The 56,072-nt window shown below is 52.3% G+C and carries 62 protein-coding genes, 1 tRNA gene and 1 pseudogene (1 of these 64 running past the window's edge); 25 read left to right on the forward strand and 39 right to left on the reverse strand.

From position 1 onward, the window contains the following. Nucleotides 1–65 precede the first annotated feature (65 nt). The 3 genes from IPG22_02750 to IPG22_02760 all read left to right on the forward strand — a co-directional run bounded on the left by IPG22_02750 (nt 66) and on the right by IPG22_02760 (nt 1,169). Nucleotides 66–422, forward strand: a complete 357-nt coding sequence (locus IPG22_02750) for a TonB-dependent receptor plug domain-containing protein (protein ID MBK6587226.1) — start codon at nt 66–68, stop codon at nt 420–422. Nucleotides 423–535: 113 nt separating this feature from the next. Further along, on the forward strand, nt 536–850 hold the full coding sequence (locus IPG22_02755; protein MBK6587227.1) for a hypothetical protein: 315 nt from the start codon (nt 536–538) through the stop codon (nt 848–850). Next, nucleotides 741–1,169, forward strand: a complete 429-nt coding sequence (locus IPG22_02760; GenBank protein ID MBK6587228.1) for a TonB-dependent receptor — start codon at nt 741–743, stop codon at nt 1,167–1,169. The genes IPG22_02755 and IPG22_02760 overlap by 110 nt, the downstream gene beginning before the upstream one ends. Nucleotides 1,170–1,336: 167 nt before the next feature. Here IPG22_02760 and IPG22_02765 read toward each other — a convergent pair whose 3' ends face one another. Then, nucleotides 1,337–1,549, reverse strand: a complete 213-nt coding sequence (locus IPG22_02765) for a hypothetical protein (protein ID MBK6587229.1) — start codon at nt 1,547–1,549, stop codon at nt 1,337–1,339. A 97-nt stretch (nt 1,550–1,646) separates the two neighbouring features. On the opposite strand from IPG22_02765, the gene IPG22_02770 reads away from it, so the two are divergent. Next, the gene (locus tag IPG22_02770; protein MBK6587230.1) at nt 1,647–1,856 is read left to right on the forward strand and encodes a hypothetical protein; all 210 of its coding nucleotides are present in this window, start codon (nt 1,647–1,649) and stop codon (nt 1,854–1,856) included. Here the strand turns inward: IPG22_02770 and IPG22_02775 are convergent. After that, nucleotides 1,845–2,459 (reverse strand): copper-binding protein, encoded by a 615-nt coding sequence (locus tag IPG22_02775; protein ID MBK6587231.1) that lies wholly within the window; start codon nt 2,457–2,459, stop codon nt 1,845–1,847. The genes IPG22_02770 and IPG22_02775 overlap by 12 nt on opposite strands. 81 nt (nt 2,460–2,540) lie before the next feature. On the opposite strand from IPG22_02775, the gene IPG22_02780 reads away from it, so the two are divergent. The 11 genes from IPG22_02780 (at nt 2,541) to IPG22_02830 (ending at nt 10,069) form a co-directional block, all read left to right on the forward strand. Beyond that, complete coding sequence (locus IPG22_02780) at nt 2,541–2,885, forward strand: DUF3703 domain-containing protein (protein ID MBK6587232.1); 345 nt, start codon at nt 2,541–2,543, stop codon at nt 2,883–2,885. A 358-nt stretch (nt 2,886–3,243) separates the two neighbouring features. Then, entirely contained in the window at nt 3,244–3,444 is a 201-nt protein-coding gene (locus tag IPG22_02785; GenBank protein MBK6587233.1) for a hypothetical protein, read from the forward strand. A 98-nt stretch (nt 3,445–3,542) separates the two neighbouring features. After that, entirely contained in the window at nt 3,543–3,809 is a 267-nt protein-coding gene (locus IPG22_02790; GenBank protein ID MBK6587234.1) for a hypothetical protein, read from the forward strand. After that, the gene (locus IPG22_02795) at nt 3,793–4,065 is read left to right on the forward strand and encodes a hypothetical protein (protein ID MBK6587235.1); all 273 of its coding nucleotides are present in this window, start codon (nt 3,793–3,795) and stop codon (nt 4,063–4,065) included. The genes IPG22_02790 and IPG22_02795 overlap by 17 nt, the downstream gene beginning before the upstream one ends. A gap of 103 nt (nt 4,066–4,168) precedes the next feature. Continuing rightward, entirely contained in the window at nt 4,169–6,265 is a 2,097-nt protein-coding gene (locus tag IPG22_02800; protein ID MBK6587236.1) for a multicopper oxidase domain-containing protein, read from the forward strand. 13 nt (nt 6,266–6,278) lie between these two features. Then, on the forward strand, nt 6,279–6,797 hold the full coding sequence (locus IPG22_02805) for a DUF3347 domain-containing protein (protein ID MBK6587237.1): 519 nt from the start codon (nt 6,279–6,281) through the stop codon (nt 6,795–6,797). A 14-nt stretch (nt 6,798–6,811) separates the two neighbouring features. After that, nucleotides 6,812–7,471, forward strand: coding sequence for a DUF305 domain-containing protein (locus IPG22_02810; protein MBK6587238.1), 660 nt, complete (start codon nt 6,812–6,814; stop codon nt 7,469–7,471). Then, complete coding sequence (locus IPG22_02815; GenBank protein ID MBK6587239.1) at nt 7,468–7,905, forward strand: disulfide bond formation protein B; 438 nt, start codon at nt 7,468–7,470, stop codon at nt 7,903–7,905. Before IPG22_02810 ends, IPG22_02815 begins: the two co-directional genes overlap by 4 nt. 4 nt (nt 7,906–7,909) lie before the next feature. Beyond that, on the forward strand, nt 7,910–8,587 hold the full coding sequence (locus IPG22_02820; GenBank protein ID MBK6587240.1) for a thioredoxin domain-containing protein: 678 nt from the start codon (nt 7,910–7,912) through the stop codon (nt 8,585–8,587). A gap of 27 nt (nt 8,588–8,614) precedes the next feature. After that, entirely contained in the window at nt 8,615–9,514 is a 900-nt protein-coding gene (locus IPG22_02825; GenBank protein MBK6587241.1) for a TlpA family protein disulfide reductase, read from the forward strand. Between the two features lie 105 nt (nt 9,515–9,619). Then, nucleotides 9,620–10,069: a hypothetical protein gene (locus IPG22_02830; protein ID MBK6587242.1), complete on the forward strand. Its 450-nt coding sequence runs from the start codon at nt 9,620–9,622 to the stop codon at nt 10,067–10,069. Between the two features lie 15 nt (nt 10,070–10,084). On the opposite strand, the gene IPG22_02835 is transcribed toward IPG22_02830, so the two are convergent. From IPG22_02835 to IPG22_02845, 3 genes are all read right to left on the reverse strand, one after another. Further along, nucleotides 10,085–10,160 (reverse strand) — tRNA-Ile (locus IPG22_02835). 46 nt (nt 10,161–10,206) lie between these two features. Beyond that, on the reverse strand, nt 10,207–11,457 hold the full coding sequence (locus IPG22_02840; GenBank protein MBK6587243.1) for a hypothetical protein: 1,251 nt from the start codon (nt 11,455–11,457) through the stop codon (nt 10,207–10,209). A 40-nt stretch (nt 11,458–11,497) separates the two neighbouring features. Further along, nucleotides 11,498–11,968, reverse strand: a complete 471-nt coding sequence (locus IPG22_02845; GenBank protein MBK6587244.1) for a hypothetical protein — start codon at nt 11,966–11,968, stop codon at nt 11,498–11,500. Nucleotides 11,969–12,052: 84 nt separating this feature from the next. Here IPG22_02845 and IPG22_02850 point away from each other — a divergent pair, with 84 nt between their 5' ends. Further along, a complete protein-coding gene (locus tag IPG22_02850) occupies nt 12,053–13,615 on the forward strand; it encodes a peptide MFS transporter (protein MBK6587245.1) in 1,563 nt (520 codons plus the stop codon). Between the two features lie 61 nt (nt 13,616–13,676). Here the strand turns inward: IPG22_02850 and IPG22_02855 are convergent, their stop codons facing one another. After that, nucleotides 13,677–13,895, reverse strand: coding sequence for a hypothetical protein (locus IPG22_02855; protein MBK6587246.1), 219 nt, complete (start codon nt 13,893–13,895; stop codon nt 13,677–13,679). A gap of 70 nt (nt 13,896–13,965) precedes the next feature. Between IPG22_02855 and IPG22_02860 the strand changes: the two genes are divergently transcribed. Both IPG22_02860 and IPG22_02865 read left to right on the forward strand, forming a co-directional pair. Beyond that, a complete protein-coding gene (locus IPG22_02860) occupies nt 13,966–15,480 on the forward strand; it encodes an insulinase family protein (protein MBK6587247.1) in 1,515 nt (504 codons plus the stop codon). Then, the gene (locus IPG22_02865) at nt 15,480–16,805 is read left to right on the forward strand and encodes an insulinase family protein (GenBank protein ID MBK6587248.1); all 1,326 of its coding nucleotides are present in this window, start codon (nt 15,480–15,482) and stop codon (nt 16,803–16,805) included. The genes IPG22_02860 and IPG22_02865 overlap by 1 nt, the downstream gene beginning before the upstream one ends. A gap of 79 nt (nt 16,806–16,884) precedes the next feature. Here the strand turns inward: IPG22_02865 and IPG22_02870 are convergent, their stop codons facing one another. Further along, on the reverse strand, nt 16,885–18,819 hold the full coding sequence (locus IPG22_02870) for a FecR domain-containing protein (GenBank protein MBK6587249.1): 1,935 nt from the start codon (nt 18,817–18,819) through the stop codon (nt 16,885–16,887). A gap of 290 nt (nt 18,820–19,109) precedes the next feature. On the opposite strand from IPG22_02870, the gene IPG22_02875 reads away from it, so the two are divergent. Continuing rightward, entirely contained in the window at nt 19,110–19,622 is a 513-nt protein-coding gene (locus IPG22_02875; protein ID MBK6587250.1) for a nuclear transport factor 2 family protein, read from the forward strand. Between the two features lie 77 nt (nt 19,623–19,699). On the opposite strand, the gene IPG22_02880 is transcribed toward IPG22_02875, so the two are convergent. The 3 genes from IPG22_02880 to IPG22_02890 all read right to left on the reverse strand — a co-directional run bounded on the left by IPG22_02880 (nt 19,700) and on the right by IPG22_02890 (nt 23,108). Further along, nucleotides 19,700–21,577: a hypothetical protein gene (locus IPG22_02880; protein MBK6587251.1), complete on the reverse strand. Its 1,878-nt coding sequence runs from the start codon at nt 21,575–21,577 to the stop codon at nt 19,700–19,702. 457 nt (nt 21,578–22,034) lie between these two features. Beyond that, nucleotides 22,035–22,607 carry a NifU family protein gene (locus tag IPG22_02885; protein MBK6587252.1) on the reverse strand — a complete coding sequence of 191 codons (573 nt, stop codon included), beginning with the start codon at nt 22,605–22,607 and terminating at the stop codon, nt 22,035–22,037. Nucleotides 22,608–22,907: 300 nt separating this feature from the next. Beyond that, entirely contained in the window at nt 22,908–23,108 is a 201-nt protein-coding gene (locus tag IPG22_02890; protein ID MBK6587253.1) for a hypothetical protein, read from the reverse strand. Nucleotides 23,109–23,359: 251 nt separating this feature from the next. Here IPG22_02890 and IPG22_02895 point away from each other — a divergent pair, with 251 nt between their 5' ends. Continuing rightward, entirely contained in the window at nt 23,360–23,500 is a 141-nt protein-coding gene (locus tag IPG22_02895) for a hypothetical protein (GenBank protein MBK6587254.1), read from the forward strand. On the opposite strand, the gene prmC is transcribed toward IPG22_02895, so the two are convergent. Together prmC and IPG22_02905 are read right to left on the reverse strand one after the other, a co-directional pair. Then, a complete protein-coding gene (gene prmC, locus IPG22_02900; GenBank protein ID MBK6587255.1) occupies nt 23,497–24,231 on the reverse strand; it encodes a peptide chain release factor N(5)-glutamine methyltransferase in 735 nt (244 codons plus the stop codon). The two genes, IPG22_02895 and prmC, sit on opposite strands and share 4 nt — an antisense overlap. Then, nucleotides 24,228–25,997: a glycosyltransferase family 39 protein gene (locus IPG22_02905; protein MBK6587256.1), complete on the reverse strand. Its 1,770-nt coding sequence runs from the start codon at nt 25,995–25,997 to the stop codon at nt 24,228–24,230. Before IPG22_02905 ends, prmC begins: the two co-directional genes overlap by 4 nt. A gap of 84 nt (nt 25,998–26,081) precedes the next feature. On the opposite strand from IPG22_02905, the gene IPG22_02910 reads away from it, so the two are divergent. Genes IPG22_02910 through IPG22_02925 form a run of 4 tightly spaced genes read left to right on the forward strand, consistent with a single transcriptional unit; the run spans nt 26,082 to nt 29,005 of the window. After that, entirely contained in the window at nt 26,082–26,900 is an 819-nt protein-coding gene (locus IPG22_02910) for a glycosyltransferase family 2 protein (protein MBK6587257.1), read from the forward strand. Beyond that, a complete protein-coding gene (locus IPG22_02915) occupies nt 26,893–27,615 on the forward strand; it encodes a class I SAM-dependent methyltransferase (protein MBK6587258.1) in 723 nt (240 codons plus the stop codon). The genes IPG22_02910 and IPG22_02915 overlap by 8 nt, the downstream gene beginning before the upstream one ends. A 58-nt stretch (nt 27,616–27,673) precedes the next feature. Further along, complete coding sequence (locus IPG22_02920) at nt 27,674–28,207, forward strand: DUF4149 domain-containing protein (protein MBK6587259.1); 534 nt, start codon at nt 27,674–27,676, stop codon at nt 28,205–28,207. Between the two features lie 6 nt (nt 28,208–28,213). Continuing rightward, nucleotides 28,214–29,005, forward strand: a complete 792-nt coding sequence (locus IPG22_02925) for a hypothetical protein (protein MBK6587260.1) — start codon at nt 28,214–28,216, stop codon at nt 29,003–29,005. Nucleotides 29,006–29,087: 82 nt separating this feature from the next. Here the strand turns inward: IPG22_02925 and IPG22_02930 are convergent, their stop codons facing one another. Further along, the gene (locus IPG22_02930) at nt 29,088–29,675 is read right to left on the reverse strand and encodes a DUF2585 family protein (GenBank protein ID MBK6587261.1); all 588 of its coding nucleotides are present in this window, start codon (nt 29,673–29,675) and stop codon (nt 29,088–29,090) included. 217 nt (nt 29,676–29,892) lie between these two features. On the opposite strand from IPG22_02930, the pseudogene IPG22_02935 reads away from it, so the two are divergent. After that, nucleotides 29,893–31,385 (forward strand): annotated as a pseudogene (locus tag IPG22_02935) (FAD-dependent oxidoreductase). 82 nt (nt 31,386–31,467) lie between these two features. Here the strand turns inward: IPG22_02935 and IPG22_02940 are convergent. The 26 genes from IPG22_02940 to IPG22_03065 form a co-directional block, all read right to left on the reverse strand. Continuing rightward, a complete protein-coding gene (locus IPG22_02940) occupies nt 31,468–32,364 on the reverse strand; it encodes a hypothetical protein (GenBank protein ID MBK6587262.1) in 897 nt (298 codons plus the stop codon). A 40-nt stretch (nt 32,365–32,404) separates the two neighbouring features. Further along, nucleotides 32,405–32,854 (reverse strand): SUF system NifU family Fe-S cluster assembly protein, encoded by a 450-nt coding sequence (locus IPG22_02945; GenBank protein MBK6587263.1) that lies wholly within the window; start codon nt 32,852–32,854, stop codon nt 32,405–32,407. Then, nucleotides 32,855–34,555: a formate--tetrahydrofolate ligase gene (locus IPG22_02950; protein MBK6587264.1), complete on the reverse strand. Its 1,701-nt coding sequence runs from the start codon at nt 34,553–34,555 to the stop codon at nt 32,855–32,857. A 66-nt stretch (nt 34,556–34,621) separates the two neighbouring features. Further along, nucleotides 34,622–35,314, reverse strand: a complete 693-nt coding sequence (locus IPG22_02955; GenBank protein MBK6587265.1) for an aspartate/glutamate racemase family protein — start codon at nt 35,312–35,314, stop codon at nt 34,622–34,624. A gap of 9 nt (nt 35,315–35,323) precedes the next feature. Beyond that, nucleotides 35,324–35,707, reverse strand: coding sequence for a hypothetical protein (locus tag IPG22_02960; GenBank protein ID MBK6587266.1), 384 nt, complete (start codon nt 35,705–35,707; stop codon nt 35,324–35,326). Between the two features lie 77 nt (nt 35,708–35,784). Beyond that, nucleotides 35,785–37,008, reverse strand: a complete 1,224-nt coding sequence (locus IPG22_02965) for a cysteine desulfurase (protein ID MBK6587267.1) — start codon at nt 37,006–37,008, stop codon at nt 35,785–35,787. Between the two features lie 67 nt (nt 37,009–37,075). Further along, entirely contained in the window at nt 37,076–38,221 is a 1,146-nt protein-coding gene (gene sufD / locus IPG22_02970) for a Fe-S cluster assembly protein SufD (protein MBK6587268.1), read from the reverse strand. A gap of 5 nt (nt 38,222–38,226) precedes the next feature. Next, entirely contained in the window at nt 38,227–38,820 is a 594-nt protein-coding gene (locus IPG22_02975; protein ID MBK6587269.1) for a hypothetical protein, read from the reverse strand. Further along, entirely contained in the window at nt 38,759–40,387 is a 1,629-nt protein-coding gene (locus tag IPG22_02980) for a glycosyltransferase family 39 protein (GenBank protein ID MBK6587270.1), read from the reverse strand. The genes IPG22_02975 and IPG22_02980 overlap by 62 nt, the downstream gene beginning before the upstream one ends. 168 nt (nt 40,388–40,555) lie before the next feature. After that, nucleotides 40,556–41,308: a Fe-S cluster assembly ATPase SufC gene (gene sufC, locus IPG22_02985; GenBank protein ID MBK6587271.1), complete on the reverse strand. Its 753-nt coding sequence runs from the start codon at nt 41,306–41,308 to the stop codon at nt 40,556–40,558. 133 nt (nt 41,309–41,441) lie between these two features. Beyond that, nucleotides 41,442–41,966, reverse strand: coding sequence for a phosphoribosyl-AMP cyclohydrolase (locus IPG22_02990; protein ID MBK6587272.1), 525 nt, complete (start codon nt 41,964–41,966; stop codon nt 41,442–41,444). 78 nt (nt 41,967–42,044) lie between these two features. Beyond that, entirely contained in the window at nt 42,045–42,728 is a 684-nt protein-coding gene (locus IPG22_02995) for a DUF2490 domain-containing protein (GenBank protein ID MBK6587273.1), read from the reverse strand. A 224-nt stretch (nt 42,729–42,952) separates the two neighbouring features. Continuing rightward, nucleotides 42,953–43,510 carry a GNAT family N-acetyltransferase gene (locus IPG22_03000; GenBank protein ID MBK6587274.1) on the reverse strand — a complete coding sequence of 186 codons (558 nt, stop codon included), beginning with the start codon at nt 43,508–43,510 and terminating at the stop codon, nt 42,953–42,955. Next, a complete protein-coding gene (locus IPG22_03005; protein ID MBK6587275.1) occupies nt 43,494–44,294 on the reverse strand; it encodes a PhzF family phenazine biosynthesis protein in 801 nt (266 codons plus the stop codon). Before IPG22_03005 ends, IPG22_03000 begins: the two co-directional genes overlap by 17 nt. Nucleotide 44,295: 1 nt before the next feature. Next, nucleotides 44,296–44,610 (reverse strand): cupin, encoded by a 315-nt coding sequence (locus IPG22_03010; GenBank protein MBK6587276.1) that lies wholly within the window; start codon nt 44,608–44,610, stop codon nt 44,296–44,298. Between the two features lie 6 nt (nt 44,611–44,616). After that, complete coding sequence (locus tag IPG22_03015; GenBank protein MBK6587277.1) at nt 44,617–45,123, reverse strand: RidA family protein; 507 nt, start codon at nt 45,121–45,123, stop codon at nt 44,617–44,619. Nucleotides 45,124–45,127: 4 nt separating this feature from the next. Then, nucleotides 45,128–46,099, reverse strand: coding sequence for a sodium-dependent bicarbonate transport family permease (locus IPG22_03020; GenBank protein ID MBK6587278.1), 972 nt, complete (start codon nt 46,097–46,099; stop codon nt 45,128–45,130). A gap of 3 nt (nt 46,100–46,102) precedes the next feature. Next, nucleotides 46,103–46,489, reverse strand: a complete 387-nt coding sequence (locus IPG22_03025) for a RidA family protein (GenBank protein MBK6587279.1) — start codon at nt 46,487–46,489, stop codon at nt 46,103–46,105. Next, a complete protein-coding gene (locus IPG22_03030; protein ID MBK6587280.1) occupies nt 46,486–46,839 on the reverse strand; it encodes a hypothetical protein in 354 nt (117 codons plus the stop codon). The genes IPG22_03025 and IPG22_03030 overlap by 4 nt, the downstream gene beginning before the upstream one ends. A 5-nt stretch (nt 46,840–46,844) precedes the next feature. After that, nucleotides 46,845–48,284 carry a Fe-S cluster assembly protein SufB gene (gene sufB / locus IPG22_03035; protein MBK6587281.1) on the reverse strand — a complete coding sequence of 480 codons (1,440 nt, stop codon included), beginning with the start codon at nt 48,282–48,284 and terminating at the stop codon, nt 46,845–46,847. A gap of 2 nt (nt 48,285–48,286) precedes the next feature. Beyond that, a complete protein-coding gene (locus tag IPG22_03040; GenBank protein ID MBK6587282.1) occupies nt 48,287–48,529 on the reverse strand; it encodes a hypothetical protein in 243 nt (80 codons plus the stop codon). 2 nt (nt 48,530–48,531) lie between these two features. Next, nucleotides 48,532–49,011 carry an Rrf2 family transcriptional regulator gene (locus IPG22_03045; protein ID MBK6587283.1) on the reverse strand — a complete coding sequence of 160 codons (480 nt, stop codon included), beginning with the start codon at nt 49,009–49,011 and terminating at the stop codon, nt 48,532–48,534. Nucleotides 49,012–49,245: 234 nt separating this feature from the next. Next, on the reverse strand, nt 49,246–49,704 hold the full coding sequence (locus tag IPG22_03050) for an FKBP-type peptidyl-prolyl cis-trans isomerase (protein ID MBK6587284.1): 459 nt from the start codon (nt 49,702–49,704) through the stop codon (nt 49,246–49,248). A 185-nt stretch (nt 49,705–49,889) separates the two neighbouring features. Further along, nucleotides 49,890–53,024, reverse strand: coding sequence for an ERAP1-like C-terminal domain-containing protein (locus tag IPG22_03055; GenBank protein ID MBK6587285.1), 3,135 nt, complete (start codon nt 53,022–53,024; stop codon nt 49,890–49,892). 485 nt (nt 53,025–53,509) lie between these two features. After that, nucleotides 53,510–54,835: an energy transducer TonB gene (locus IPG22_03060; protein MBK6587286.1), complete on the reverse strand. Its 1,326-nt coding sequence runs from the start codon at nt 54,833–54,835 to the stop codon at nt 53,510–53,512. Nucleotides 54,836–54,981: 146 nt separating this feature from the next. Then, nucleotides 54,982–56,072 carry the 3' portion of an amidohydrolase gene (locus tag IPG22_03065; protein ID MBK6587287.1) on the reverse strand. The gene runs 325 nt beyond the window's last position, so the window shows 1,091 of its 1,416 coding nt (coding positions 326–1,416); the start codon falls outside the window, past its right edge; its stop codon occupies nt 54,982–54,984.

The raw sequence follows: 56,072 nt of genomic DNA on the forward strand, positions 1-56,072 counted from the left end.
AGTCGGCGAGGTGACGATCACATCGACGCGAACCGGCCGTGAGATCGAGGCCGAGCCACCCACCCGTGTCGAGGCTATCGACGAAGAAGAGATCGACGAAAGATCAGCATGCGTCCGGCAAATGTCTCGATGGTCCTGCACGGAGCACCGGAATTCAGGTGCAGCAGACATCGGCGACTTCGAATACGCAAACGGTCAGAATTCAGGGCCTCGATGGGCGTTACACACAGATCTTGAAGGACGGATTTCCGGCGTACGGCGGGTTTTCGGGAAGTCTTAGTTTGCTTGAGATACCACCGCTCGATCTGAAACAGGTCGAGGTTATAAAAGGCCCAAGTGCGACACTTTTCGGCGGTGACGCAATAGCGGGTGTCGTAAACTTTGTCACAAAAGATCCGGGCCGGGTCCGGTCGACCAACTGATCCTAAATCAAACATCCGCGATCGGCACTGATGTTTCTGGATTCAATTCGCAGAAATTCAAGCGATTTGGCTACACACTGCTCGCGTCGACGAATTATCAGAAGGAATACGACGTGGACGATGATGAATTCACCGAGCTGCCGAAAACAAAGGCTTTCGGATTCACGCCAAAGCTGGTTTTCTACCTGAATGACAAAACGACACTGACGGTCGGCAATTCATTCTCGTATCAGGACCGGAAAGGCGGCGACGTTCTCGCTCTTCGCGGCAAGCCGAACGCTTTACACACATATTTTGAGGAGAATAAGTCGCTTCGAAATGTCACAACCTTCAACCTCGACCACCAATTTGCTGACGGAAGCCGCTTTTTGCGAAGCAGAGTTTGCCGTCTTCAGCCGGAAGCTTTCCACGCCGAATTACGGATTTGACGGCGGCCAGTTCAATTCGTTTACCGATGTTTCTTACTCGCGGTTGGTGGGAAAACACGCCTTAGTTTTTGGCGGCAGTGCGATCTATGACCGCTTTCGAGAGGATTCGGCTGGAGTTCTGTCACCCAGAAACGAAACGCGAAGCTACGGCGGCGTTTTTGTTCAGGACACCGTTGATCTAACGAGCAGATTCTCGCTCGAAGCCGGTTTTCGGCTCGACAGGGCCAAGGATTACGGCACATTCGCGTTGCCGCAGTTTCGGGTTTTATCGGTTTACCGACAATTTCACAACCCGGCTCGGTTTCGGACTCGGCTATAAAGCGCCGACGATGTTTACTGAAGAAGCAGAAATACTCCTCTTCCAAAAATGTCGCTGGTGTGGGCAGCGATCTAAAAGCCCGAACGCAGCAAAGGCGGAACGCTAGATCTGAACTATCGCGGTTCGGTAGGGAGAAAAGTTCACCACTCGATCAATCAGATGTTCTTTTACACTGACATAACCGACCCCATCATTCTGAAGCCGGACACTCTCTCAACATCTACCGGTTTCAACTCAATTCCTCCGCCATCAGCAAAGGCATCGAGTCGAACCTTCGCCTCGGCTACGGCGTCGCGAAGCTTTTCGTCGGCTACACGCTCACCGACGCCAAGGCCGGCTATCTCGCAGGGACGCGTCGTTTGACGCTGTTGCCGAAACATCGCGTGAATTCGTCTCTCGTGTTCGAAAAGCACGAGAGTTACAAGTTCGGAGCAGAATTTTACTTACGCGAGCCGACAAACGCTCGAGGATCGATCTTTGACTCGATCAACAGCGGAGGTCGGTCTATTTGGCGAGAAAACCTTCGGCAAGGTCAGCCTTTTCATCAATGGCGAAAACCTGACCGACGTTCGTCAGGGACGCTACGGCCTGGTGGTCATTCCGCCGCACACGAATCCAACTTTCGCCGAGATCTATACGCATCTTGAAGGGCGTGTATTTAACGGTGGAATAAAACTACGGTTTTGATCTAGTGATGATGTCCTTTTCGCTTTTCCGGCGGGATTCCCGCCTGGATCGTGTTTTTGACAAATGAAACGACCGCGGAGATCTGTTCCGGGGTAAGTTTTTCGTGAAAGGCGGGCATTTTGCCCGTTTTTCCGTTTTGACCTGCTCCGTGTATTCAGCCTCTGTGTGGTCGAGCGCGTGGCCGCTGGTGAGCGGGATCCCCTTTTTCGAACCTTCGCCGCTGCCGCCATGACATTCGGCACAGTTCATCTTGTAGATCTCGCCGCCGTTGACAACCGCGACCGTGCCGATCTTTTTGAAACTCGTATAAATGATCGCTGAACCACGCCGTTCGATCTCGAATTCGACTTTGTCGCCGACCTTGATGCTGCCGAGCAGTTCGTGATCGGCAACCATTTCATTCATCTCCATCGCAGCCATATAGCCCGGGATCTCTTCGTGATCTACGGTAACGCGGTCGGTGTAGATGTCGAGCGATTTGACCACACCGACGGACTTGTAGGTTTGTTTATCGGCTGCCGGCGGGACCGCTTTATTCGCCGGGTTGGGTGTGGAACAGGCTGTAAAAAGGAGAGTTACGGCGGTTATGAATAAAAGCTTCATATAGTTAGTAGTGCCGCTCCTAATTCTAGTTCGCGACAGATCGATTGACAATGTTGGCAAATCCAAGATGCTTGGGTTGTTATGGCATCACTGCGGAATCATATCGAATCGGAGCTAAAACTCGCGAGCGACTTTCGTAAGCAGGGCGATCTCGCGTCGGCATTTCGACACCTCGAGCGAGCCCATGTGCTCGGCCAGTCTTTGACCGTCGATCACACGCGTATCCACTGGCGGATGTTAATGCTTGGGCTGCGAATGCGGTCGCCGAGGGAGATCTGGGGACAATTGATCCGGATCGTGGGTGCCGCGACCAAAACTCCGCTCGGCATCTATCCCAAAGGCAACACGGGCGGTGCGAATGTCTGGTTTTTCGAACCGATGCCGGTCGAGAAGGACCTGGCTGAGATTTTAGATTCCGCCAAATAATGCGCCTTTGTGATTTCCGTCACACGCATTCTTTCCAGGCATTCGTATCATCGCTCCGGGTAGACCGGATATGATTTGCAAAACCCGACGTTAGTGCTATATTGAGGTTGATGACCCAGAGATCGACGACAAAAAAGACTTTGGCCGCGTTCGTGCTGGCTTTTCTTTGTTTAAACGTCGGCGGTCTTGTCTGCCTCACCTACTGTTCGCAGATCGCGATGGCATCATCGATGCCGTCTTCTGACGACTCCTACCTTTCCGAACATTGCCGCAGGGCTAAGAAAGAAGCCGAAGAAAAAAATCAAAACGCCGAAAGGTCAGTGCAACTGTCGCTTCGTGCTGCATGATGCCGGTCAGCATGTTTGCTGTTCCGCTTGAAAAGCAGACGCGGGCAACATTGGTTTTGGCTGCTGATTCAGTTCCGGCGGCAAATGTAGAGATCTACAGATTTGCTTCGCCTTCGATCGTTTCATTGCACATAGATCCTACGCCTGTCTATCGCCCTCCACCGCTCGACCGACGCGGTGAACGCATACTTCATTCTGTCATCCGTATCTAAAGCCAGGTTCGTGCGAAGAGCCTTTCTTTGCATGCGCCGTAACCCATGTTCGTGTGCCTAGACACGTTACTAATTACAGCTTTATACGGAGACATATCATGAGATCGAAATTATTAGTCATCTTTACAGCCGTCGTCCTTTTCGGACTCGGCATCGCAGTTTACGCATTCAATTCCACCACGACCAACGCTGAAACAACGGTAGCAGCATCATGCTGCAGCTGCTGCGGCGATTCCTGCCCGATGAAAAAAGCCGGGGACAAAACGACCGGCGAAGCGGCTCACGAATGCTGCTGCAAAGGCGATTCGTGCCCGATGATGTCAAAGGACGCCAAGCACGGCGAAAAAAATGGCGATGGCCGCTAACGGCGAGCATTCCTGCCCGATGATGGCCGAAAAGAAAGACGGCATGGCCGGCCACGACATGAAGGACATGAAGATGGCGAACGGCGAATCTTGCCCGATGATGAAGGACGGCGAAGACGCCAAAATGGCCGAAATGCACAAGGGTATGGCCGGCATGGATCATACCGCACACGCCAAGAGCGGCGATGCCTGCTCATGTGCTTGCTGCAGTCACAACAAAGAAAAGAAAGTCACAAAAGACACAGGAGCGATCTGATCGCGTGAATTAAAGGATTAGGCGCCGTCACCAAGCGACGGCGCTTAATGCCGTTATTTTTTTGCGCCGGCCTAAGTCTACTCAAATCAAATCACACTCGCTTATGAAGTTTTTTTTCGCCTGCGTATGCGTGGCTGTTTCTGCGCTTACAGGGTACTCACAAAATGTCGTCCGTTATGACCTGACGATCGACCATAAAATGGTCAATTACTCGGGCAAAACCGGTCATGCAATTGTGGTCAACGGGCAAATTCCGGGGCCGACACTCGAGTTTACTGAGGGTGATATAGCAGAGATCCACGTCAAGAATAATCTGCACGAGCAATCATCAGTACACTGGCACGGCATACTTTTGCCAAACGAACAGGACGGTGTTCCGTTTCTGACGACAACGCCGATCAAGCCGATGGGCACGCACGTTTTTCGTTTCCCGATCAAGCAGAGCGGCACATATTGGTATCATTCGCATAGCAATCTGCAGGAGCAAATGGGACTGTATGGAGCTCTGATCATCAAGAAGCGCGACGAACCGCCGATGCCGAGCTACACGGTACTTTTCAGCGATTGGACCGACGAACATCCGCACGAAGTGATGCGAAATCTCAAGAACGCGAACGACTGGTACGCGATAAAAAAGGACGCTGTCCAGAGCTACGGCGAAGCGCTAAAAGCTGGTGCGTTCAAGGCAAAATTTCGCCAGGAATGGCAGCGGATGAACGCTATGGACGTCTCGGACGTTTATTACGACGCTTTCCTAGCTAACGGGAAAAAGGAAGATACGGCTCCGCACTTCAAGGCTGGCGACAAGGTACGATTGCGGATCATTAACGGCTCCGCCTCGACCTATTTCTGGATCCAATTTGCCGGAAGCCAGCTTTCAGTCGTTGCGAGCGACGGAATGGATGTCGTCCCGGTTGACGTCGACCGGATGTTGATCGGTATAGCCGAGACCTACGACGTGATCATCACCATTCCCGAGGACAAGTCGTTCGAGCTGCGGGCGACCGCCGAGGATCGCACAAAAGCAACTTCGCTCTGGCTCGGTTCCGGCGAGCGGGTCGCTGCTCCGGTGCTGCCGAAACTCAAACTCTTCGAGGGCATGAAGATGATGAACGACATGGGCAAGCACAAAATGCAGATGAGCTATCAGCAAATGGATATGAACGATGTAATGTATCCGGAAACTGTGCCCGACCCCACGAAGCCCGGTGAATTGCCGCCTGTGACGCTCAACTATGCGATGCTCAAATCGCCGACAAAGACGGAGTTTGCACCTGATAAGCCGCTTCGCGAGATCAAGTTTCGCCTGACCGGCAACATGAATCGCTACATGTGGAGCATGGACGACAAGCCTCTTTCTAAGTCCGACAAGATCCTCATCAAGAAAGGCGAAACCGTTCGTATCACGATATACAACGACACAATGATGCGGCATCCGATGCACCTGCACGGGCATTTCTTCCGGGTACTCAACGGCCAGGGCGAATATTCGCCTCTTAAGAACGTCCTCGACATAATGCCGATGGAAACAGACGTGATCGAGTTCGACGCGAATGAGGAGAAAGACTGGTTCTTTCACTGCCACGTGCTCTATCACATGATGGCGGGCATGGGTCGGGTATTCAGTTACGCCGATTCCCCGCCCAATACACAGGTTCCGCCAACGAAACAGATGTGGAATTATTTCCGGAGTGAGGACAATCGAATGATACATTCGATGTTCAACCTCGCAGCTCAGTCGAATGGTGTTTTTGGCCACGGAATGGTCGCAAACAACTATAATTTCGCGGCAACGCAGTTTCACTTTAATCCTAAACACGGATTCGAGAGCGAGACAAAATTCGGCCGCTACATCGACAAACAGCAGTTCCTTAATATCTATGCCGGCTTCGAAATTAACCGCGAAAAGGAACATGACGAAGGCCGCTGGAAGACGGAGGGTTTCGGAACGCTCGGGTTCGAATACACGCTGCCCATGTTCATCAAAGCTGACGGCCGCGTGAATACAAAAGGCAAATTTCGCCTGCAATTAAGCCGTGAGGACATCGCTCTCTCAAAACGCCTGCGGTTCGACGCGATGTGGAATACGGACAAGGAATATGATCTGAAGATGCGTTATATCCTCGCGAAACGCTGGCAGATCAGCGGGAACTATTACAACCATTTTGGTTTTGGAGGTGGCATAACTTATAGCTACTGATCGGAGAATACTTATGAAAAAGCTGCTATTTATTTCATTTATTTGTGCATTTGCGGCCGCTGCTGAAGCCGCACAAGATCTCGACCCTGTCGACCCTGCGGTGCAAAAACATGTCGGAGCCTCGCTCGCCAGCTATTACGCGCTTAAGGACGCATTGGTTGATTCAAACGTTGAGATCGCAAGTGCGAAAGCTGATGAGCTTCTCAAAACCCTCGATGCGGTCGACACAACGAAGATGACCACGCCTCAGAAAACCCAATGGGGAAAGCTCGAGAAACTTATCCGCACGGATTCGGTCCACATTAACCGCAACAAAGAGATCGAGCATCAGCGGGAACATTTTATAAAGCTCTCCAATAATATGTACGCCCTGGTCTTCGGCTTTAAGGCGAACGAGACCGATGCGTATCTACAATATTGTCCAATGAAAAAGGCTTCCTGGCTTTCCAAAAGCAAGGACATCAAAAATCCGTATTATGGCAGCAAAATGCTCACTTGCGGTTCGGTTAAAGCGACCCTAAAGAAGGGCTGAAATGGAGTTTTTCTATGATAGCATTCAAATCGATACTGATCGTGGCCGCAGCGGCGGTATTTGCAGCTTGTGGATCTCAGTCCAATTCAAATGACGCTACATCGTACGCGAACATGAACCACAACGCCCCGACTGTACCGTCCGCTGAGCGCGGCACGATGGATCATGGCTCGATGGATCACTCGACGATGAAAAGCTCGCCGAATGCGTCCGACGCGCAGTACGACCTGCAGTTCATTGACACCATGATCGCCCATCATCAGGGAGCGGTCGATATGGCCAAGCTCATCCAGGCAAAGGCCCTGAGCGGTGAGTTGAAGAAACTCGGGATAAATATCATTTCATCACAAGAGAAGGAAATTGCGGCTATGCGTGCGTGGCGTGACCAATGGTTCGGCGGCAAACCTCCGGCGATAAATATGGAGATGGCAGGTATGGCAGCCTCGATGACGGGGATGGACATGAAAAAGCTCGATTCCCTAAGCGGAAAAGCATTCGACCTCGAATTCGTCAAACAAATGATCCCTCATCATGAAGGTGCCGTTGTGATGGCGAAAGAGGCTCTAAAGAGATCTAAAAAGGATGAGATAAAGACGCTCGCTGCCGTGATAATTCGTGATCAGCAGGCCGAGATACAGCAGATGACAGGCTGGCAGCAAGAATGGAACAAATGACAGAAAGCTCAACCATAACGGGAAAAAATATCTCGCCACTGCTTTATGCGGCGTGGCTATTTGCTCTCATTGGAACTATCGGCAGCTTGTTTTTGAGTGAGGTAATGCTGTTTCCACCCTGCGTTCTATGCTGGTATCAGCGGATCGCTCTTTATCCGCTGGTCGTGATCATCGGCATCGGCATCGCTATGCGCGATCGCAATGTCACCCGTTACGCCTTGCCCATTTGCCTGATAGGCCTGGCTATAGCGGTCTATCACAATTTGCTTTATATCGGCTTGATCCCCGAGAGCATCACGCCGTGTACGGAAGGCGTTCCATGCAATGCCAAACAGCTCGAGCTGCTCGGGTTCATTACAATTCCGCTGATGGCCCTGGGGGGCTTCGTCAGCATCGCTATATGCCTCATTCTTTCGAGGCCTAAATATAAATAACATTATGAGAAAAGATGTATTAATAATGGGTGTGATCACTCTTTTTGTGATCGTTGCGGCATATTTTGGTGCGGGATATTACCGCAGCTCAGTTCAGAAAGAGGTCAAGCCAAGTACTCCCCCTACAGCCAATAGTGCTTCGCTTGTCCGCGAGGACAGCCCAACGCTCGGCCCTGCGGATGCCAAGGTTACGCTTGTCGAGTTTTACGATCCGGAATGCGAATCGTGCGCATCCTTCTCCCTGGTGGTTAAGAAGCTCCTGAAGGACTACGACGGCAAGCTCCGGCTCGTAGCGAGATATATGCCCCTGCATCCAAATTCAATGCCGGCGGCTTCCTTTATCGAGGCTGCCCGTGAACAGGGTAAGTATTGGGAGGCTCAGGAACTTCTTTTTGCTAAGCAATCTGAATGGGGAGAGAAACACGGTGCTCCGATCGACGCCCCAAAGCCTAACATTAATGCCCTGTTTGATAAATACGCAAAAGAACTGGGCCTAGACATGAACAAAGCAGGTCAGGCGATCATGGAGAATCGCTATGTTCCTAAGATCGAACGCGACAAAAAAGACGGTCAGGCTCTAGGCGTTCGCCGAACCCCGACCTTCTTCGTAAATGGCCGCGAACTCGCCCGCTTCAGCGAATCGGACCTGCGAGCATTGATCGAAGAGGAAATGAAAAAATAGAGTTCGAATGTTAGTTTAGATAAACCGATGCGAAATCTTATTATTACCGCTCTCTTCATTGTCCTTTCTGGCGCTTCGGCATTTGCTCAAAAGGACGGCCCCGTAAAACTCAAAGGCCAGGTGGTTTGTTCGTCATGTTGGTTCGAGGCAAGCGACCGCAAGAAAAACCCATACGGAACTACCGCGGACATCGAATGTGCTATCGACTGTTCCAAAAAGGACCTGCCGCAAGCTTTGGCCGTTGAAGACGAAAAAGGGTTTACCCTCTACCTACTAGAGAAAGGAGCGTTCAAAACCACTGGCAAAGATTTTCTTGATATCGTTCCCAAGACAGTTGAGATCGAGGGTGATCTCCGCACGGAAAAGGATAAGCGATTCGTCAAGGTAAATTCGCTTAAGGTGATCAAAGAGACCTTTGTTAAGCCGACGCCTGTCTCGGATGATGCTGTTCTCGCCCTGAAAGACCTTACTGGTGCCGAGCAAAGCCTTGCGGGGTATCGAGGTCGCGTAGTCGTTCTAAATTTTTGGGCGACTTGGTGCGAGCCCTGCAAAAAAGAAATGCCCGACCTGTCGGCGATACAGAACGACTACGCGGCCCTTGGCGTTCAGGTGATCGGAGCCTCAGGCGACGCTGCTTCAGACTCCGCAAAGGTATTAAAATTTATTCGGGAATACAAGCTGAATTTTCCGGTCTGGGTCGGAACAGCGACGACCGATATGGAGCGATTTGGTGTCGGAACTGTACTGCCCGCGACGGTAATAATTGACCGCGACGGTAAGATCGTCTGGCGCGAGATCGGGATCATCAAGCCCGCGGAGTTAAGAAAAGAACTGGATAAACTTCTGCTTCCGAAAGTCACGGAAGCGGTAAAAGTCGCGAAGGCGGATAAAGCTAAAACAAAAAATACGTCGCTCGTTCCTGCCTGACCTGTCTGACCAGGCGAAGGCCAGGCTGTCCGGGGGACGGCCGATAACCCTAAGAAATTCACTGCCGGCATTCGGCTGATCCACGGTCAGGTGGACAGGGCCGCAGTGCGCGCGACTCTCATTTATCGCTGGCATCCCCGCATTCATTTCGGCGTCGAATATAATCCAAAGGTCGGCGAGGTTCGCCCTTTGCTCACTCTCATTCCGGTCACGGAAACACAAAATCGCCCGGCGATCATCTTCGGCGTCAGTTCCGACCGCATCGGCACGCCATCGGGAACATCGCTTTATCTAACTGCCAGCAAAGATCTCGAGCACTGGACCGGCCTGCCGATCGCTCCGTACGGAGGCATCGTTTGGGGCTCCTACGAACATAAATTTCGGGCCATCGGCGGCCTGAATATCCGTTTTCACCCGCGTTTAAGCTCGCTGATCCAGTTCGACGGCGTAAAGGTACATCCTGGAATGACTTACACTTTCAGCGAAGCTCACGCCGTGACATTTCTCATGATCCGCGGCAAAAGCCCTGGCATGACCTACACGTTTTCGTTTTGATTTTGGGATCAGAAGTGGTGCCCCCGGTAGGATTCGAACCTACAGCCAACAGATTATGAGTCTGCTGCTCTAACCGTTGAGCTACAGGGGCAACCATTAAAAGTTTAATTTAATCTCGAATTTCCCGCAAATTCGAATTAATTAAGGAGCGGGCGAAAGATGGCCGCTCTGCGGACTTTTGCGATCGCTTCTGCCGCATCCAAGCCTGGATTTTCTGAGGCGTACGCGGCCGAGATCTCGTCATTTGTCTTTTCGTTGAGGATGCTTTCGAGTACGAACATCTCCGCATCGCCGAAATTTGGGATTCCGAGGGCGTTCGAGGTTTCGACGCCGATGACACGGGTTTCGGCAAGGTCAAAGACCCAATCCAACACCTTTTCGACTGGGTCCGCGTCTGGAAATCGCTGCCTGATCAAGGAAAAAATGCGGCTGCGGTCGTCAACATTCATTAGCAACGCCATGAAAAAGCGGTGCTCGGGATTCGTGACGAAGCTCCGTCGATTTACTATCTCGTCGATCGCAGCAAGACGGTCGAAGATCGGCTTAAATATCTCGCCGTTCTTGCCATGACGGCGGTTGACCACGTCGAGAAACTGCTGAAATCTCGAAACCGCTCCGTCTATTTTAAATAACTGCTCGAGCTGATTCGCTCCAACCAAATGACGCAGGCGGCTGAGGATGACAAACGATGTCTGCAGATCGCTTGACTCGAGAAGTTCAGTCGCCATGCGGTCCGCTTCGGGGTGTTTTGCACGAAAAGCCGCTGAAAGGATCTGGAGTTTTTTCGTGATTGTCGGCTGTTCAAAGAACGGGTCGATCGCGAGATTTGGTTTTTCGTACGCAAATTGCGGCAGGTGAAGCGGCGAGCGATCTGTACGGACGACTATCGTCGCAGACGGCATTTCGAGGTGAAAGAGTGCGTGAATGTACCGCTTTCCCGCAATGATCTCCTGCACAGCCCCAACCTCGAGCAACTCACAGACCTTTAGGCTCATTTCGCCGATCTCGGCGAAGGTGTTTATCACCTCTTGCGTCTCAAATTCGTACCAACTATGGATGCTCGAACCCATCAGCACCTGAAAAGCCCCGCAAAAGCCGTGCTGATGTATCGCCGTTGTTCCCTCGAACCAGAAATACAGATCGATGTGAAAACGCGGCGCCGAGAATATTGTTATCGGCGGATCGGCAAAATTGCCGTGCAGATCACGCTGGGGCGGCAATTCACGCTGCTTTAGCGACCATTCGACAACATCCCAGGCAGTCAATTTTGACGGGAGACCAGCCCGTCTGAGAGCTTCGGCAGCGATGGCGGGCAATTCTTCTTCGTTGTAATTCTTTTCGAGCCAGAGAGTTTCGATCTCGTCGCCGAGTTTTTGAAATAATTCCATACCTTAAAGCTATGAGAATGCCTGCATTAGAACCACCATTCTAGTTTTCTTCAAATTTCGGCTTTTTACTGCTCACTTTTTTGTACGTTCCCGACGCCATAACATTGTGGCCAAATCCGCAGTCAGCATCCGATCCGTCCTGGGTGATCTTTAGCGTTCCGGCCTTCACAAAAAGCAGCGTGATCTTGCATTTTCCATCTTCGCTGTTAAATATCGCCGTGTCTCCGCTGATCGAGGCTTCTTCGTCGAGTGTGCCGAGATTTGCCATCGGCTCACCGTTTCGCATCGAATATGGATAGACTAGATCAAGGGCAAAGCGTATCTTGCCGCCGCCCAGTGCGAGAATTTTGACGTCGTTTGAAAATTCCTTAAACTTACCCGAAAAGTTCATTCTGAATGTCCCGTTGACCTCAGCCGCCGAAACGCTCGCACGAGATTGAGCAGACATAGCGGACGAGAACAGCATCAAACACGAGAAGGCAAAAATCACAATAGATAGATGTTTACGCATATTCTCCTTTTCGATAAACCACTTTATCTGCTATATTTTGCCTGACTCTTCCGTAAATTTAAACCGATAAACCGAGGTATCTAGATGAGCACTAACGCAAGTGATCTAACCCCGAAGGCCGGACGCGAATTCTTCGGCCACCCTAAAGGACTCCCGACTCTTTTCATGACCGAGATGTGGGAACGCTTCTCGTTCTACGGCATCCGGCCGTTGTTGATCCTGTTTATGACCGCCACCCTGATGAATGGCGGATTTGGCTTCGAACGCCCGAAAGCGGCTGCGATCGTCGGCATTTATGCGGCGTGCGTCTATCTGTCCTCGCTTCCCGGCGGGTGGATAGCCGACCGGCTGCTTGGGCTGCGAAAAGCGATCCTGTACGGTGCCGTACTGATCACGGCGGGTCACCTATCGATCGGATTGTCAGGATTTTTCGGTGGCAAAGTTATGTTCTTTGTCGGTCTGATCCTGATCGTTCTCGGTACCGGTTTGCTCAAGCCAAATATCTCGGCTATCGTCGGCGACCTGTATCCCGAGGGCGGGGAACGGCGTGACGCGGGTTTCTCGATCTTCTACATGGGTATCAACATGGGTGCTACCTTTGGCCAGTTGATCACGGGAATACTTGGCGAAAAATATGGTTTCCACTGGGGCTTCGGCGCTGCCGGCGTGGGTATGCTGTTCGGCCTGATCTGGTTTGCCGTCCGTGCCCGCACGACGCTCGGAAATATCGGTATCGAGCGAAGCCGCGATCCAGACCCAACTATCCAGGCTGGATACGAATCGCGTGTAAAGGTGGCGGTAGCGGTCGGCCTTGCAATAATTACGTTGATGGTCATTCTGACGGCGACCGGCGTGATCGTTTTAGATCCGCAGGTGGTTGGCGGCTATATGCTCTACGCCTTGGTTGGCCTCGCGATCGCTTTCTTTGTGTTTATGTTCGTGGCCGGCAAACTAAATGCTGATGAGAAAAAACGTGTGGTCGTGATCGGTGTTTTGTTTCTGTTTGCGGCGATCTTTTGGGCGGCATTCGAGCAGGCCCCGACCTCGCTCAATCTCTTTGCAAAGGATTTTACGGAACGTCATATTGGCTCATTTGAAGTGCCGGCGTTGTGGTTCCAGTCGATGAATTCGGCATTTATCATCATTTTTGCACCAATTTTTGCAATCATTTGGACCTGGCTTGGAAAGAAAAACATCAGCATCTCCGCTCCGGCTAAGTTCGCCCTCGGCCTTACCATGGCAGCCGTCGGATTTTTCATAATGATATTTCCGGCGAATATGCTGGTGGCTAGCGGCGGGTTGCTTAAGGTTTCGGCCTGGTGGCTGGCGATCAGCTATCTATTTCAAACCTGGGGCGAATTGCTTCTGAGCCCGGTCGGACTCTCGTCCATGACAAAACTCGCCCCTCGCCGTTTTGTCGGCCAAATGATGGGTATATGGTTCCTTGCGGCTTCAGTAGGAAACCTGATCGCAGGACTGGTCGGCGGCAGCGTCGACCCTGAAAAGCTCGAGCAGACGCCTCAGCTCTTTACTTGGACGACCATCGCACTTGTTGTCTCGGCAGTGATCTTAGGCTTGCTTGCGATCCCGATCGCGCGAATGATGAAGAATACCGAAGATGTCGAGATGCCGGAAACGGCAGTTTGAGACACGGTAACGATTAAAAAAAGAGGGCTGACGAGTTAATTCTCTTCAGCCCTCTTTAAGTTCACCGTTCTCTCTGTCTGAAAGCCGCCATCGCCTCGGCCGCTCCGGCGTGCATTATCTCTGGTTTGTGGTATTTCCAGTATTTTTCAAACTCTTCTTCCGACATCTGCGTATTCTCCTGACGAGTTTTTTCCTTGAGAAAATTCTCAGCCCAGGCCCTTGTATCCATATCTGTGTTCAACGCCGTGCGGGCGCCGTGCATCAAATTATCGCGTTCCATTTGTATGTCCCCTTATGCTACTTTTGAGAATGTTACTTTTGAGAACAAGCCATTTTACTGGAGCTTTTTTGTGAAAAAAATTCTTGCCTCGTTCCTCACAATATTATCATTACTGCCATCTTTAGGCATCGCTCAAAAAGTCGAGCGGATCGGTCCGAAGCTGCAGGCGCCGCCGTTAAATCAGCAGGCACCGTACGAGATCCCGATCGTAACCAAAACTCTCGCCAACGGTCTGCAGATAATCGTTCTTCCCGACGCTTCGGTACCATTGGTCACGGTCGAATTAGCGGTGCGCAACGGATCATTTACCGAACCGCCCGAGCTCAACGGCCTATCGCACCTTTATGAACACATGTTCTTCAAGACGAACAAAGCGACCGCTGTTTTCCGTTGCGAGTATCTACAGTTTCGTAATATGAACGCCTATCGCCAATTCGGCTGCGACAACGAAATGAAGCTCAAGCCCGAATTGAAAGACGTGAGTTACGTGGGCCAGATCGACCAACTCGGTATCGTAAACAACGGCACTACCCGCGAAGAGGTTGTCCAATACTACTTCACCACCACGAGCCCGAACATTCTACCCGCGTTGCGATTTATCAAGGACGCGGCCCGATATCCTGTGTTTGATCCTGAGGAATTTGCGGGAGAGAAGGCAAACGTTCTCGCGGAGCTCGACCGCAACCTTTCCCAGCCCGGCTATTATTTGAACCAGGAATCTCTCGACCGGCTCTTCTACAAATATCCGACCCGCAAGAGCCCGGGCGGAACACGAGCAACCGTGGCCGCTGCAACGACCGATCAAATGCGGCTGATCCAATCCCGATATTATGTACCGAATAATTCGGCGCTTGTCGTGACGGGCGACGTCGATCCGCAGAATATCTTTAAGCTTGGCGAAGAGCTTTTTGGCGACTGGAAAAAGAGCGAAGATCCATTCATCAAGTTCCCGCTCGTCGAGCATCCGCCGCTCGCAAAAAGCGAAGGTGCGATCGTCAATCAGCCGGTTCAAAGCGTTCTCGTACAAATCAGTTGGCAAGGTCCTTCGATCGGTAAAGACGATGCGGCGACTTACGCCGCTGATGTGTTTTCGTTCATTATCCGTCAGCCGGATTCTCGGTTTCAGCGGGCGTTGGTGGATTCGCAATTAACAACTGGCTCGAATATCGGCTACTACACGCAGCGAAACGTTGGCCCGATCCAGGCGATCGTTTCGACCACGCCTGAGAAGGCGAAGGCCGCAATGAAGGCTCTTTATACCGAGATCGCACAGTTCGATAAGCCGGGATATTTTACAGACGAAGAGCTCGAAAACGCGAAAACCCTGATCGAAGCTGATGATCTCTACAGCCGCGAGAAACTCAGTGAGTACACGCACACTCTGAGCTTTTGGTGGTCGACGACGGGCATCGATTATTTCCGCGGTTATCACAAAAATCTACGTGCGACGACGCGTGCCGATATTATCAAATACGTGAAAACCTACATCCAAAACAAACCGCACGTCTCGATCGCCCTGATCTCGCCCGAACAGCAGGCGATCGCAAAACTTACGCCAGAAGACCTGATCGGAGGTAAACAATAATGTATAGATCTACGATCAAGTTCGTCCTTTTCATCTCGATCGCACTCACGTCCGTGCAGCTCGGATATTCCCAGACCGTCCGCACAGCACCAGGACAGATAACTGAGTTCGATGTGAACGGAATGAAGGTTCTCATTAAACGCCGTCTAGGAACGCCGACGGTCGCGGCAGGACTATATTTTCGCGGCGGGGTCAAAAACCTGACGGCCGATAATGCCGGTATCGAGGGCTTCGCCCTAAATATCGCTGCGGAAGGTACTAGATCATATCCGCGCCAAAAGCTTCGTAAAGAGACTTCGAGCGTGGGAACGGTCATCTCAGCCGGTGCAAATTACGATTTCAGCACGCTGGCGATGGCGTGTACTAAGCAGAGCTTCGAGAATTCCTGGAAGATATTTGTCGACGTGGCTATCAACCCCGCCTTCGCTCCGGAAGATGTCGAACGCGTTCGCGGGACTTTCTTGACCGGCCTGCGAGCACAGACCGATTCGCCCGAAGGTGCTCTGGATTTCGTGAACGATAGCATTCTCTATGCCGGACATCCATACACGAACAGCCCCCAGGGAACGGTAGCAAACATCACAAGATTCAAGGCCTCCGACCTCGCCGCCTACCATCGCGGCCTCGTCCAAGCATCGCGGATGCTTCTTGTGATCGTTGGCGATCTTGAACCAACAGATCTTCAAAAGCAGATCGAGGCTTCTTTTGGGAAATTACCTCGCGGCGATTATAAAGACAATCCGCTGCCTCCGCTTAATTTTTCCAAGCCAACCGTCGACATCACCGCCAAGGCGGTTGAGACCAATTATGTAAAAGGAACATTTGCTGCACCTTCTATTCGCGACGCTGATTATTATGCGATGCGAACCGCAATGACGGTTTTGCAGCAGCGTGTGTTTGAAGAAGTTCGCGGCAAGAGAAATCTTTCATATGCTCCGGATGCAGAACTCGATGATATGGCTGCAAACACCGCTTCGATCTCAGCCTCGACGACGCGTCCTAACGAAGCCGTTGCGGTCATGCTCGACGAGATCAATAAGATAAAACAAGGTTCGGTCGATGCTGAGACTATCGGCCAGATGGGAGCATATTTCCTGACGACCTATTACCTGAAAGAAGAAACGAACGCCGCACAGGCAGCCGAACTCGCCCAATATGAATTGCTTGGCGGTGGTTGGAGAAATTCACTGGAGTTTCTTGACCGTATGCGGAAGGTAAAACCGGCTGAAATACAGGCAGCGGCGAATAAATATATGAAGAATATTCGCTTTGTCATAGTTGGAAACCCGGCCGACGTCGATAAAGCCTTTTTTCTTCAAAATTAACGATTCATAGATCAATAAGGCCGCGAGGGAACGAGTGTCTTCGATCCTACGCGGCCTTGTTTTGCCAAAACGAAATAGTTTAATTCGAATCCGGCTTCTCCTTGCGCGAGGGTAAAGCAGGTTTATCGCTTGATTTCGGCTCGCTCTTGGCAGGCGGGGTCTCCTTTTTTGGTGCCGGTTGAGCCGGAGTCTCACGCGGAGCCCTTTCAGTTTGTTTCGGCGGGTCGTACCGCGGCGTCTCGCGAGGTGGAGGTGTATATCGCGGTGTCTCTTTGGTTGGTGGCGTTGTATAAACCGGCGTTTCACGAACGGACGGCGTTCGTCGCGGCTTCTCGGGCTCGGTTTCGGGCGGCATTCTTCCCGGATCGACCTTAGTGACGATAGGTGGACGCTCGACCGCACCTGTCTTACGCGGCTCGGCCAGTCGAACTACTGGTTCGCGGACCGACGGCTCTGTTTCAGGCGTTCTTTGCGGCGGGCGGCCGCCGAAGATGCGTTTGGTTCGCAGTTCTTCGTCCATTGGAGCGTCGGACTTTCGAGGTGCAGCACCGACACGGGTTTTCATAATGACCGGATCGACCGGCGGCCTCTCCGTCACAATATCGATACTTCGCCGGCGGTCCTTGTAAGTTGGCAAAGTCGTCGCTGTCCCAGATCCGGGATCTTTCGTGAGTATTGTTCTTGCGATCGCAGGTGTTGCGGTTTTTGCGTGTGCATTGCGGCTGCCAAAATCCTTCGTATCAACTGAAACTACGCCGGTTATGGGAACATCCGGATCTTTACCATTGGTGACACGGCCGGGCGGAATTCTCCCGGGACCGTTTCCTAGCGGAGCCCGCGGCGTGCGAGTGCTAACTTTAGTATTCCGCGGCGTCTGGTGATTCCAATTATAGTTGTATCGACGTCGATGATATCCGAGCGGATACCAGCAGACGTTGTTGTTAAAAATATTGATGACGACGTACGCCGGAGACCACCAGCTTCGGCTCGAACGATAGTATCCATAAGGCGACCAAACCCAGCGTCCGCCGTAAGAGAACCAGCGCCCGTGATGGTACGTCGCCCAGCCCCACGGCTCATCGTTGACCCAGACCCAGCCGTACGGCTGCATCCACCGCCAGTGTCCGTAACGGTACGGCGACCAATCGGAATACTGTGCGAGAGCAAGGCGGCTCGGGCTCCATACATAACCGTAATCGGTCGTGTTTATCCACTCTCCGTTGTCGCTGAGGTCCTCGGCTCCGTAAATGTCGTCGTCGTAATATTTGTTGTAATAGCCGTCACTTAGGCGTTTTGCGACGACCGCTTCGCGATCAGAGGCCCACTGGCTAAAATCGTCGTCGAACTGCGATGCATCCGTATTTTCCCAATCTCCCGAATTTCTTCCCGCGACGAAGATCCGGGTGCCACGCCCGTCCTTTAAGGTGAATCCTGCGTTATCGGAATAGATGCGAGCCTCTCCGCCTTCGCTAACGCTAGCACGAACTTCGTCGTCACCTTCTTTTCCGGCATCGATCCGATAGCGTCCGGCTTTTTGCACCGCAAGAGTTGTTCTTGGGGCATCGATCTCAAAAAATGAAACGGCCTTATCAAATGCCGTTATCCGCAAACTCATCGTTCCGAGCGAAAGGCTGAGAGCAATTCCCTCGTCCTTCAACGTAATGACCTTCAGATAAGAATCAGCGTCGAGCCGCAAATGCTTATTTTTATCAAACTGGATCTCGATCTTCGCACCGCCATCCGTGCTGATCTCGTCTCCCTCGACCAGCGGTAAGTTGAGCGTTAGGGTTTCCCAGTCATCCGAACCGCTCCGACGAACTTTAGCCTCCCCTTCGATAAAGCTGATGCGAGCAACGCGATCAGTGATCTCGGGCTCGTCATCATCATCAATGACCTGCATATTCAGGGCTGTTGGAAGATTAACTGCTTTCGCTGGCGATCCGGCCCAAAGCGAACCGGACAGACTCATTACTCCGATGAGAATAGCCAAAAGACGTTTTGCTGAAATGTTCATAACGATGCACCCCTAAAGCGATTATTTCTTTGGTCGGAAGAGTGATCGAAACCAAAGTGTTTCATTAGCACTTAAGAATAAAGCAATAATTGTTCCAAGGATCGAAAGCCGACTCATGTGGTGAAATAACTAAGTTAGCACGACCTCGATCGTCCAAACGGCCACCAAATCGTGCAGATGAGGCGCAGGGCGAATACCAAATCGTGCAGACCTCTCCCGTTAGGTTGCGCCTGAATCCGTCGGGCTATAAACTCACTTTTGAGGATCTAACATCTCGGGAAATGACATTTATGAAACATTTTATCTTTATCTCGACCGTCATCTTAACTCTCACGTTTACCGCCCTCGGCCAGAAGGCTGCCGTTGGCAAGCCCGACCCGGCGAAGGATGTCCGCGATGCCTTCGACCGGCTTGTCGAAGGCATAAAGCAAGCCGACGTCGACAAGGTCATGTCAACCTACGAAAAAAGCGACCGGCTGCTCATCTTCAACAATAACGGCTCCGCGACCATTGGCTGGGAAAACGTGAAAAGCAACGTCACCGCCTCGTATGCAAAGGTTTCGAACGTCACGCTCGACGTTACGGGACTTCGAGTTGAATTGCTTGGAAAAACGGCAGCCTACGTTAGCTGCAAGTGGAAACAAACGCAGGAGAACAATGGGACGGTCGAGAATTCATCCGGCCGTATGACACTTGTTTTCAAGCTGATCGGAAAGGACTGGAAGATCGTCCACCGTCACACCTCGCCAGACCGCCCGGACGCAACACGCCCCGTTTTCCCGTCCGAAAGGCTGCCCGGATAAACTAGATTCCGTCAGAGCAATAGAAAAGAAAGCCGCCAAATTGGCGGCTTTCTCATATACAAAATAGTTGGTGGATTCTAGACGCTCGCTCCGGGGTAACCGGATCCAAGACGTTCGACAGATCCCTCAGCCAGCGAATTAACGATCTCGTAATGGAAGTAATCAAATTTCGCGGCAACCGGTGGCTGAACGCGCTTGTCATACATTTCGCGTGAACGGTCGATCGCCTCGCGAAGCCGGTCGTAGAGATCATTCGCCTCACGGCCCTCGATAACCTTCTTTTCGTTGTAAAGCTTGATCTCCGACACTAAAAGACGGGCGAAACGGCGGGCATCGTTGTGGATACGACGTTCCTCCTCAGGCACCTCGATCGGCAGATCGACATTGCGTTCGCTCAGACGAGGTTTAGGCGCCTGAACAACCGGAGCCTCCATTACCGGAGCTTCAACCTGGTGGGCAAAACCGCCGCCACTGGTCACGGCAGCCGGTTCGAATTGCTCAACGGGCTGTTCGAATGGCGAACTGATAGGCGGAGCCTCATTAAAAACGTTTCCGGTATCAAATACCATATCGCTGCCTTTCGGCTCTTCGACATAGATCGGCTCGGCTACGGGAGCAAAACTTTCGTCCGCGGGATGGACCGGCTCGACAGCCGGAGCAAAGGTTTCAACGGGCGGAGCAACGGGCTCGGCCTGCGGTTCAAATGTCTCGACGGGCGTTTCGAATGATGTTGCAAATTCAGCCTGACGAACTGCTTCATCCCCTATAAATGGCTTCTCAGCGAACGGATTGTCATCGAATGCTGTCTCAACAGCAGCAGGTTCCTCGACCTTTTCAAATGCCCCGTATGAGGCGGGTTCCGCGTCGAATGGATTTGACGAAACTTCAGGCGGAAATCCGCCTTCAAAGGTGACACTGTCGCTGAACGAAAAAGCCTGCTCATCTTTGGCGGGTTCGTCAGCGAATGCCGGTGCACCGAAAGGTGATCCATAAGCCGGAGCGGGCTCAATGTATTCGCTCGCTGGACTTTGAGCTACCGGCTCGGGGTGCAGGGCTGTTGGTTCCTCGGGTTTCGAATCGACGTTTTCGAAGTCCGCGGCAGCTACCGTACGGTTCTCAGCCTTGGCGGTCTGCATCGAAGCAAGCAGTTCCACCGTCAATCCGGCAACACGGACGAGAGTTTCGAGGGCTTCTCGATTGATGTCCGAATCTTTCTCCGCTTCCGTGCCGTGGTCGGCATAAAGCACGGCAACCGCTCGGCTGCGGGCGACCAACGGGATAGCATACATTCTTTCCGGCTCGCCGAACTGAAGCGGGTTAATGAACGCCGCATCTCCGGGGTGGCTTCGCCCTGAGTTATCGACGGTAGTTCTCGCCGTAACGGCGGCACCGAGGATCGAATCAGATGAAACCGGGAAATGGATATCGCGGATCGCGTTCTCAGCGGCAACATCCGCCCCGAAAATCTTCCAGCCCGAGAAATGATCGGATTTGATGATGAAAAATGCACCGCGCGGGGCAAAGTTTGCTGCGTGATGTACCAGCGATTTCAGGATCGCACTCTGCGAATCCTTCGAGCTGATGTCATCGACCGCATCGCGGATCGCGTCGTATTTGACTTCGACAGGCGCGGCTGCCGGAACGGCGCTAAGCGGCGATTGGCCGAGATTTTCAGCTTCGACCATCGCATTGGCGGCAACGCGAGCTCCCTCATCCCGGGCAAGGCGCAAATGTTCTGCCACCGTACCGGTAAAGGCAGCATCGAACGTCCGTTCCGAATCAAAACGAGCGGCAAAGCCCTTAAATGCCTCATCGATCTGAGACTTTTGTTTTTCAAACTCGGCCTCGAATTTGCTGTGAAATTCAGCAGTTTCCTGCTTCATTTCGGCAAGTACGGACTTGAGATAACTCTCAAATTCACTTTTGAGACTCTGTTCGAGTTCTTCGCTATTCACTACGTTTCTCCTCCATCAAATCAAAAAAAATGCTGGTTAAAATAGGTATGTTTTTCGGTGGTCCGGGCAGAGCTTAGGCCCAAGTGCGGCTTACGGCGTTTTTTCATAAACCACCGTCCTCCCGATTATGTACAATCCGGTACAACAATGTCAAGAAATTCTTCAAAATCAACAAAATGCATCTACTTGAGAGGGTTGAGTGATCCGGCGGCGAACAGTTCTTGGTGCGGTATTTTTGCGTAAACTCACCTGCGAGCAAAACAGAGCCTTTAAAGTGTGAATCGATTCACACTTTGAACAACACGCCGTATTTTCAGGCAATTTTTAGTAGATGACGTTGTTTGGTCAAGGGCTTTGGCCAGCCTGTCGGCTTAAAAGCGGTTGATAGGTAAAGTAATTTGGGAGATTGGTCAAAGGTAAAAACGGCAGAATTTCCTCTACCAATAAAGGCGGAAACCTATACGGCCAAGACCGTAAGATTTGGGTCGATCTCTTCGCGGATCATGTTCTCGATGGCCATCAAGGTGCCGGTCAGCGAGCTAGGGCACGAACCGCAGGCACCTTCGTAGCGGATCCGAAGAGTTTCTTCGTCGAGGTCGATTATCTCGAGCCAACCGCCGTCGCCGGCGAGATAGGGCCGAATGCGGTCGTCGAGCAGTTCGTTGATCGCCGCGAGTTTCGGATCGTCGCTTGCCGCGACGCCGATCGCACCGCCAACCGTCGCAGCCGCTGCTTTTTTCGCCGTCCCATTGGTCGAAGCGACAGCCGGAGCCTCGCGGATCGGCACCGCGAGATCAGGCAGGATCTCATCCCAGTCGATGTCGTCGGTCTTCTCGACCGTGATCATCTTGTCCATGTAAAACACAGACACGACCTCGCCCACGTCAAATATTGCCTTTGCCAAAGCATTATCCGCTGCGGCGTCAGCCGTCTTGAACGAGTGCGACGTTCCGTGCGAAACGGGCTCCTTTAAAATAAACTTTACCGCGTTCGGGTTCGGCGTTTCCTGTATATCAGCGATCTTTGGCATTGCTTTTCACATCAGTAAAAATGAATCATTACATTTTTGTCAACATTATGATAACGCAACTCCGGAGGTATCGCAAATTATTCCAACCCTTCTTCTCGCCGAGCAGAACGCTTCACATATCCAATAACATCTTTTCGACTACCTCTTACAAAATTTCCTGCAGTGGCCTACCCGTGGGCTTCGGTCAGAAAAAAGGACAACTCCGAAAAGCTGTCCTTTTTATATACACTATTTCTATCCAGTTCGCAGGGCGCTGTTCAGCCGACTTGCGAGCGAAGACGTTTTACGCATTCCACACCGTTACTCCGTAATATGAATATCTTCCTTTTTAGCGATGCGGCCCGAGAGGAAAAACCCTCCGAGACCGACGGTTGCGACCGCACATACAAGTGCGATCACCAAGAAGACTTTATTATCGTCGCTGCTCGTGTATTTGTAGAATGAGAAAGCTGCCGCGATCGCGGCTACGAGTGCTAATAAGGCAAAAAGCATGTCCTTCACAAAAATCACCTCCAACCTGATACAGGTTTGCGTGTTACGAAGTTAACATGGCGAAGCGGGCGTTAAAGCATTGCTTCGCCCAACTGCTGCGGAACAGACCGCTGTGTTTTCAAAACTGCCTAGATCTCTGAGAACGTCTCAATCTTACTCCCGTTTTGGTTGCAAATGCAAGCCGTTTCCGGTCTCGTATTTCACCGAAATAACCGGCCCTAATTTGCAACCCATATAATTAGACGTTATCGGCATATAAAATGTTTCGTATATTAATTAAGCCTAGCTTTTGCGATCCGCTCGATGCCCTGCAGGTCACGGATAAAGTCAATTTCACACCAGATCGCTACGTCGAACAGCTCTTTGACGCTTCTCGCCTGGCCAAAGCCGATCTCAATTAAGATATGGCCGCCTTTTTAAGAAACTTCGGAGCATCGGCAACAATGCGTCGCACTATATACAGCCCGTCATCGCCGCCGAACAGCGCTGAATGCGGTTCAAAACTGCCGACCTCTGTTTGCAGCGTCGTGAGATCGCTGTCGGGAATGTAAGGCGGATTGGAAACGATGAGATCGAATTCGCCCTCGACGCCTTGATAAACATCTCCGTGATGCAAAGCGAGACGATCGGCGACGTTGTAAAACTCCGCATTTTTCCTGGCAATCCCCAAAGCCGGTTCCGATATATCAACGGCGACCGCGGTCGCCCGAGGCGAATTGTGCAGGATCGAAACCGAGATACAGCCGGAGCCAACACCGATCTCAACAAATCGCGGGTTCGGCAGTTCACCTAGAATGTTTATCGCATCCTCGACCAAAAGTTCGGTCTCGGGCCTCGGGATCAGGACGCCGGGAGCCACTGTGAAATCGAGCCCGTAGAACTCCTTTCTTCCGACGATGTAGTGAAAAGGCTCGCGTGCCTCCCGCCTCTCTACGGCAGAATCGAAGGCCTTCGATTCTGCTTCGGTCAGCTCGTATTCGGGGTGGGCGAAAATAAAAGCGGAGGTTTTGCCGATCGCAAACGCCATAAGCGATGACGCTTCGCGGCGTGCATCGTCGATCCCGGCATCTTGTAGTTTCGCAGACGCACGGGCAACGGAATCAGCTATATTTGGCTTGGGCTCGCGTGTCATAGATCCTTCCGCTCGTAAGCTTTAATAAAATACCGCGGGTCGCCGATCTCGGGCTCCGGTCCATCGGGCACTCCGAAAACCTTTACGAGGCGATAGTTATCCTGCATCCAGCCTCCCAGCGTTCTATAGAAATCCTTGCCGAACGCTACGCTGCCAAATTCGCGCATCGGGCGGTTCGGGACGAAGATGTACCGTACATTATCACGCATGAGTAGAGAGCTCGCGGTGAGCTCATCTTGTTCGCTCATAAAATCAGGCAGCAGCACCTGATGACGTAAATTGATACGCCGTGCGGTCAGAAATGCAAGATCGTTGCCTTCCGGAACGACCGCGATAAAATCGCCCGGAGCCGTTCGCTGCTCAATAAAACGAAGCGTTTCGGAAATGACCGGCCCTGTTTCCTTTTCAACGAAAGCGGTGCCGCGTACTGCTGTTACTTCGTAAACATATTTGCTTCGGAATCTGTAGCCGAACGAGACCATCGTAGCTATGATCGCGACGACAAGAAATCCTCGGGCGATCGCCGCAGCTCGCAGCGAGGAGCTTGAATCGCTTGTCCATTTTTCAACGTAAAAAGGCAGTTCCCACACGAGGCCGTAAATTGTCACACATAACCCTATGGGTAGAAAAAAGCTCCCCGAAAATCCCCCGCTCGGTACGCGCAGTATTACTCGCGAAATGATCGCAAGTGCGTATATGGCCGCGATGAAAAGCGGGCCGCCAACGTCAGGCCGACGCCGCCACGCGATCGCCATCATGCCGATCATAAGGAACGGCAGTGATCTAATCGGGCTTCCGTCCCATTGGCTGACAGACAAAAACCCCACCACCAGAGCGAGGACGGTCGAGCCGAGAAATATCATCACGGATCGCCGTTTCAGCGTGTAGGTTCGATCGCTGAAAAAGACGATCCCGGCGATCACAGCTATACAAACGCCCAGAGAACCAAGCATCTGAACGATCGACCATACCGGGAAATTCAGCCCCGCGCGGAAGCGGTTGTAATAGACGAGGGACGCGGGAATATTCGTGTAGAACAGGTGACAATCATTGATCAGCATCTGTGCGTCCATCTTGACGAACAGTTCAGCTATCACTGGAACAAATACGAGCAGGGCAGCAATTCCGGCGATCGCGAGATCGCGAAGGAGCTTTCCAATTTTCAAGCGGTGTAGGAAGAGAAGATACGCTGCAACTGTAAGTGCTCCTGCAAACGCGAACTCCTGCTTCGCGATACCCGCCAGCCCGATGAACAGCCCGCATAACCAGAGCTCAGCCGTTTTCTTATTCTCAGCGAATCGCATCAGAAACAGCACCGAAGCGATGGAAAAAACCGTTCCGTGAAGAGCCGCGAAGGAATACGGCAAGATCAGATTCCCCGCCGGCTTAAAGATACAGAGTACGACGACGACACAAACGGCAAGCGAGCTTTCGAGCGGCGGCATCAGCTTTCTCACGATGCGATAACACAAAATTGTAAGAACTGCTGACCAGCATATGCCGCTAATGGCAAGCGTGTCGAGATGCGGACCGAAAATGCGGTAGAGCAGGGCATTAAAATAGGGCGAAAAGGGAGTATAAAGATAGTGGATGTCGCGATAAAGCCATTCGCCGTTCATCAGCCGCAGCGGCATGTCGGCCTCGCGGCCGATATCCACTATCAGCGACGTCCAGCGATGCCATGAGAGAACCAGCATCGTCAGAAACGCAGCGGGGGCAAGCAGCCAGGGACGAAAGGCGGAAACGGTGTCGCGTACAGATGTCATTTTAGTTAGCAGTTTTGTTAGCAATACCGTTTTCGTCGTAGAATTAGGCGTTCGCTTCTTCGCCCGTCAATTTCAGCCGATTATATGTCTCACGAAAAGGAACTTCAAGGTGTTGGCCCGACGCACTGCCCGTGCCTGTCCGTTATCATGCCGGCGTATAACGAAGAAGCAACGCTCACGATGATCGTGGAACGGGTCATCGGCATTCCTCACCTGCTGGAGCTCGTGATCGTCGATGATTGCTCTTCGGACAAGACCGGCGAGATCGCGAAACGGCTTGCGGAGAAGTATTCGGCGATCGAATATGTTCGCCATGATAAAAACAAAGGAAAGACCGAAGCCCTGAAAAAAGGTTTCGCGATGGCGAAGGGCGACGTAGTTATCGTTCAGGACGCCGATCTGGAATACGACCCGAATGAGATCCAGGACGTGATCAGCCCGATCTTGCATGGACACGCGGATGTCGTTTACGGGTCGCGATTCATGGTGAAAAAAGCAACACGGATCCTCTATTTCACCCACTATCTCGCCAATAAGTCGCTTACATTTTTCTCGAACTGCTTCACTAACCTCAACATGAGCGACATGGAAACGTGCTACAAAGCGTTTCGCAGCGAGATCGCTCGAAATATGATAATCACATCGAGCGGTTTCGGATTTGAGGTCGAGGTCACGGCCAAGATCGCGAAGCTGAACGCCGCGATATACGAGGTGCCGATCAGCTATTACGGCCGAACGTACGACGAAGGCAAAAAGATCGGGTTTAAGGACGGCGTTGCTGCTCTTTTTTACGTGTTGAAATACAATCTCTTCGTTTCGAAAAAAGGCTCGTTTCAAAACTCATTTGAGCTGGCGAAAAAGATCACGCAGCCATACCTCACCGCCGGAGAAACCAATGAATGACCCCGCGGTCTACATAGGCAAGGATCTGGAGGCAATGTCGTTCGCCGTCAATTATCACCGGTGGATCCTGGATGAGCTGAAGCCGTTCATCGGCGACCATGTCGTCGAAGTCGGTGCCGGAATAGGCAGCTTTACAGAATTACTGTTAGAACTAGAGCCGCAAAGCCTCGCCCTCGTCGAGCCGTCGGAAATGTTCTATAGCCTCGAGGTAAATACGGCGGAAAGGGAAAGCAAAACTGATCTGAGCCTTTACCATTCTGTCTTTACAGAAGCGGCAGGGGCGATCGTCGCGAAACAACGGCCCGATACGATCATTTACGTCAACGTTCTCGAACATATTGAGGACGATGAAAACGAACTAAAAGCAGTTTTCGATACGCTCGCGGACGGCGGGCATTGCCTGATATTTGTGCCGGCGTTGATGAGCCTTTACGGCGAATTCGACCGCAAAGTCGGGCATTTTCGCAGGTATTCAAAAAGAGAACTTGAGGAAAAATGCCGGGCTGCGGGATTTAACATCGTGCGGTCGTTCTTTTTCGATATCGCGGGCGTTCTGCTGTGGTATATGAAATATCGCGTGCTCAACTCTGACGGCCTCGGTTCACAGGCCGTCACAGCGTATGACAATTTGGTCGTGCCGATAATGCGCCGTATCGAACCGATCACCGGAGTGCCCGTTGGCAAGAATCTGCTGGCGATCATTAGGAAAGCGTGAGCTTTTGCCCTTTTGGATGAAAAGCCTGATAATAAAAGCCTGAAAATAAGAGAGTTTTATGAAGTTTTTCTCTGATATCAGGTTATTGGTACTTGCGATCTGGCTGGGAGCGGCAGTGTTTTTTATCGGTGTCGCTCAAGCAGCCTTCGCGGTGCTGCCGCAGCGGGAACTCGCCGGAGCGGTCGTGAACCGAACGCTCGCGATCCTGAATTTCAGCGGAATGGCGATCTCGGTTTTCCTGATCCTTACGTCTTTGCTCGCAACGTCGCGGATCAGCAAACTTTGGCTCTGGGTTGAGCGATTCCTGCTGCTGGTGATCGCGGCGGCGTGTGCGGTTGGGCAATTTGTGATCGGCTTATGGCTGGCTTCGGTAAGAGCTCAGATCGGGAAACCGATCGATGACGTACCGCTCGATGATCCGTTGCGGATACAATTCAACATGCTGCACGAGTATTCGGTTTGGGTGCTGTTTGCAGGAATGGTCGCGGCTCTGATCGCATTTTTTATTATCGCGAATCGCAAGTTCAGCTCGGCTCCGGCCAAGGCTGAAAAAGATAATATTTACGATTTCTCAAAAGAATTTAAGGTCTGATTAGATATGGAACTGATCGAAAATCTCGAAGTTTTTTCAGGACGTTTTTCCCGTTGGAATGCGAACGACAACCTCACGAACTATCCGTGGGTCGAGAATGTCCATTCCCCTTTTACGCCGGTCCGCCGTGCGTTGCCGATGCTTAACCTCGCGCTCATATCGTCCGCCGGTGCGTATATTGACGGAATGGATCCGTTCGACACTTCGAGCCGGGATGGGGATCTGAACTTCCTCGAAATTCCCGTCGAGGTCGAGGCAGGTGATCTTCGTTACACCGCCAAAGGCTACGACCCGAAAGCCGTGCAGGAAGACCGTAACTGTCAGATCCCCGTCGATCGACTAACGGAATACGCCGAAAACGGCGTCATCGGCGGCCTTAACAACGTCTGGTGGAGCCTCAGCAGCCACATTCCGAACGCCGAACGAGTCGCTCAAGAGATAGCCCCGAAGATCGCCGAACGCCTCCATCGCTACGAGGTGCAGGCAGCCCTGCTCATCCCGGCATCGCGTCTCTGCCACCAAACCCTTGGCATTATCGCCCGCGGCATTGAAGAAAGCGGCATCCCGACGATGACCATCTCCGTCGACCCAAAACTGACCGATATGGTCCGCCCACCGCGAACGGCTTACTACAACGGAGAACTCGGCACGGTTGCCGGCAAGCCGAATTTCAGGGAATATCAGTTGAGGATCCTCGATGAAGCTTTGCGATGGACCGAGACGTTCGACCAACCCGGATCCCGCAAACTCGCGGTCGATCTGGAAACATCGGTCGAAGCCGCTCGCGGCGAAAGGTAAGAAAGTAACCACGAAAGTACACGAAAAAGCACGAACTGGGCGATCCTATTTCGTGCTTTTTCGTGTACTTTCGTTGTTACTCTTACTTCCCTATCTGCCAGAGCTTGATCGCTTCGACTGGATAGAGCAGCATAATTATATTGATCACAAGGCTATCGCGGATGGTCAGAATGAGGATGGCTTCCGTCAGGACGAAAAGAGCAACTGACTTCCAGAATCTGAGTTTATACGCGATCACGAAGCCGGTCGCACAGCAGACGATATCTGCGAGGGAATTGATTATCGAATCGCCGAAATAGTCGAGCGAGATCGTTTCTTCGCGATAGCGATTGATAATGTAGCTTGAATTCTCCGCGACCTCCCACGAGCTTTCGATCAGGACAGCGAGAACGAGCCGCCACGCCAGCGGCATTTTCCTGAAAACAAGCCCGATCAGCCAAAACTCAAGAACGCCGTGCAGAATGTGCGTGAACGAATACGGATCCATTACATGCTGCGAATTGTGTGACGTCCAGATATCCCACGACCACGGCATATAATCGCCCGCCTGACACCACCAGACACGCCCTTGAAAGTTGAGCATGACGATGGTGATAAAAACTACGGCGAGACAGGCGAGAAGCGGCTTTGTCTCGAACAGGCCTCGTTGTTGTAAGTTCGGATCCGGCATTTTGAAAATGATTTTGCGTCGAAAACGAGGTTTCTGCAAGTCCCCTTGAAAATCGTCCGCACAATCGTTGCGCAAGCCCGCGCGTAAGCAAGGGCGAATTATTCAATTTTAGCGGAGTCAACACCCCGGGTTCGGAAATCGCCCCTGCTTACGCGCGGGCTTGAGCAAGATTCGACTTTGCCACGCCCGTGGTTTTGAGCAAGAATCTAGGTTGGTTATGAACCGAGACGAAAACTTAGAGCGAGTTCGCAAACACAAACAGCCGTGGGACATCATCGTCATTGGCGGCGGGGCGACCGGTGTCGGCTGTGCTCTGGACGCTGCTTCGCGCAGGCTCGATGTACTGCTTTTAGAACAGCACGACTTCGGCAAAGGAACCTCGAGCCGCAGTACAAAGCTCGTCCACGGCGGTGTTCGTTATCTGGCACAGGGCGATCTGGGACTTGTCCGCGAAGCCCTGTCGGAACGCTCAACGCTGCTGCAAAATGCTCCGCATGTCGTTCACATACAGGAGTTTATAGTCCCCTGTTACAGTTTGTGGCAAAAGGTATTTTATGGCGTCGGTCTCAAGATCTACGATCTTCTCGCTGGCAGCAAACGCATTGGCCGATCAAAGATCTTGTCGCGGAGCGAAACTACCAGGCGGTTTCCGACCGTCAACACCGAAGGCCTTTCAGGCGGCATTCTTTACCATGATGGTCAATTCGACGATGCTCGACTGCTCATCGACATGGCTCGAACGGCTGATGGCGTTGGTGCATGCCTGATAAATTATGCTCCGGTTCTCGATTTTCAGGATGACGACTTAGGATCGATAGTGGGCGTTAAATTTAGAGATCTGGAAACTGGCGAGATACATAAGGTTCTCGCCCGCACCATCATAAACGCAACCGGTGCATTCTGCGATCCGATCAGGAAAAATGCTGACCCTAAGGCAAAACCTGTCGTAACATTCGCGCAGGGCTCGCACATCGTTCTCGAACGCCGTTTTTTGCCGTCAGATGCTGCCCTGATGATCCCCAAAACAAGCGATGGCCGTGTTCTGTTTTGCATTCCGTGGCACGACCATGTCATCGTCGGCACCACCGACATATCAGTGGAATCAGCTGTTCTCGAACCCGAGGCTCTCGATGCCGAGATCGATTTCATCCTGGAAACGGTCGGCGGATATTTAACGGAACGCCCAAAGCGAGCCGACATCCTGAGTGTTTTTGCCGGAATTCGCCCATTAGTAAACCGCTCTGATGCAAAAAACACAGCCGCTCTGTCCCGCAGTCACGAGCTGTTCGTCGATGCCGACGTTGTAATCACCATCACAGGCGGAAAATGGACGACCTATCGAAGAATGGCTGAGGACGCTGTGGATCGGGCCGTCGAGATCGGCAGCCTTGACGCGAGCTGCTGTGTCACGGCAAACCTGAAGATCTCAGCACCGCCAAAAAGCAGCGGCCAGCGGCTTCATAAAGATCTCCAATACACGGATGATGATGTGGTGCGTGCCGTTCGCGACGAGATGGCACGGACCGTCGAAGACGTTCTGCCCGGCGAACCCGAACGCTATTCCTCAACGCTGCCGCAGCCATCGAAATGGCTCCAAAGATCGCGGAGATCATGGCTCGGGAATTAGGAAGGGATAGTGAATGGGTCACCGCAGAGATAGCGGCGTTCAGGAAAACGGCATGTAGATACCGGTCGGAACCGTCTGCGTGAGCGGCCGGAATGAACGAGGTTGGGCCAGATTTCTATGCATGCTTCGTTCCGCCCGCTTACGCAGGCGGTTCTGACCCGTGCTCTAGTAAACGAGCTTCATTACAAACGCTTCCCACCGACGCTGAAACGCGAGCATATCTCGCTCGCCGAGAACTCTCTGAAGAGTTTTGTATCCGGTCGGATCGGTCTTTACGGTCGCGCTGAATTCTTTGTAGTACCTCACAAGCAGTTTCTTTTCCTGCAGGTAATACATCAGATAGCGTGCCTGGGCGTAATTCGTTCCGGTTGCTTCCTTATAAAACTCGCCGTCGGACATTGACGTCATTGCCTTGAACGTTGGCACAATTTTTTTACGCAAACCGTTCTGCAGCCCGCGCAGGCGCCAGTTTGTGTATCCGTAGATATGGCCATCGACGGTTCCCGACTGTTCGTAGAGCGAGCCCATTCCTTCGTTGAACCACGCCGGACAATCCGGAAAATTCACTTCCATAAACGGATGAACGATCTCGTGAACGAGCGTTCCGCCGCCGGTCGCGATGTTCATTATCAGGGCCTTTTTTGATGGAGAATAATAACCGTACGGCGTGTCCGGTTCGTCGTTGAAGAATTCTTTGGCATGCTTTCGATACGACGTTTCGTCCTTCAGTAGCCAGATCTCAAGAATGTTTGCGGGGTCTTTCTTGAAGTAGTCCTGCTTGAGCTTCTGTATTGTTCCGCGAACGACATCCTTAGCCCACTGCTCTACGCGATCGGCGCTATCATCGCCCACGACAATGAACGGCCGCTCGACCAGAACCGTGAAGCCGCGTCCCTTGAGCTTTGCTCTGAGCTGCGAAGCGTGGGTCTCGAAAGCTTCGGCGGTTGGAAGATCTGCCGCTATCCGCGTCTGCGGCCTAGCCATTACCGGGAAAGAGAGAGCCGCAAAAAGAACCAGTATAAAAATTACGCGGCCGGTACTGAACATTCGGTAGTACATCATATACGATGAACGCCGCCGCCGCGAGACATTTGCAGAAAATCTACTCGGTCGAAACGACGTCTTCGCCTTTTAACGCGGCATTCAGCGTATGCCAGCTAAGCGATGCACATTTGACGCGCGCCGGGAACTCAAGGACGCCCGAAAATATTTTCAGCTTGCCTAGATCGTTGTCGTCAGTCTCAATGTCAAGATCGCCAGTGACCATGCGGTGAAACTCATCAAAAATATGGTGAGCCTCGTCCCTGGTTTTCCCCTTTACAGCCTGCGTCATCATCGACGCCGAAGCCTTTGAGATCGCACAGCCCGACCCCTTGAACGCCACGTCCGTCACCGTGTCGCCGTCCAGCTTGACGTAAACACGCAAGGCATCGCCGCAAAGCGGATTCTTCCCGTCCGCATATTGATCCGCATCTGCGATCTCATGAAAATTCCGCGGGTTCTTGTTGTGTTCTAAAATCGTTTCCTGATAAAGCTCGTTTAATTCTGACATCTAGAATAATCCTACAATATTTCCGTTCTCATCGATATCCACGTGCTCCGCTGCCGGATGTTCGGGCAACGCAGGCATAGTTCGCATATCACCGCAGATCGGATAAATAAAGCCCGCGCCGACGCTCGCACGGACCTCGCGGATCGGCAGAGTGAAACCGGTCGGGGCTCCTTTTAGTTTTGGATCATGGCTCAAGCTCAAATGAGTTTTTGCCATGCAGATCGGAAGGTTGCCGAATCCATTCGCCTCATACGAGGCGATCTGCTGATCGGCGAACGGCTCGAAAAATACATCCGCGGCACCGTAGATCTTTTTAGCAATGGTCTCGATCTTGGTTTTGATGGGCTGGTCGAGGTCGTATAGGAATTTAAATTCGCTCGGTTGCTCGGCCGCATCGATCACCATTTCGGCTAGCTCGATCGCTCCTTTTCCGCCATCGGCCCAATGGGTCGAAACCGCGGCTCCGAGAGCCCCGGATTCGATCGCGATCCGTTTTACGGCCTCGATCTCTTCCGGATGATCTGATTCGAACGCGTTTATGGCAACGACCGGCGTCACGCCGTGCAGGCGAACATTCTCGATCTGCTTGCGAAGGTTCGCCGCCCCTGCCTCGACGTCAGCAACACTGCACTCAAGCATTTCCGGCGGCAGAGGACGGCCGGCGACGATCTTGTATTTGCCGCTGTGCGATTTCAGAGCTCGAATGGTCGCGACGATCACGCAGGCGTCAGGCGTGAGGCCGCTGTATCGGCATTTGATGTTAAAGAATTTCTCAGCTCCGATGTCAGCTCCAAATCCGGATTCGGTCATCAGGTAATCCGCCGTTTTGATGCCGATCAGATCGGCGAGAATGCTGCTGTTGCCGTGTGCGACGTTAGCGAAAGGCCCGGCGTGAACTAACGCCGGTGTATTCTCAAGCGTTTGCATGATCGTCGGCCTGATCGCATCGAGCATCAGCACGGTCATTGCTCCGGCCGCACCGATCTCTTCGGCAGTGACAGGCTGTTTATCATGCGTCATTCCGACCACGATCCGGCCGAACCGCTTTCGCATATCCTGAAGCGACGTTGTGAGCGCGAGGATCGCCATTACTTCTGACGCGACCGTAATATCAAAACCCGTCTCACGCGGAATGCCGCCTTCCATTCGGCCGCCGAGGCCGACGATGATCTTGCGTAAAGCTCGGTCATTCGTATCAACGACGCGTTTCCAGGTGATGCTGTGCGGATTTATATTGAGCGGATTGCCGCGGAGCAATTTGTTATCGATCATCGCAGCGAGCAGATTGTTTGCCGCCGTAACGGCATGAATATCGCCGGTCAGATTGAGATTAAACGTCTCCATCGGCACGACCTGCGAATAGCCGCCGCCTGCAGCTCCACCCTTAATACCGAACGTCGGCCCTTGCGACGGCTGCCGCAAGCTAACAACAGAGCGTTTGCCGAGGTGCTTCATCGCCTCGCCGAGGCCTATGAGTGTCGTGGATTTACCTTCACCGAGCGGTGTCGGAGTGATTGCGGAAACGTCAATGTATTTGGCGTTCGGGCGATCCTTGAATTTCTCAATGACGTTGAGCCGCACCTTAGCGATGTAAGGGCTGCCGTAAAGGTCGATATCGTCAGGGCCGAGGCCAAGCTGTTCAGCGATCTCGGTCACGGGCCGCATTTTGGCGTGTTGGGCAATATAAAGATCAGAATACATGGTCGGATTATCTATCAATTAGCCCGCGGTTGAAAGTGATGCCGCTCACATCCGGCAAAAAGATCGTCAACGCAAAGCTATCTCTACCGCCCGTTCCGCATGGATCTGCGTCGTATCAAAAAGAACTGCCTCAGTAAGCTCCGGCGTGATCAGCAGAGGGATCTCAGTACAGCCCAGAACGATTCCCTCAGCACCATTTCCTATAAGCTTCTCAATGATCTCCAAATAAGCCGAACGCGAGTCTTCCCGGATCTCGCCTTTCACAAGTTCGTTGTAAATGACCGAATGAACAATTTCGCGATCAGCGTCATCAGGGATTATCGTCTCGATCCCAAATTTATCAAGAAGGCGTTTCTTTAGAAAGTCCTTCTCCATCGTAAATTTCGTCCCTAGCAGGCCAACTTTTTTCAGCCCACTTTCCCGTATCGCCTCACCGGTCGCATCGCCAATGTGGACGAGCGGAATGCTAACGGAGTTTTCCATCTCGTCAGCGAACATGTGCATCGTGTTCGTGCATATCACGATAAGGTTAGCTCCGCCGCGTTCGAGCCGCTTTGCGGCATCGACCATGATCGTTTCGAGTGCTCCCCAGTTCCCTTCGTGCTGGAGCCGAGCGATCTCGCCAAAATCGACCGAATACATCAACGACTCAGCCGAATGCGAACCGCCGAGCAGCTCCTGAGTTTTGCGGTTGATGATCTGGTAGTAAACGACCGAGCTTTCCCAGGACATCCCGCCGATGAGGCCGATGGTTTTCATTATGATCGATCAATCCCGGTGCAATACAGCGTAGGCAAATATGGCGATCGCCGCACCAATGCCACCCGCAACTCCGGCCCAGATGTACTTCGACTTGGTGCTCATATCGCTTTTTCCTGTGTAGTCTAAGGTCTTTACATCCGAATAGTTCGCCGTTGTCGCCTTTTTGCTCGAATCCATGACAGCGAAAGTATTCTGATTTGCCTCACTTATGAAGCCAGAGATCTTGGTGCCGTCGAAAAGCAACACACGAACCTTTGCTTCGTCTCCGGTTCCGATCTTCGCGACTTTTTGCCGCATCTTTTCGGTTCGTTTTATTACCTGCGGGTTACCCTGCTGCGCGACAACCGAAATACCGGACGCGGAGATCGCTAACACCGTCAATACCATCATCAATGCACTCTTTCATGACTTGATAAACGACCATATTACCATCCACTCAAAAACCTCACGGTAGGAGTTTACCGATGCTATGCAAATACCTCAATCACCTTCTGTATTGCGTCCGCCAGTTTATCGATTTCTTCCCGCGTGTTGTAAAAGGCAAAACTCGCACGGGCCGTCGCCGGAACATCGAAAAACTCCATTACCGGCTGGGCACAATGGTGGCCGGCGCGGACTGCGATGCCTTGCTGGTCGAGGATCGTGCCGATGTCGTGCGGGTGGATGCCCTCGATGGTAAATGATAATACGCTAGCCTTTTCTGCGGCAGTGCCAATGATCTTGACCTCCGGGATGTCGGAGAGACGCTCGGTCGCGTATTCGAGCAGCTTGTGTTCGTAAGCAGCAGCGGCCTCAAAATCGATGGCGTTTATGTAATCGATCGCTGCTCCCAGACCGATACCGGCGGCGATGGCTGGTGTTCCGGCTTCGAATTTATCGGGGATCGGTGCGAATGTCGTTTTTTCAAAACTGACCGTGCGGATCATACCGCCGCCCGTCTGATATGGCGGCATCTGGTCCAGCCATTCACGCTTTCCATACATCACACCACTGCCGGTTGGCGCGAACATCTTGTGACCCGAAAACACAAAGAAATCCGCGTCTAGATCCTGCACATCCACCGGAAAATGCGGCACGCTCTGCGCGGCATCGACGAGAACCGGAACGCCAAATTTATGTGCCGTCGCGATCATCTGCTTGACAGGATTTACGGTTCCAAGCGAATTCGAAACGTGCGTGATCGCGACCATTTTCGTGCGTTCATTAAGCAGATTTTCGTACTCGTCGATGATCAATTCGCCTTCGTCATTCATCGGAATCATGACGACGCGGGCACCTTTTTCCTCAGCGATCATCTGCCACGGGATGATGTTCGAATGATGCTCCATCTGCGAAACCAGGATCTCATCGCCCTCGTTGATGAATTTGCGTCCGTACGAATACGCCACCAAATTCACACCCTCGGTCGTCCCGCGTACAAAGATGCACTCCTTCGCTTCCCTCGCGTTGATGAACCGCTTTACCTTCTCACGAGCCGCTTCGTACGCGGTGGTCGCGTGCTGCGAAAGATAATGCACGCCGCGATGAATGTTCGAATGCTCTTCGCTCAGGTATTTGGAGGTCCGGTCGATCACCGACTGCGGCACCTGCGACGAAGCACCGTTATCGAGATACACGAGCGGTTTCCCGTTTACTGTCTGCGACAGAACCGGAAAATCCTTCCTTACCTTTTCAACGTCAAATTTGCTCATTTCTTGTACTGCTTTCATTTTGTTTTTCCTGGAGGACAATGGTTAGTAATCGCTGTGCTCCCTGTGGCTATATCTCCGCACCCAACCTATTCAAAACCGCCGCGTCCAGTTCTTTCTTGATCGATTCGATCTTGATCTTATTTATCACCTGTTCGGCAAAACCGTAGGTGAGCAGATTTTTAGCGAGAGTTTCCGGCAATCCGCGCGTCAGCAAATAAAACAGTTCCTCGCCCTCAAGCTGCCCAACGGTTGCTCCGTGCGAGCATTTGACGTCGTCGTTGAATATCTCAAGCTGAGGCTTTGTATCAACACGGGCATCATTCGAGAGCAAAAGGTTTTTATTCGACTGCTGCGCGTCGGTGCCGTGAGCGTTTTCGCGAACGAAGACCTTGCCGTTGAAAACACCACGCGAATGGTCGTTCAGCACGCCTTTGTAGGTCTGATGAGAAGTGCAGTTCGGCACGGTGTGATCGATGATCGAATGCGTGTCGTGGTGCTGGCTGCCGCTTAGCATGTAAAGCCCGTCAACCCAAGCCTCGCCGCCTTCGGCGGTGAACCTGACGTCAATGTCGTGCCGCGATATGCCGCCGCCGAGATTTATGTTGGTCGAATCGTAGTGGCTGCCCGAGCCCAGCGTCACCTCGGTCGTTCCGACGTTGAAGGCGTCCGGCGAATCTTTTTGCACGCGATAGTGCGTGAGATTTGCGTTATCTTCGACGACGATCTGCACCGCCGCATTAATTAGGCTCTTCGCGGTCGAATCATATGATTCCACGATCGTTGCCTTGCTTCCCGGTTCTGCGATGATGACGATATGCGGAAAGACTGCTGCGTTCTCATCGGCCAAAAAGGCAAGCTCGATCGGCTCAACAATACTGGTTTCCCTGGCGATCCGTACGACTTTGATCTCTCCAAATGCCAGATTCAACGCCGCAAAACCATTACGGCGAAACGAAAACTTGCCGATCAAGTCGATAACATCGCCAGAAAGCTCTTCGCTCCGGCCACCGCTAACTGTCCACTGCTCCCTGACGATCGGGGAAACATTCGTATATTTCCAGTCCTCGTCCTTCTGCGTCGGAAATCCCGAAAGCGAAAACGCCGCAAACGCGTCCTCGCGGAGCTTTCGTAGACCATCGTGCGATTCGCCCTTTATAAACTCTCTAAATTGTTCCGCAAATTGTGTTTCCACAGCGGCTGTCGTTGATACCATTTCTATTAAAATACCTTTACTAAACTAAACTTACTGTCCGCACGAACCGTGTTCGCGGGGTCGAGGATGAGCTCTTTGGCCATCCGTAATTTTGCTTCGTTCTCGGCCCGCGGCTTCTTTTCGTCAACGAGGGTCGACTTATCGAGATCGAAGAGAAAATCGTGGCGTGCCAATATATATTTCACGCCCATTGCGGCGGCCTTGGCCTTTAATTCCGCCGTGTTTCGCGATTCCCAGACCATCTTTCGCAGCGTCCAGTCTTCAAATAAATAATCCGAGACGACGGGCCGGTCGATATAGTAAGTATCCCGCCGCATGTTGATCAGCCAGACCTTGGCATCCGCGTCCGCTTCGCTGTTGATCGTCTGATAGTAGGGATAATAATCGAGGTTTCGCGTCAGATATTGGTCGCGAGTCTCGCCGCCGAGCACGACCCGAAGCGGGGCTTTCTGACAAAACCAGGCAGCCGACGTAAAGATCGCGACTACTGACGCGGCCAACAGCGAATATTTCGCCGCCGCCCTCGATCCCGCATCCTCAAGCACTGATTCGATCGCCCCAACGATCGCAACCGCAAACAACGGAGCGATCGGCAGCAAATACCGCAGCTGTGGGCTTGAAAACAGCCAAAACAAGATAAACTATCGCCGACACTCCAGCCGCGATCGCGAATTCGTCCGCCAGCTTCTTCTTCCAAAACGCCCAGATCAGCAGCGGCAGGCCGATCAGAAATGCGGCACCTAAAACACCGTCGTACAACTCTGGATTCTCAGGCTGAGCCGCGAGCGAAACGCGGAATGGAGACATCAAATAGTTCGTCTTGTTGATGTCGGCCCCGCCGTACTGCGAGTTCATGCCCTGGAAAAGGTTCGACCGCTCAACGTCCCAACCGTTTGCCGTCCCCTTCCAAACGCTCATGTAAAACGGAAAAACCGGCGACCCCGTCGCCGCCCAGTTCCGCAAATACCACGGCGAAGCGATCGCCCCAGCCAAAACCAAAGCCCCAAAACCCAAGGCCACGATCTTGCCGGAACTCGCGGAAGCCGTCGCAACGCCCTCCGGGTCAGAACCGGGAGCGATAGCGACTGGGTTCTTAGCATCCCGAGCCCGTAGCAACACAACTAAGGCGAAAGCCGCAAAAACAAACACCGCCGTCAATTTAACGGCCAATGCCCCGCCCAGAAATAAACCAACTAGAACCATCGACGACGTCGACAAAGTCTTCCACCAACGCGTCAGCGAATAACACGCGAGCGTGATATAAAGAGCAAGAGCAAGGTCAATATAACCGCTCGAAGCCACATGAAATGCTGTCGGGATCGCCGCAACCATCAGCGTCGCGACAAGCGACCAACTTCGCGAAACACTAAGTTCCCTTGCCCACCCAAATACCGCGCCGAGCAGCAAAGGGAAGAATAAAAATGTCGTCGCCCCGGCCGCCGCTTCGCCTGCTCGCGTGCTGACAAAATTGCCAAGCAGCATCGCCCAAACCGCATGCATCTCGGTGCCGAGAGCCAGGTAACTTGCGATATTGCCATCAATAAACGCATTGCTGCCCTGTGCGATAAACGCCTTTGGCACCGCAAAATGATAGAGCAAGGTGTCCTTCGCTATCGGCGGAGCAAGGGCCGCAACGAATGCGAGAACAACTGGAACCGCGGCGAGAGGAAGCAGTGCCTTGTCGAAGCCCGTTGCATTGTCAGACCGAACGCTTTCGGTTTTCGGTTCCCTTCCACGAGCGAGATTTATTCCGCCTTCTACAAATCCCACGACCGTAATAATTATCGCGGCCAACGGTGAATAAAGCCCCGCAAGGCCGAGAAAAAACCATATCAGCGACGTGACGATCGCGCCGACAGCGATATTTCGAACAAGTTCGAGCAGCTGCGAGAAATTTTCGCCGCGCTCAGTTTTCAAATATCGAAATACAAACGACCCTATTCCCAACCACGAAACAAGAATAAGAACCGCTATGATCGCACCAACGGCCGACGCCAAGATCCCCTCGCCACCAAATAACGGCCCGCCGCCGAGATTGCCTAGCAAACTCGGCAGTTTCAACAGGTCAGTGCTGCGAAATGCGACAAACACAGTCACGAGCACAGCCGACCAGATCGCGATGATGATCGCGGGGTTAGTGGATTTTGATTTTGCTGGCTCGGTCATCTGGTCATATCAATTGCCACTAGCTTTAGCTAGTGGATAGGCAAAAAATAAATCGGGCTTTAGCCCAAAGAGCTGGAGCGATTGTGAGACAAGAGATTGGGCTAAAGCCCTCAAATCTTTCATGCTCGATGTCCACTAGCTAAAGCTAGTGGCAATTCATCGGAAAATCTAAACCGCGGCTCCCTTCACCCAATCATATCCCTTCTCTTCCAGTTCAAGCGCCAACTCCTTCCCGCCTTCCTTCACGATCTTGCCGCCGGCCAAAACGTGTACAAAATCAGGCTGGATGTAGTTCAAAAGACGTTGATAGTGAGTAACCAGGATGATCGCATTCTCGCTTGAACGCAGCTTGTTCACTCCCTCAGCGACGATTCGCAGAGCATCGATGTCGAGCCCGGAATCGGTTTCGTCGAGCACAGCAAGCTTAGGCTCAAGCACCGCCATTTGCAGGATCTCATTCCGCTTTTTCTCACCACCCGAAAAGCCTTCGTTGACCGAACGCTTGAAAAACTGCGGGTCCATATCCACGATCTTGGCCTTTTCCTTCAGGTAATCGTTGAACTCAAGCGGGTCAAGCTCTTCCAGCCCGTGATGCAGAGCCTTTTGGTTATAGGCGAGCCGCAGGAACTGCGAATTCGACACACCCGGAACCTCGACCGGATACTGAAACGCCATGAAAACGCCTTCGCGGGCACGTTCGTCAGGTTCAAGTTCGAGCAGGTTTTTGCCTTCGAACAAAACCTCGCCCGAGATCACTTCGTAGGTCGGATGTCCGGCCAAAACCTTTGACAAGGTCGATTTGCCCGAGCCGTTCGGCCCCATGATCGCGTGAACCTCACCTTTTTTGACCTGAAGATTCAGGCCTTTCAGAATTTCTTTGCCTTCGATACCGGCGTGTAGATCTTTAACTTCTAGTAGCATAGTTATTTTCAGACGGGCGATCCCGCTAACTTCAATATTTCATAATTATAGCAAGGGAAAAGCCCAAAATCTTCTCAGATCTCGGGCTTTCGGGTCAAATCCTGATTTTTTTTTCAAGTTTCGTTAATTTTCACTATTTTGTGGGTTTATACGGGAGCGAAGAGTGGTGCAAAATGATCCGCAGGTTACCTTTCTCGTCCAGTTTGTAGCCCCACGTCTTGTCGACGACGGTTTCCTTTCCGTCCTTATCCCACATGTGAACGTTGCCCATCGAGAGAGCGGTATCGCCGTTGAGAATTATACCCTTCGGCTTGCTCTCGCACTTCTTCCATCCTTTTAAGGCAAATCCGCCGTCATCTTTATATTTAGAGTTACCACCGACAAAGTATGCGAGGGCACCCTCCTTATCCATTCTAAAAACCTGTTCGCCGGTGGTCAGCGTCGGCTTAAAGAGGACTACGCCGTACTGATAACTATAAGCCGAGTCCAGAATGTCCGAGGCCGTTTTGGTATAGTCGCCGCCCTTTTCTTTTGTCTCGTTGATCTTGACCAAAGCCCCGCACCATCCGGCCTGAGCATCAGTCACCATTTTTTCAGAAATATTAAAACTGGTCGTTGACTGCGCGAAGTTCGTAATTGAAAGTACGAGCAAAGCCATCACCCCTATTACCCCTTGTCGCATGCTAGCAAATTGACTCTTTTTCACTTTGAAATGTCTCCTTTATTCAATTTTTGTTTATAAGTTGATACGAAAACTCGAACCTATGCCATTAAGAGTTCCGGGCCTGATACCATTTCCCGTTTCATCTTGTCGAACATAGTAAATATCGGCAGAAAGATTTGGATAAAACTTGCGAGAAAAACCAGCCTGCGTGCGGTATCTCGCAAAAGCTTTCAGCCGAAAGTCGTAAAAGGTTTCGAAGGATACGAACGGCTCGATCTTCTTGCCCCCAACCGTAACCTCGCGCTTCAACCAGGCACGATTCCGAACAACCGAAGCATTTGGCCGGGAATATCGATCTTCATACTGATAGATATTTCGGTTTACCAGCGTCCACTTTTTGTCCTTACTCAGTGGCACCGTAAATGTTGCTAAACCTAGGTAGCGGCTTTCGTACCGAGAGCGAACGAACGTTGGGTTTGAGTACCGGTAGAGGTATCCGCCGCCAAGCGTCGCGTATTTATTTACCTTTTTCGTGATCAGCCCGCCGATCCTGGCGTCTGTCGTGGTCGAAACGTTGTTCCCGAATCGCCCAAAAACCCAAATAACGGCATTAACATCTTTCTTCTTATTGAGAGGAATGATGATCTGTGTATCATTCCAGACCTGGAAGTCAGTTTTGAAGGTATTCTGTGCTGATGCACTAACGGCAAAAACGGCGAACAGAACGAGCAAAGCTGTAAGTGTTTTAATGTTCATATCAAAATAAAAAAGACTCTCCATGATACTTGCAAACTCTGCAACTATCATGAAAAGTCTCGATATTTTATCGATGAACCGGGCTGAACTGATTCAGCCGTATTGACGATCTCACCGAACCTCGTGGGCTATCTACTCCCTTTTCAACCAAGAATATAGTTTAATCATTACTATATAGTCAAGTATCCAAAATGATTTTTTGTCTCATGGCATACAAATCTGCACTATGCCGGTTGCCGATCGTTTAAGTCCTTGCGCATGACGTACATTCCGCTGTGCTCAGGTCTTAATCCGGGTTGTTTAAGAACCTCTTCACCGCAAATGGAGTAACCGCAGCTACGGTAAAACCCGATCGAGGTTTCGTTTCCGGCCATTACCTTCAGCCATATCAGATCTTTGCCCATTGAACCAGCTATCCCGGCAGCGGTGTCCATCATACGCTTTCCAATACCCTTGCCCTTGAATTCTTTTGCCAGATAGATCCTTTCGATCTCGAACGCATTGGCATCGGCAAAGAGGGGAAGCGTGTTCTCAGGCCGAAGTTTCAGAAAACCAGCTGCCTTGTCTTTAAAATATGCGGCGAAAAAGAGATTCGCGAAGTCGCTAAGCTCGTTCTCCAAAGCCTTCGGGCTGAACGATCTTTCCATATAGGCTTCGCCATCGTCGTACCAGAGATATCTGAAATGATCGGCATATGCCCGCCGGGCGATAGCCGACAAAAGCAACGAATCCTTGGGTTGCAGAGGTTCGATCCTTATCACGGCCTTAGACGTAGATCTCACCTTTCATGTATAAAACGGCGTTCCCGCCGATCTTTACCCTGTCACCTGCCAGTTCGCAAAACAACTCACCGCCCCGGGCCGACACCTGCCGGGCAAACATCTCGGTCTTGCCGAGCCTCTCAGCCCAAAAAGGTATCAAATTGCAGTGAGACGAACCCGTCACCGGATCCTCGAACACTCCGACCTCGGGTGCAAAGAAACGGGACACAAAATCGGAAGAATCTCCGGGCGCTGTGACGATAAAACCATGCGCGTCAATTTTAAGAAGAGCCGCTATGTCATGGAGCGCGGAAAAATTTGGTTTCAGGTCAAGCACGTCCTGCTCGGTTTCAAAGACCAGGAAGTAATCGCGCGCCTTAAAGACCTCGTTTGGCGTTCCTCCGATCGCGTCGAACAATCCGTCCGGAGCCTCAACCGGCGAGACCGGGCGAGACGGAAAATCAAGCGTCAATACGTCCCCATTCTTTTCGACCGACAGATCTCCGCTTTTGTGCGAATGAAATCTGATCGTCTTAGTCTCGAGTTTTAAAACATCGAAAATCACGAACGCGGATGCAAGCGTCGCATGCCCGCACAGGTCGATCTCAAAGGTCGGCGTAAACCAGCGGATCTCAAAAACGTCAGCATTCCTTACGAAAAAAGCGGTTTCGCTCAAGTTATTTTCTTGGGCGATATTATGCATTACATCGTCCGGCAGCCACGCATCAAGCGGCACGACCGCCGCTGGATTGCCGCCAAAAGGCGACCTCGTAAAGGCATCAACTTGAAAGATATTTAGCTTCATTTTAGACACTGCCTTCTTTCTCCACGACTAGAATTCGAGCTTCGCCGATCGGATGCGCAACGTGCTCGCAACCGACACCCGCGAAAAAAATATCGCCCGTCGATAATAAAGCCTTCTTCTCCACTCCCTGCTCGCGATAATTCATTTCAACCTCGCCATCTAGAACGGCAAAAACTTCTTCGCCATCGTTGACGTGCCAGATATACGGTTGGTCAGTCCAGTGGATCTTGACTGAAACGCCGTCCATAGACGCGACCGGCAGCGATTCCCATGCCCGCGTGCCGGTAAATTCTTTTGCTCTGAAAATCTCGGCCATCGTTCTCTACCTATTGCCGCCCTTAACGACTGCCACAACCTCGATCTCGATCTTGCCATCACGCGGCAATTTCACAACCTGCACCGTCGAACGCGCCGGAAACGGAGCCTTGAACCGTTTCGCGTAGACCTCGTTCATCTTGGCAAAGTCGTTCAGATCCGTCAGAAAAACAGTCGTTTTCACCGCATCGTCGAGCGAGCTGCCCGAAGCTTTCAGCACAGCCTCAATATTCTTCAAAACCTGCTCGGTCTGCGCCTCGATCCCGCCGTCAACGATCGATCCCGTCTTTGGATCCGCTCCGACCTGGCCGGCAGTGTAGATAAACCCGTTGGCAATGATCGCCTGCGAATACGGCCCGATCGCCTTCGGAGCCTCGCTGGTCTCGATCGCTCGTTTGACCGAAACCTGGGCCGAAACGTCGCTGAGCTCACTGCTCAATAGACTCACGGCAACGATTGAAACCGCCACGATCGCGAATATGGCAAACGCGATCCACCTACGCTCGATATTCATATATCTATCCAAAATTCACATACTTGACCACAGCATAATAGATCGGCATTCCGATGGTTATGTTGAAAGGGAATGTGACGCCCAAAGCCATCGGAATATATAGTCCGGGATCGGCCTTTGGTGCCGCAAGCCGCATAGCTGCGGGAACAGCGATATAGGACGCGCTTGCGGCCAGCACGCCGAACATGAACCGGTTTCCAGGATTCTTAGTGATCAAACCGCTGAAGATCGCAAAAAATACCCCGTTTATCAGAGGAATCACGATCCCGAAAGCCGCAACGAACCAACCATATTTCCGAAAAGCGGCAAATCTACGCGCCGTGACCATGCCCATTTCGAGCAGGAAGATCGCGAGAAAACCCTTGAAAATATCAGTCGTAAACGGCTTAATACCCTCCGCCTGTTTGCTGTCGGCAATGATACCTATGACGAGGCTTCCGACAACCATTAGGACACTGCCATTCGTTAGCGAATGATGAAAAATGCTCCTCAGTCGTCCGCGACTGCTGGAATCCTTTTCATATTTCATCATCAGGATAACGCCGATGATGATCGCCGGCGTTTCCATTAGAGCCATGACGGCAACCATGTGCCCGCCGAAGGTTTGCTGCTGAGCCTCAAGAAACGATGTTGCCGCAACAAACGTAACAGCGCTAACCGACCCATACGTTGCCGCAACGGCCGCCGCGTCGCTCACCTCCATCCTGCGTTTCAGAATGAAAAATGTATAGAACGGCACGAAGCAAGCGGCAACAATGCCCAAAATGAGCGAAAAGAATATCTCGGTCGAAAAGTCGCTGTGGGCCAGTTCCTGCCCGCCTTTGAATCCGATGGCAAACAACAGATAAAGCGAGATGAACTTGACCGTCGTCGCCGGTATCTCAAGATCGCTGCGAACGACGGTAGCGACGATCCCCAACGCAAAAAACAAAAGCGTTGGGTTGGTCAGGCTGGAAAGGATCAGCTGTGGGTCCATCTATCAACGATCGGTCGGCTTTGCTGCGATCGCCTGTATCTCGATCTTGGTTCCAAAATGCAGATCCTTCACCGGCACGATCGCTCTCGCCGGACGATGATCGCCCATCACGCGTGCGTAAGCCGCATTCACCGCACCCCACAATTCCATGTCAGAGACATAGATCGTAAACTGCAAAACGCGCCCCAGATCACTCCCCGCCGCGTGCAAAACCGCCTCGACGTTCCGCAAAGCAAGTTCCGTCTGCCCATCAATATCACCCGTAAAGGGCTCGCGCGTATCCAGCGTCATCGGCAACTGCCCCGAAACATAGATCAAGCCGTCGTGCTCGATCCCCGGGCTATAGTGGCCTTTGGGTTTTGGTTGACCTGAAGGTTGGATCGTTATCATATTTTTTGAGCCTCAACGAATGCAATGAATCCATCTTCATCGGTAACGTGAACTCCCTGAAGTTCCGCCTTCTTAATCTTGCTTTCCCCAGCATTAGGACCTATGACAAGCAGAACCAAGCCCTTAGCTACTGAGTCCTTTGGTTCCAGTCCTACAGTTCCCGCAATAGTTTCAAGTCTTTCTCTGTTTGCAGAACTGAAGCCAGTGAAACAGACTTGCGGGAATTTCTCTGCTTTTGGTAGAGCGTACACCTTCTGCCAAGCATCTCGTTCCGACAACAATAGAATAGCTTCCTCGGCTAGGTCAGTTTTCGATCGGAGTATCCGCCACGGATCTGGTCTTGAACTCATTCTACTTACCCTACGCTTCCCTCAAGCTTCAATCCCAACAACTTCGTCGCCTCGACCGCATATTCCATCGGCAACTCACGGAAAACTTCCTTGCAAAACCCGTTGATGATGAGCGAAACAGCATCTTCCTGCGGGATTCCACGTTGCTGCAAGTAAAACAACTGGTCTTCGCTGATCTTGCTCGTCGTCGCTTCGTGTTCGACTCGGGCGGTGTTGTTCATTACCTCGATGTACGGGAACGTGTTCGCCTCGGACTTGCCGCCGATGAGCATCGAATCGCATTGGGTGTAATTTCTCGCACCTTCGGCTTTCGGCATTATCTTGACGAGGCCGCGATAGCTGTTGTTCGATTTTCCGGCTGAGATGCCTTTTGAGATGATCGTTGATTTTGTGTTCTTGCCAAGGTGGATCATCTTGGTGCCCGTGTCGGCGATCTGGGCGTTGTTGGTTAAGGCCACGGAGTAGAATTCACCGATCGAATTATCGCCCTGCAAGATAACGCTCGGATATTTCCAGGTGATGGCACTGCCGGTCTCAACCTGTGTCCAAGAAATTTTCGATCTCACACCGCGACAAGCACCGCGCTTTGTCACAAAGTTATAAATACCGCCCTTGCCGTTCTCGTCACCGGCGTACCAGTTCTGAACGGTCGAGTATTTGATCTCGGCGTCGTCCAAAGCGACCAGCTCGACGACCGCCGCGTGGAGCTGATTGGTATCAAACTGCGGTGCCGTGCAGCCCTCGTTATACGCCACATAGCCGCCTTCTTCAGCCACGATCAGCGTACGTTCGAACTGCCCCGCTTCCTGCGTATTGATGCGGAAATATGTCGAAAGCTCCATCGGGCAGCGGACGCCTTTTGGGATAAAGACGAACGAACCGTCGGAGAAAACCGCCGAGTTCAGAGCCGCGTAATAATTGTCGCCGACGGGAACGACCGAGCCCAGATATTTCTGGATCTTGTCCGGATAAAGCTCGACGGCCTCGGTAAACGAACAAAAGATCACGCCGGCCTCAAGCAGCTTTTTCTTGTAAGTTGTCGCGACCGACACCGAATCAAACACCGCATCGACCGCCACGTTCGCAAGCATTTTCTGCTCGGTTATCGGGATGCCGAGTTTTTCGAACGTCCGCAGCAATTCCGGGTCGACCTCGTCCAGACTCGCTTTCGAAGGCTTTTGCTTCGGGGCCGAATAGTACGAGATATTCTGAAAATCGATCGCCGGGTAGTCAAAATTCGCCCAGTTGTCCGGCTGCTCCATCGTAAGCCATTTCCGGTACGCCTTCAGCCGAAAATCGAGCATCCATTCGGGCTCGTTCTTTTTTGACGAGATGAGCCGCACGGTGTCTTCCGACAGGCCGCGAGCGATCGTCTCGGTCTCGATATCCGTGACAAAGCCGTATTTGTATTCCCGATTTGTAAGTAATTCTGCTGCTGTCGACATATTTATTCCGCCCCGGCGATCTCAAAAAAACCCTGCTGCACTTCCAAATGCAAGGCTCCATCCTTCACCTTAAATCCACTGCACGGGAGTATCTTCCCATCCACCGTGATCAGCGTCTGGTACGCGAGTTCTCGCGTTTTCGTGTCCAACGCGTTCACGCTCAAAGCGTCCCGCTTGCATCCTTTCGGCAAAGTGATCGTGACCCTGGTCATTTCCAGATCGCTGTTCTCTATCGCCGTCTTCATTTTCAAATTCTCTGGGCTTCCAGCGTTCGATGTATGCCTTGGATCGAATGGAACATCGCATCGACCTTGCTCTCGTTGCCGACCAGCTGAGCCAATGTGATGCGGGACAATGCATTCTCTACGATCTCGTGAAGCCCAACAATAACGGGTCGAATGCCGCAATCGCCTTTATGCACGCAAGTGTCGAGCACGCCGGTGTAGCTCTCGCAGTGCTTGTCGACGACGTCGGCGTCGAGCACCTTGATGATCTCGTTCAGCCTGATCTCCTCAGCTGGACGCGCAAGACAATAGCCGCCCTTCGTTCCCCGCGTCGAGTGAACAAAATCCGCCTTGTTCAGCAGCCACATCAGCTTGCCGGCATTCGCCGTCGAAATGCCCTCAAGCTCCGCGATCTGCGGCAGCGTCAGGCTCTCGCCATCAGGCAAATTCGCCAGTTGGACCAGGCATCGAAGTCCGTATTCCTCTTGTGCCGAAATTTTCATAAACCACGCTCAGACAATTGATTTGATAATCGTTCTAATGCCCATATAATCGCAAAACATTATTTTTTTGTCAAGATTGCAATAATCCGTTTTTGACTGGAACGCAGGCGGCTCGCCTGCAAGCGTTCCGCTTCGGGACGCTGACGAACGTGGTGATAATTCAAGTTGAAAAATAACAACCGGATCACGCCGGAGGCACCGGCGTTGCAGGCGAGCCGCCTGCGGTCCGGGCTTTTACTTCGGATTTATATCCATCAATTCCACGATAAATATCATCGATGCGTTCGGCGGGATCGGGCCGTTGCCTTTTTCGCCGTAGCCGATCTTGGGCGGGATGATGAAAATTGCCTGATCGCCGGTGTGCATTTTGGCGATGCCTTCGTCCCAGCCCTTGATCACGCGGCCCTTGCCGAGCGGGAACGTTATCGCCCGGCCGCTGTCGTACGAGCTGTCAAACTTCTTCCCGTTCATCAGCGTTCCGGTGTAATTAACGACCACAATGTCACCCGCCTTCGCCTGACGGCCTTTTCCGCGTTTGGTGATGATGTACGACAAACCTGAGGCCGTCTTGATCAAACCGTTAGCAGCCGGTTTCGCCGGAGCCGGCGGCATCTTCCGCGGCCGCGTCTGTGCGTGCGTCACAAAAGCAAAGGCAAAAACGATAGCAACTATCAGAAATATTCGTCGGCTCATATTGTTTGGTTGGGTAGATCGAACGGGAAAAGAGTAGCATATTCGACGACGATGCCGTAAGGCGACTGGACCGCAAGCGTCCCGCTTGCCAACGCCGGTTCCTCGGGCGTGAATAAGTTAGCGCCTCACGAAATTTACCCATACACAGGCAAGCGGGACGCTTGCGGTCCAGTCAGCTCCGCCACTCAGTACCGTGCTCTGATCTTCACCGCTCGCTCGATCAAGTCGACATTCTCTAGGATCTTGAGCCGCAGGTCCTTGTCTAAACCAGGATTATCCGCCAGAAATTTATTCACGATCGCCAAAGCCTGTTCGCTCTTCTGCCCGCCGATGAAGGCTCCGAGCCAGCCGTTGACGAAGAATATCTTGCGATTTCGTTTCAGGTTGGGCAGCTCGGCGAGAGCACGTTCGAGGTACGGCAGTGTGATTTCGCTATGGCGGACGTTGTTAAAATTCCCAAATGCCGCCTCGATCCACCTTTCTGAGATGTCTTTGTTGTTTACGAAATCGTTCCAGAACTTCGCCTTGTTCTCAGCCGTCGCAAAACCGGCCTTCGCGGCGTAGGCGTATCGTTTGGCTTCGTCTGAGGTTTCGGACTTTTCGAGCTCAGCGAGCAGCTTCGGAGCTTCCGGATCGCCGAGGATGATGAGCCGTGAGACGATATCGAAGCGGTCTTTGGTCGAAAAGGCAGAACCACCTGCGTTAGCGGGTGGTCCGGAGCCTGGTTTCCCTGCAGCCGGTCTCACGCTCGCGGCCTGACCACCCGCTGACGCAGGTGGTTCGCCCTTAGAGCCGCCCGGGGCCGCCGACTTTTTAAGTATCTCCTTCATTATCCGCCGTGCATTTTCGCTCGATGCGATGTTTAGGAATGAGCGGTAGTACGTGATCTTCTGCCCCGGGGTTGAGGCGTTTTGCATGCGGTCGATGAGGAGGTTTTCGACGCGGATCTCTAAGGGAGAACCACCTGCGTTAGCGGGTGGTCGGGTCGATTTGTTTTGGGTACGGCGGTCGTCATTCCGGCCCTGACCACCCGCTGACGCAGGTGGTTCTCCCTTGGCGTCGATATAGTACCGCATCGCCGTCGATACGCGACCGAGGAGGGTTTGGATGGTGCTTTCGTCGGGTTCTAGTTTTAGGTTTTTGACGACCAGCTCAACGTATTCCTTCGGGTCAAGCTCGCCCTCGCGGACGCTGTCCCAGAGGCAGCCCCACATCATTGTGCGGAGAAAATCGTCCTTTTCGTTCTGGATATTTTTCAGGACATAATCGCGGCTTTTGTCGTCGAGGAGGAAGATGCCGTAGCCGTAGTCTTGGTAGTTTGGAATATAAACAAAGTAAGTGCCGTCGGGCGGCAAGCCGAAAAACGGGGATTTGCCCTTACCGCCCCATCCCTTAGTTGACTCGCCAAAAAACGGAGCTTTTGATTGATCATCGGCTGTCAAGATTCCAGTCATTGGTCCAATTGACTCTAAGCCATAAGTAAATCGCGTTTGTTCTTCATTGGTTTGAGAATTGACGACAATTTGCAGAAACTTTGTCTTTTCACGCCAGGTTGTACCAGTGTCCTGCGCGTTAATTTGATAAAACGAGTAGAAGCAACATCCGTGCATTTCATCCCAACCTTTCACCGATTTTTTTGAAATCACTGGCATTCCAGGTTTTGTAACCCAAACATTTGCCCACGCCTTGAGATCCGTTCGGCTCGCCGCCTCAAACTCCTTCACCAGATCTTCCCAACCCGCATTCGCGTACTCGTGCTTCTTCAAAAACGCACGCACCGCCGTTTGAAACTTGTCCGGTCCGAGGTAAAACTCTGCCTGTCTCAAAAACGACGGGGCTTTGCGATAGACGATGTTGCCGTAGGCGCTTTTGGCGGAATTCAGATTGGCGATCTCCTGGTAGATGGGTGTGGTGCCTTTGGTGGAGTCGGTGAGGTAGGCGGCCTGTTTGTTGCGTTCGTAGAAGACCTTCCAGGCGTTGTATTCGGGCATCACCTTTTCGAGCGTCTTGTACGCCATGAACTCGGCAAAGCCTTCCTTTAGCCACAGGTCGTCGAACCATTTCATCGTCACCGTGTCCCCAAACCACTGATGCGCCGCTTCGTGAAAGATAAGGTTGGCCCGCGAAATATAGTCGTTCTTAGTCGGCTCCTGCGGAAAGATGACCGACGATTCCCGCAAGAAAGTCGCCCCCGCATGCTCCATCCCGCCAAACGGAAACTCCGGTATTAGCACAATGTCGTACTTCGGGAACGGGAATTTGTAGTCGAAATAGGACTCGAGAAACTTGATGCCCTCACGGTTAAGCCGAAAGACCTCGGCAGCGTGGGGCCTGAACTTTGCGACCTGGGATTTGCGTACGTAGATCGAGGGAGCCGGAACGGCGTCCGAGTCAGTACCACCTGCGGTAGCGGGTGGGGCTTTGAGTCGCGGCGCCGAGACCCCACCCGCTACCGCAGGTGGTACCGACACGCGTTCCCACGGCCCGGCCGCGAATGCGAAGACGTAGGTGCTGATCGGTTTGGTCGAAGGAGCCTCAAATTTCACTGCGGCCGCATTTGGACGCTCGGGATCGCCTGGTATATCAAAATAGGGATCGCTCGACGCAAGAGTGTTGGTCACGAATCTCCATCCGGAGGAAGTCAGTGCCGTCACGGAAAACCTCGCCTTCAGATCCGGCTGGTCAAACACCGGAAACGCCGTGCTGGCGTCGCTGGGGACGAAGAGCGAATAGATATATTCCGCCCCGTCCTCTTTATCCACGTACCGCGTGATCGCCGACCCGCTCGTCAGGATCGGCGAGGTGAAATCAAGCTTGATGACGTTCTCACCAATGACAACATGATCATTGAAGACCAAATGCTCATTCGACTCCTGATACCGCGGGCCAAGAATCTCAACGCCGGCCTTTTCTTCTTCGAACCTCGCGCCCTTTGGTACAGCGATGGTTCCGTTAATCGTAACGTTCGAGATTGTAGAAAGTCTTTCGCTGCCACGAATGCTGCGCCAATCTAGAATGATAGGCACGTTCGCCACGCCGGAGGAACCGGCGTTTGCAGGCGAAGGGGCCTGCGTTCCCGGCGACGCATTCTCCCCTTCTCCCCCACTCCTCTTCTCCTCCACTCTCACACGGATCTCGATCGTCCCCTTCAAAACCGGCGACATCTTCTCAAGCGTCAGATCCAGCTTGTACCGCACATCCGAATACCGGGCAGCCCGCCATTTCGCCAGCTCCAGCGAAACGCCCGGCTCAACCGCCGGCATCTGCGCAAAACCCGCCGCCGCCAAAACACAGATCATCACAAGGAGTTTGAATATCATCACGTACATCTTAAACGGTAAGTGCGTTTTAGTGGGAAATTAGTTGTATCAAGGCAGGTTCGTTCCCCGCTCTTTTTCCGTGTTATTCCGTGCGTTCCGTGGTTAATTCCTAAGATCTTCACCACGGAACACACGGAACAGCACGGAACGGGAAAAAAACTGCGGTCGAGTTCAAAAAAAGACTTGACAATGCGTTTTATTTATGATACATTGTTTCACATCATCGGTCTTTGATAATTTGCACTTCCCCGTCGGCTTCGATCCGAAAAACCGGGCCGTCTCACTTAACCATCATGAATTTTCCCAAATGAGACGATATTTCCCCGTAACTGATTCAAACACAACAGGTTAAGCCGTCTCACTTTGTCCGCCGAAGTGAGACGATGGCCTCATTCCTCTATGTCCTCGAAAGTACAACGAAAAAACCTCCAGCTTGGGCTGGAGGCGGTTTGCACAATACTAACTATTCGTTGAAATACTTAGGGTTATAAAGCAAAACTAAAGTTCACGAACCCCGTCGCCCTGACCGGCTGACCGTCGCGGACGAAGGGTTTGAATTTCCATTTGCGGATCGCGTCTTTCGCCGCTGCCTGGAGCATCATCGGGCCGCTGGTTTTCTGAACCTCGGCGACCATACCGGATTCGTCGATCATGACCTCAACCGTCACGACACCAGCAGCTCTGACGACCTTTGCTGCGGGCGGATAAACGGGTTTGGTCTGCATCGTTGCATACGGAACCAACGAACCGACCGCCATCGGCGAACCGTCTTTCGGAGAGTCAGCCTTTGGGGTTTCGACAGGTTTAGTCTCTTCCTGTTTAGGCTCTGCTTGTTTCGGCCCTTCTTTCGGAGCTACTGGCGGAGGGTTGGTGTTTGGAACGTAAACTGGCTTTTCGATCTGAGCGGTTGTAGTTTCTGCCGGTGTGCTCCCGACGATCTTAACCTCGCGTTCGCGGGTCGGGCTCGGCGACGGAGTGCTTACGACCGGCTGGAGAACTGGTTGCGGAACTTGCTGACTCGTCACGGGCTGCATGACCGGAGGCTTGGTTTCCGCAGGTTTGTTGTTGGCCGCGAGCAAAGCCGCGTCAGCCGCGGGATCATTGACCGCGCTCATGACAACGCTTCGCGAAACTGCCATTTTCTCACGCGTGTCGGCGACTTCGTCCTTCCAGCGGCGTGAGTCGTAATCGTCGCGGGCGAGCATGCTGCGGGAATTGCTCGCTTCCTCAAGCATCGCCATCGCGTCGGCCGATTTAGCTTTATCAGCGCCGATCTCTTTGGATTGAGTGATGACGAGCTCGAGCGTTTCACGCATCTTTTCGAGATCCGTCAAAGCCTCAAGCGGCAGCGTGCGGTCAGAAACGCTCAGGCCGAGGGCACGATAGCGTTCGACGCGGCTGCGGGCACCTTTGATAATCTGGCCGGCGACCGCCATATAGTTGGTCGACGCATTCGCCTTGGACGTTTTCTGAGCAGCGTAGAATTCGCCAAGTAGATCCTGAGCACGTTTGTAATCGCCTTGTTCTAGATAGCTGTTCATGAGCAGAACGTTGACAACGCTCTGTACCGACGGATCGGCGGATTCCTTACGGATGTTCTCAAGCTCGTAAATTGCAGCGTTGTAATTGCGAACGGCGATGAAGGCCTTCGACTTGGAGATGCGATCACGCATTATGTCCCCCGACGTGGGCGGGCCCATTTGCGGTGTCGTGGCCGGCGGGACCGGAGCGGTCTGCGCGACGAGAAACGGTGCTGAAAAGAGCAATAACCCTAGAACGGAAGTGCCAAACCTCCTGACATTTAACGGCATTTATAGTCCTCCTGTTTCCGACTTAAATTTTCCGTAAAAGGCCAAGCGAACTCACCCTGGGAGGGCTCACCATAACGACCTGAAACAAATAAATACGCAAAAGCCAAAAAATCCATAGCTTCGAGCCTTTTGTGGGGCCCGCAAAATCATTGTCTTAAGCTATCGATGATTTTTTTGCGGTATGCGTTTGCGTCTATTTTTATAGCACGTTCGTTAAGCGTGAGCAAACGCCGGTCGAGCATGACGATACGGCCGTTTATAATTACGGTGCGAACATCGTCGGCTTTGGTGGAATAAACGAGAGAGGAATAGATGTTGTAATACGGCGTCTGATTGAGGCTATCCATATCAAGAATAACGAGATCGGCCCGCTTTCCGACCTCAAGCGAGCCGGTGATCTTGTCAAGATGCAAAGCCCGGGCACCGCGGATGGTTGCCATTTCGAAAGCCTGTTCGGCCGGAAGGGTTTTTGGATCGTTCGACGTCAATTTATGGAGTTTTGCGGCGGTATCCATCTCTTCCCACATGTTGAGATCGTTGTTCGACGCCGCTCCGTCAGTACCGATGCCGACGGCGATGTCCTTTGCAAGCATCGCCGGAACCGGTGCGACGCCGGACGCGAGTTTCATATTCGACTGCGGGCAATGCGCCGCTCCGACGCCGCGTTGTTTGTAAATATCAAGCTCCTCGTTCGTCATCCAAACGTTATGAGCCGCGATCGTCCGGTTAGAAAGAAACCCGATGCTGTCGAGATACGCAGCCGGAGTTTTACCGTATTGAGCGAGGATGTCGTCGCGTTCTTTTTTTGTTTCGGCAACATGGATCACCACCGCGGAATCCAGTCGATCGGACTGTTCTTTGATCGCCTTTAAGGTCGCCGTTTCCAACGTGTAGGGGGCATGCGGAGCAGCCGCCGGAACGATCAGCGGGTCGTTTTTCCACTTTTTGATGAAAGCCTCGGAATACGCGAGAGCCGCCTCGGGAGTTTTGTTGTCGGAAACCGGAAATTTGATGATCGTCTCGCCCAAGACTCCGCGAACGCCCGCCTTTTTCGTCTCATCCGCGACGGCATCTTCGAAATAATACATGTCGCAGTAAGTGGTCGTACCGCCGCGGATCATCTCAGCCAATCCGAGCCGCGTTCCTGCACGCACGAACTGCTCGTTCACGTTCTTAGCCTCAGCCGGAAAGATGAATTTGGTGAGCCAGTCGTTGAGATCGAGGTCGTCCGAGATTC

The sequence above is a fragment of the Acidobacteriota bacterium genome (assembly GCA_016703965.1).
Lineage (GTDB): Bacteria > Acidobacteriota > Blastocatellia > Pyrinomonadales > Pyrinomonadaceae > OLB17.

What these genes read in the sequence shown, in the direction of transcription:
- IPG22_02760 (MBK6587228.1), top strand. Translation starts at nt 741, where the DNA reads ATGTCACAACCTTCAACCTCGACCACCAATTTGCTGACGGAAGCCGCT.
- IPG22_02765 (MBK6587229.1), bottom strand. Translation starts at nt 1,549, where the DNA reads ATGTTTCGGCAACAGCGTCAAACGACGCGTCCCTGCGAGATAGCCGGC.
- IPG22_02775 (MBK6587231.1), bottom strand. Translation starts at nt 2,459, where the DNA reads ATGAAGCTTTTATTCATAACCGCCGTAACTCTCCTTTTTACAGCCTGT.
- IPG22_02780 (MBK6587232.1), top strand. Translation starts at nt 2,541, where the DNA reads ATGGCATCACTGCGGAATCATATCGAATCGGAGCTAAAACTCGCGAGC.
- IPG22_02785 (MBK6587233.1), top strand. Translation starts at nt 3,244, where the DNA reads ATGTTTGCTGTTCCGCTTGAAAAGCAGACGCGGGCAACATTGGTTTTG.
- IPG22_02790 (MBK6587234.1), top strand. Translation starts at nt 3,543, where the DNA reads ATGAGATCGAAATTATTAGTCATCTTTACAGCCGTCGTCCTTTTCGGA.
- IPG22_02795 (MBK6587235.1), top strand. Translation starts at nt 3,793, where the DNA reads ATGGCGATGGCCGCTAACGGCGAGCATTCCTGCCCGATGATGGCCGAA.
- IPG22_02800 (MBK6587236.1), top strand. Translation starts at nt 4,169, where the DNA reads ATGAAGTTTTTTTTCGCCTGCGTATGCGTGGCTGTTTCTGCGCTTACA.
- IPG22_02805 (MBK6587237.1), top strand. Translation starts at nt 6,279, where the DNA reads ATGAAAAAGCTGCTATTTATTTCATTTATTTGTGCATTTGCGGCCGCT.
- IPG22_02810 (MBK6587238.1), top strand. Translation starts at nt 6,812, where the DNA reads ATGATAGCATTCAAATCGATACTGATCGTGGCCGCAGCGGCGGTATTT.
- IPG22_02815 (MBK6587239.1), top strand. Translation starts at nt 7,468, where the DNA reads ATGACAGAAAGCTCAACCATAACGGGAAAAAATATCTCGCCACTGCTT.
- IPG22_02820 (MBK6587240.1), top strand. Translation starts at nt 7,910, where the DNA reads ATGAGAAAAGATGTATTAATAATGGGTGTGATCACTCTTTTTGTGATC.
- IPG22_02825 (MBK6587241.1), top strand. Translation starts at nt 8,615, where the DNA reads ATGCGAAATCTTATTATTACCGCTCTCTTCATTGTCCTTTCTGGCGCT.
- IPG22_02840 (MBK6587243.1), bottom strand. Translation starts at nt 11,457, where the DNA reads ATGGAATTATTTCAAAAACTCGGCGACGAGATCGAAACTCTCTGGCTC.
- IPG22_02845 (MBK6587244.1), bottom strand. Translation starts at nt 11,968, where the DNA reads ATGCGTAAACATCTATCTATTGTGATTTTTGCCTTCTCGTGTTTGATG.
- IPG22_02850 (MBK6587245.1), top strand. Translation starts at nt 12,053, where the DNA reads ATGAGCACTAACGCAAGTGATCTAACCCCGAAGGCCGGACGCGAATTC.
- IPG22_02855 (MBK6587246.1), bottom strand. Translation starts at nt 13,895, where the DNA reads ATGGAACGCGATAATTTGATGCACGGCGCCCGCACGGCGTTGAACACA.
- IPG22_02865 (MBK6587248.1), top strand. Translation starts at nt 15,480, where the DNA reads ATGTATAGATCTACGATCAAGTTCGTCCTTTTCATCTCGATCGCACTC.
- IPG22_02870 (MBK6587249.1), bottom strand. Translation starts at nt 18,819, where the DNA reads ATGAACATTTCAGCAAAACGTCTTTTGGCTATTCTCATCGGAGTAATG.
- IPG22_02875 (MBK6587250.1), top strand. Translation starts at nt 19,110, where the DNA reads ATGAAACATTTTATCTTTATCTCGACCGTCATCTTAACTCTCACGTTT.
- IPG22_02885 (MBK6587252.1), bottom strand. Translation starts at nt 22,607, where the DNA reads ATGCCAAAGATCGCTGATATACAGGAAACGCCGAACCCGAACGCGGTA.
- IPG22_02895 (MBK6587254.1), top strand. Translation starts at nt 23,360, where the DNA reads ATGTTTCGTATATTAATTAAGCCTAGCTTTTGCGATCCGCTCGATGCC.
- prmC (MBK6587255.1), bottom strand. Translation starts at nt 24,231, where the DNA reads ATGACACGCGAGCCCAAGCCAAATATAGCTGATTCCGTTGCCCGTGCG.
- IPG22_02905 (MBK6587256.1), bottom strand. Translation starts at nt 25,997, where the DNA reads ATGACATCTGTACGCGACACCGTTTCCGCCTTTCGTCCCTGGCTGCTT.
- IPG22_02910 (MBK6587257.1), top strand. Translation starts at nt 26,082, where the DNA reads ATGTCTCACGAAAAGGAACTTCAAGGTGTTGGCCCGACGCACTGCCCG.
- IPG22_02915 (MBK6587258.1), top strand. Translation starts at nt 26,893, where the DNA reads ATGAATGACCCCGCGGTCTACATAGGCAAGGATCTGGAGGCAATGTCG.
- IPG22_02920 (MBK6587259.1), top strand. Translation starts at nt 27,674, where the DNA reads ATGAAGTTTTTCTCTGATATCAGGTTATTGGTACTTGCGATCTGGCTG.
- IPG22_02925 (MBK6587260.1), top strand. Translation starts at nt 28,214, where the DNA reads ATGGAACTGATCGAAAATCTCGAAGTTTTTTCAGGACGTTTTTCCCGT.
- IPG22_02930 (MBK6587261.1), bottom strand. Translation starts at nt 29,675, where the DNA reads ATGCCGGATCCGAACTTACAACAACGAGGCCTGTTCGAGACAAAGCCG.
- IPG22_02940 (MBK6587262.1), bottom strand. Translation starts at nt 32,364, where the DNA reads ATGATGTACTACCGAATGTTCAGTACCGGCCGCGTAATTTTTATACTG.
- IPG22_02945 (MBK6587263.1), bottom strand. Translation starts at nt 32,854, where the DNA reads ATGTCAGAATTAAACGAGCTTTATCAGGAAACGATTTTAGAACACAAC.
- IPG22_02950 (MBK6587264.1), bottom strand. Translation starts at nt 34,555, where the DNA reads ATGTATTCTGATCTTTATATTGCCCAACACGCCAAAATGCGGCCCGTG.
- IPG22_02955 (MBK6587265.1), bottom strand. Translation starts at nt 35,314, where the DNA reads ATGAAAACCATCGGCCTCATCGGCGGGATGTCCTGGGAAAGCTCGGTC.
- IPG22_02960 (MBK6587266.1), bottom strand. Translation starts at nt 35,707, where the DNA reads ATGATGGTATTGACGGTGTTAGCGATCTCCGCGTCCGGTATTTCGGTT.
- IPG22_02965 (MBK6587267.1), bottom strand. Translation starts at nt 37,008, where the DNA reads ATGAGCAAATTTGACGTTGAAAAGGTAAGGAAGGATTTTCCGGTTCTG.
- sufD (MBK6587268.1), bottom strand. Translation starts at nt 38,221, where the DNA reads ATGGTATCAACGACAGCCGCTGTGGAAACACAATTTGCGGAACAATTT.
- IPG22_02980 (MBK6587270.1), bottom strand. Translation starts at nt 40,387, where the DNA reads ATGACCGAGCCAGCAAAATCAAAATCCACTAACCCCGCGATCATCATC.
- sufC (MBK6587271.1), bottom strand. Translation starts at nt 41,308, where the DNA reads ATGCTACTAGAAGTTAAAGATCTACACGCCGGTATCGAAGGCAAAGAA.
- IPG22_02990 (MBK6587272.1), bottom strand. Translation starts at nt 41,966, where the DNA reads ATGGCTTTGCTCGTACTTTCAATTACGAACTTCGCGCAGTCAACGACC.
- IPG22_02995 (MBK6587273.1), bottom strand. Translation starts at nt 42,728, where the DNA reads ATGAACATTAAAACACTTACAGCTTTGCTCGTTCTGTTCGCCGTTTTT.
- IPG22_03005 (MBK6587275.1), bottom strand. Translation starts at nt 44,294, where the DNA reads ATGAAGCTAAATATCTTTCAAGTTGATGCCTTTACGAGGTCGCCTTTT.
- IPG22_03010 (MBK6587276.1), bottom strand. Translation starts at nt 44,610, where the DNA reads ATGGCCGAGATTTTCAGAGCAAAAGAATTTACCGGCACGCGGGCATGG.
- IPG22_03015 (MBK6587277.1), bottom strand. Translation starts at nt 45,123, where the DNA reads ATGAATATCGAGCGTAGGTGGATCGCGTTTGCCATATTCGCGATCGTG.
- IPG22_03020 (MBK6587278.1), bottom strand. Translation starts at nt 46,099, where the DNA reads ATGGACCCACAGCTGATCCTTTCCAGCCTGACCAACCCAACGCTTTTG.
- IPG22_03025 (MBK6587279.1), bottom strand. Translation starts at nt 46,489, where the DNA reads ATGATAACGATCCAACCTTCAGGTCAACCAAAACCCAAAGGCCACTAT.
- IPG22_03030 (MBK6587280.1), bottom strand. Translation starts at nt 46,839, where the DNA reads ATGAGTTCAAGACCAGATCCGTGGCGGATACTCCGATCGAAAACTGAC.
- sufB (MBK6587281.1), bottom strand. Translation starts at nt 48,284, where the DNA reads ATGTCGACAGCAGCAGAATTACTTACAAATCGGGAATACAAATACGGC.
- IPG22_03040 (MBK6587282.1), bottom strand. Translation starts at nt 48,529, where the DNA reads ATGAAGACGGCGATAGAGAACAGCGATCTGGAAATGACCAGGGTCACG.
- IPG22_03045 (MBK6587283.1), bottom strand. Translation starts at nt 49,011, where the DNA reads ATGAAAATTTCGGCACAAGAGGAATACGGACTTCGATGCCTGGTCCAA.
- IPG22_03050 (MBK6587284.1), bottom strand. Translation starts at nt 49,704, where the DNA reads ATGAGCCGACGAATATTTCTGATAGTTGCTATCGTTTTTGCCTTTGCT.
- IPG22_03055 (MBK6587285.1), bottom strand. Translation starts at nt 53,024, where the DNA reads ATGATATTCAAACTCCTTGTGATGATCTGTGTTTTGGCGGCGGCGGGT.
- IPG22_03060 (MBK6587286.1), bottom strand. Translation starts at nt 54,835, where the DNA reads ATGCCGTTAAATGTCAGGAGGTTTGGCACTTCCGTTCTAGGGTTATTG.